Consider the following 57,671-nt stretch of genomic DNA (forward strand, 5'->3'; position numbering starts at 1 on the left):
GCTTCACCGCTCCAGCCCTGAACTCTGGGCTGAAACTACGCCGCTGCCGCCGCTGCCTCTTCTCGCTTTCCGACATCCCACACCCTTCCATCACATCGGGGGTGTCCACGGAAGCGGGGGACTCTCACCCCCTCTACCTACGATCCAAAGGACCCGGAGCTGCATGACCAGAGCTGGGACAACTTCGTCACCGCTCCGCTGCTCCGGTCAAATGGAGGTACGCTGCACGACCCAAAGACAGAGGACGTGCACTGGTTGATCTATGAGCCCGCCTACAAGGACCGTTGGATCAGCGACCTGGCCAGTCAGAAGTCAGCGCCGACCCAATACGAACACACCCTCAAAATCAAGAGCCGACACAAGCTGAACTATCTGGACCACCTCAAGTCCGGCGCCAAGGACCGCGGCTGGAAGTACGTGGGAATATCGATGGCCCAAGGGTTCTGGGACTACATCAACAAGCTCAAGGGCACCAAGGTGAGCCGGGTCTGGTTCTACGGTCATGCCAGGGAGGACCTGTGGCTCTCGCTGAATCACCGTGCCAGCGACCACGTGGCCGTCTCGCCCGAATCCAATGCGATCCTGACCTGCGATGACATCAAGAAGGTCGCAGCGTTCTCCTTTGTTCCACGAAAAGCAGCGACCCACCCCCACAGGTTCTTCGGCTGCAATACGAAGGCCTTCGCAGAAAAGTGGACCAATACGCTCTCGGTCTTCGCGGAGGGCTCCTCGGGCAAGGTGGGCTTCGAGAAGATCCATGAGCGCGGAGGAAAAGTAAGACTCAGTGCCGGCGCCCAGTGGTATCAATATTCTAAGGCGTCGACCCCGCGGTTGCTCCACTTGAAGGCCGGAGAAGAGGTGGATTGATGAAGTCGCGCGGGTACCTGGCAGCCCTGGCCCTGGTCTGCGTCGGGAGTGTGAGCCTCTACTTTCACCTCACACCGTCCCCTTCCAAGCCCACCCCGCCTAATGCCCCAGAGGTCATTCCCGAGTACTTCGCGGAGCAGACCTCGGACTGCGACGTGGACCTGTTGAATCTTTCCGAGTCGGAAGCAGGCCCTTTCAAGCGGGTCCTGCCCGTGGGGGCGAACCGGCCTCGCGAGCGGTTGCGCCGTAATGTCTGGGAGCAGGGCCGGTATTTGGTCCGGGGGCGCTTCACAGGCAAGGTCCGTGAGTTTCGAGAGTGCGCCAGCTTCCCTGAGTTCGAGGTGCTCGACTTCAAGCCCTGGGGCCCCGTGCAACGGTGCGCATCCCCCGGCGCCCTCGACGCGGATATGCTGGCGTATACCGGCGACCTTCCCGAGGACCGCTACGCCGCCGAGGACTTCCTGGGCGGGCCCTGGCCTCCGTCGATTGACGATCGGTCTTGCAGACCCGTCGCCGCCTGCGCGTTGGACAAGCGCCGCGCCGACTCCCGTGGGTCTCTTGAGGACGTCATTGACGGGGAGGAGCTTCCATCTCTGGATGGCAGATTCTGCCACCCCGTGATCTGCGAGCCTGGAGAGAAGCGGGTCGATGCCTGCACAGGCGTCATCTGGTGCTGCCGCCTCCTGCCCGAGGATGCGCCACCGGGTCCGTAGGTCCCCCTCCAGCCTCAAGCCGCCGCGGCCCCCTACCCGTAGTAGTGCGCCGTGAGCTCGCCCTCGGTGGCGAAGCGCGGATAGCGGCCTTCTGCCAGCGTGGGCGCGTCCGGCAGGGCATTGGCGCTGGAGTGCTCCAGCAGCGCGGCCAGGAAGCGCGCGTAGGCCTCGCGCGGCGCGAGGCCGGGATAGCGCTCCGGCAGCCCGAGCCCGGCGGCCGGGATGCGCAGCACGGTCGGCCCTCGCTCCAGGTCGCCCCAGGACACCACCAGATCGGTGAGCACCGTCTGCCGGGGGGCCGTCCCTTCGGGCCCGGCGACGGGCAGCATGCCCACGGCCACCGCCATGACCTCCGTGACGGACAGCGACCGGCGCTGTCCTCCCTGGGACTCCACCAGCAGGGCCTTGTCGGACAGCCCCAGGATGCGACAGGGGATGATTCGCGGGGGCAGCGTGGAGCCCCCGGGCGACTCGGGCGCCAGGGCCGCGACGGCGCGGGTCCTTGGCGCGGCGGACTCCGTGTCCAGGGCGATTCCCCGGTCCTTCATCCGCGCTTCCATCCGCGCCGCCTCCACCTCCAGCTGGCCGATCCGCTCCGCCAACGCGGCGGCATCGCCTGTCGCCATCGGCTTCGCCCGGGTCAGGTATTCCGCCGCCTTCTCCGGGGCGTCACGGCGCTCCAGCCGCAGCTCCGCGGCGCGAATCAGGGCGCGCACCGCCATGGTGCCGGTGCCCTTGCCGGCCGCGGCGTAGAGCGACTCGGCCATCCCAACTGAGTTGGCGGGGGCCCCTTGCTGATCCAGGCCCTGCGCCACGCGCCAGGCGACACCCGGGCGCAGCCGGTCCACGGGGAACAGCTCCCCCAACTGGTCCACCGCGTGCCAGAGCGGTTCGGGGACGTCATGTCCGACCAGCAGTTGCAGTGCCTTCTCCACTCGCGCGGAGCCGGAAGGCACCCGGCCGGCCTCCAGCTCCATCCGTCCCAGGGAGAGCAGCGCCTCGGTGTTGTCCGGATGGTCCGCCAGGATGCGCTGGAAGGTCGCCCGTGCCTTCTCACGGTCGCCGCCGTCCAGCGCCGTCTGTGCCTCCAGCATGCGAGGGTCCGCCACCCAGCCCCCTTCACGCGCGGCGATGGCGGGTGCGACGAAGCGCTCCTCCAGCCGCGTCACGCGCAGCGCGCTGGCCGCGACGAAGCCGAAGGCGAATCCGCCAATGTGCGCCATCACCGCGACGCCCGTGTTGTTGCCCAGGACAAGGAAGTCGAGCACCTGGTTGCCGAACCAGAGGCCCGCCCACAGCCAGCCCGGAACACCGAAGGTGCCACGCCAGATTTTCAGGAGCCAGAAGAGGTAGCCCACGCGGACCTTGCGTGTGGCGAAGCGCAGACAGAACGCACCCATGCACGCCGCCACCGCTCCGGAGGCACCGACCATCAATGTCTGGGATTGGGTGTCGAGCGCGAAGTGGGCAATCCCCGCCACCAGGCCGCCCACCCCGTAGAAGGCAGCAAACAGCGGCCGGCCCCAGGCGTCCTCGAGCAGCAACCCCACGACGTAGAAGAACAGCAGGTTCCCCAGCAGGTGCATCCACCCGAGGTGCAGGAACATGTACGTCAGCCAGCCCCACTGCAGCAGGCCCCGCGCGGGCACGAGCCCCAGGCGGTGGAGCAGGCCCGAATCCCTCGCCTCCAGGACGCTCTCACAGTGCGCGTCGAGCCGCGCCTGGAGCGCATTCACGTCCACGCCCCCGGCCGGCGCCGCTGCCTCCTTCTTCAGCTGGGCCAGCAGCACCTTGCCGTGCGCACTGAGGAGCGAGGTACAGCCCGGGGGCAGCTCCAGGTCGGGATGGGCGAGCGTCTCCTGGATCAGCTCACGAACCTCGCCCTCGCCCACCCCGCCCGGGTTCGAGGGGACCACCCAGGTGATGAAGAAGGCCACGGCACAGAGCGCGGCGATGGAGACGGAGACCCAGGGGCGACGGTCCAACGTCGCACCGTCCACTCCAAGCGGGAGCAGGAACACCATGACAGAAGCCTCACCTCGACGGGCGGGGCCCCCACCCATGCAGCGCTACGCGGAGCAACTCCGCGCGATGCGCATGGACATAGCACGCCGTGACACACGCCTTCATCCGGCGGACCAAACAGGAGATGCCTTCAAACTCGCGAAACCAGCCATGTCGAGCAACTCACATCATCTCGCCAGGTGCACCGCTCACGGAGTGTGAACCCGCGACGGCGATACACCGTTCACGCTGATTGAAGACAGACAAGCAGAACGCGCTGACTCCAGACACAGCCTGAAGAACGACCATTCCCTCTCAGTCGCTTTTCTTGGAGCCCGACAAACCAGGCATGTGGGTGACCGCGATTCCCTCCAGCGTCACCATGCAGTCCTCCAGGGTCGGATCTCCAGGCAGGTCCGCGACCACGAAGACGGAATGCTCCCCGGCCTCGGTCGGCTTCAGCACGAGCGCGACGCTCGCGGATGCAATCCCTACAATCGCTGGCATCGCGCAAATGACGCGCGTCCCGGAGACGTGACACCGCTGACCTGTCCCATCCGTGCTTCGGAGCAGGGTCATGGCCTCGGGCAGGACTACTCGGACGGAGAGGCCCGTCGCGGGGAGGTTGCCTGTGTTGGTGACCGTCGCCGACAGCCGGACCTCGTCGTTCACGAGGACTGGGGACGGCGCCAGGGATGCCTCGAGCCGCACGTCCGCATAGACGAGGTCCGGGTCGCACGCGTCTCCGATGTCGTCCCCATCACGGTCCTGCTGTTCCGGGTTGAAGACAAGCGGGCAGTTGTCCTCGCGGACCCCCAGGCCGTCCCCGTCATGATCCACGTCCGGGACGGCCTCCTTGGGATTGACAGGCCTTCCCGCCGTACGCCCCTGAGAGGCGACCATCCTCTCCGCGCATGCAGTGACCACCATGCATCCGAGGAGGAGCCATCCTCTCAGGCCTGGGGTCACGAATCGTGAGGTGGAGCGACTCACGTCATTCCTCTCCAAGCGCCGGGCCCGGCGGCCCCCTGTCTTCCAGGGGGCCCGGTCCCATCCATCCGCGGCCCGCCGCTACCGACTCGCCGGGGGCACGCCGTTCTCGCCGTACAGGTACGCCTGCAGCGGCTTCACCGCGAGGTCCGAGCGCTTCAGCGACTCCAGCGCGCCCACCGCCATGCGCGCCGCCTGCACCGTCGTGTAGTACGGCACCGAGTGCATCAGCGCCTCACGCCGGATGGAGAAGCTGTCCGCGATCTCCTGCTTGCCGAAGGTGGTGTTGATGACCAGGACGATCTCCCCGTCGACGATCTTGTCGACGATGTTCGGCCGGCCCTCCTTCACCTTCTGCACCCGCTGCGACTCGATGCCCTTCGTCAGCAGGTAGTCGTGCGTGCCCGCCGTCGCCGTCAGGCTGAAGCCCATCGACCGCAGGCGCCGCGCCAGGTCCACCACCGCCGGCTTGTCCTCGTCCTTCACGGAGATGAACACCCGGCCGCTCTTGGGCAGCTTCACACCCGCCGCCAGCTGGCTCTTCGCGAACGCGGACGCGTAGTCCTCCGCCAGGCCCATGACCTCGCCCGTGGACTTCATCTCCGGGCCCAGAATCACGTCCACGCCGGCGAAGCGCGCGAACGGGAAGACGCTCTCCTTCACCGCCACGTGCCGGAACTCCGGCTCCTCCGTGCGGCCCAGCTCCTTCAGCGTCTTGCCTACCATGCAGAGCGCCGCGATCTTCGCCATCGGGACGCCCGTCGCCTTGGAGATGAACGGCACCGTGCGGCTGGCGCGCGGGTTCACCTCCAGGATGTAGATGTTCTTCCCCTGGATGGCGAACTGCACGTTCATCAGGCCCACCACGCCCAGCTCGCGCGCCATGGAGATGGCCTGGTCCTTCATCCGCTCCACCAGGTCCGGCGACAGCGAGTGCGGAGGCAGCGTCGCCGCCGCGTCACCCGAGTGCACGCCCGCCTCCTGGATGTGCTCCAGCACGCCGCCAATCAGCACCTGCCCCGTGCGGTCCGCCACCAGGTCCAGGTCCACTTCGATGGCGTCCTTCAGGAAGCGGTCAATGAGCACCGGGTGCTCCGGCGACGCGCTCACCGCCTCGCGCATGTAGCGCTCCAGGCTGGACGCGTCGTAGACCGTCTCCATCGCCCGGCCGCCCAGCACGTACGACGGACGCACCATCACCGGGTAGCCAATGCGCTCGGCCACCTTGAAGGCCTCCGCGTGGCTGCGCGCGACGCCGTTCTCCGGCTGCTTCAGGCCCAGCTTCTCAATCAGCTTGGAGAACTTCTCGCGGTCCTCCGCCCGGTCGATGGCGTCCGGCGACGTGCCAAGAATCGGCAGCCCCGCCTGCTCCAGCGGCACGCTCAGGCGCAGCGGCGTCTGCCCGCCGAACTGCACGATGGCGCCCACCGGCTTCTCGCGCTGGGACACCTCCAGCACGTCTTCAATCGTCAGCGGCTCGAAGTAGAGGCGGTCGGACGTGTCGTAGTCCGTGGACACCGTCTCCGGGTTGCAGTTGACCATCACCGTCTCGTACCCGGCCTCGCGCAGCGCGAAGGCCGCGTGCACGCACGCGTAGTCGAACTCGATGCCCTGACCGATGCGGATGGGACCGCTGCCCAGGATGAGGACCTTCTGCCGGTCCGTGGGGGGCGCCTCGTCCTCCTCCTCGTAGGTGGAGTAGAGGTACGGCGTGTACGCCTCGAACTCCGCGGCGCAGGTGTCCACCCGCTTGAACACCGGGCGGATGCCGCGCGAGTGCCGGTGCGCCCGCACCTCCGCCTCCGGGTAGCCCATCAGGTTGCCCAGGTACTTGTCGGAGAAGCCGTGCGCCTTCGCCTGACGGAGCACGTCGTCCGCCAGGTGGTCCAGGCGGCCAATGTCCGCCAGCGACTGCGCCTCGCGCACCAGCGCCTCGATGTGCCGCAGGAACCACGGGTCGATGGCGGAGAGCTGGTGCACCTGCTCCACCGTCATGCCCTCGCGGAAGGCCTGCGCCACGAACCAGGGGCGCTCTGGACGGGGCACGCGCAGGCCCTCGTGCAGCACCTTCTCGCGCTCTTCCTTCTCCGAGGGCAGCTCCGGCGACTCCAGGCCCACCCGCCCCAGCTCCATGGAGCGCAGCGCCTTCATGTACGCCTCGGGGAAGGTGCGGCCAATGGCCATCACCTCGCCCACCGAGCGCATGCTCGTGGTCAGCGTGCGGTCCGCCTTGGGGAACTTCTCGAAGTTGAAGCGCGGCACCTTCACCACCACGTAGTCCAGCGTCGGCTCGAAGGAGGCCGGCGTGTCGCGGGTGATGTCGTTGCGCAGCTCGTCCAGCGTGTAGCCCAGCGCCAGCTTCGCGGCGACCTTCGCGATGGGGTAGCCCGTCGCCTTGGACGCCAGCGCGCTGGAGCGCGACACGCGCGGGTTCATCTCGATGACGACCATGCGGCCGTCGCGCGGGTGGATGCCGAACTGGATGTTGGAGCCACCCGTGTCGACGCCAATCTCGCGGATGATGGCCAGCGACGCCTGCCGCATGCGCTGGTACTCGCGGTCCGTCAGCGTCTGCGCGGGCGCCACGGTGATGGAGTCACCGGTGTGCACGCCCATCGGGTCCAGGTTCTCGATGGAGCAGATGATGATGACGTTGTCCGCGGAGTCGCGGACCACCTCCAGCTCGTACTCCTTCCAGCCGAGCACGCTCTCCTCCACGAGGATGGTGGAGGTGGGGCTCGCCTTCAGGCCCGAGCGGCAGATGGCCTCGAACTCCTCGCGGTTGTACGCGATGCCGCCGCCCGTGCCGCCCAGCGTGAAGGACGGACGGATGATGGCCGGGAAGCCGATCTCCTCCACCAGCGCCATGGCGTCCGTGAGCGTCGTCGCGTAGCCGCTCTTGGGCAGCGCCACGCCGATCTTCTGCATGGCCGCCTTGAAGAGCTGGCGGTCCTCCGCCTTGTTGATGGCCTCCAGGGACGCGCCAATGAGCCGCACCCCGTACTTCTCCAGGATGCCCTTCTCCGCGAGCGCCTTGGCCAGGTTCAGCGCCGTCTGCCCGCCCATGGTGGGCAGGAGCGAGTCCGGGCGCTCGGCGGCGAGGATCTTCTCCGCCGCCTCCACGGTGATGGGTTCAATGTAGGTGCGGTGCGCGAACTCTGGGTCCGTCATCACCGTGGCGGGGTTGCTGTTGAGCAGCACCACCTCCACGCCCTCGTCCCGAAGCGCCTTGATCGCCTGGGTGCCTGAGTAGTCGAACTCGACGGCCTGCCCGATGACAATCGGGCCCGAGCCAATCACGAGAACCTTCCGGATATCGGTACGCTTGGGCATCGGGCGCCCCCCATACCAACGTCCGCCCCCACATGCACGCGGTGCGTTGTGGCATCCGAAGAGACCGTCCGATGCCCGCTTGCTCGGAGGACCCCGGCCCGGCGTCCTCTGCTACGCTGCCGCGCTTCTCTCCGGAGGTTTCATGCGTCGCTGGCCCCTGGCCCTGCTCGTCCTTCTCTCCGCGCCCGCCCTCGCCCAGGACACCGCTCCCGCCGCCACGCCCGCCCCCACCGAGCCCACCCCGGCGCCCGCCCCCGCCCAGCCCACCCCGCCCCCGACGCCCGCCCCCGCCGCGGCCCAGCCTCCGGCGGCGGCGCCCACACCGGCCCCTCGCAAGCCCCCGCAGGCCGCCGCCACGCCTCCGGCCGCCGTGCCCATGCCCACCACGGCGCGCCCGCCCACGCCGCCCCTCCCCTCCACCGCGGGCAGCGTCCAGCTGGGCCCGGGCCGTGAAGCCGCGCGTCCCACCGAAGAGGACCTGTCCCCCGAGGGCATCGCCCGCGCGGTGATCCACAACGAGGCGCGCTTCCTCTTCCAGAGCCTGCTGACGGGAGATGTGCGCAACGCTTCCGTGGAGCTGCTCTACCCGTTCCAGCTGGAGGACAAGCGCTTCAACACCCCGGATGAGCTGATCCAGGCGTGGGTGAAGCAGCTGCGCACGCGGCGCACGGACCTCATCACCCTCTACGACATCGAAGTGCTGCCCATAGCGGAGATGGAGAAGAAGTACGGCAAGCCGCCCGCGCGCCTGGGGCTGGATCCGCGCGTGCTCAAGGACACCTGGGCCGCGGTGGGCAACCTCTCCGGCCACGCGGCCATCTTCCTCTTCCGCGGCAGCCCGGACCTGACCTGGCACGCCTTCGCGTACACGGACTGAAGACGCCACGGAGCGCCCGGCCACCCAGCGCACTGCGCGTGCAAGCTTGAGCAACCGCGCGGATACCGCCGGGGATGTCTTGACCTGGGCGCCTCAGCCCAGCGCGGCCGTGAAGTCCCGCAGGCGCGCCAGGCCCTTCTGCAGCACCTCGCGCGACGTGACGAAGCTCATGCGGATGTAGCCCGGCGCGCCGAACGGCTCCCCGGGCACCGCCGCCACGAGGAAGTCATTGAGCAGCGCCTCGGAGAGCTGCAGCGAGTCCGTCAGCGGCTTGCCCTTGTACGTCTTGCCCATCAGGCCCCGCACGTCCGCCATCGCGTAGAAGGCGCCTTCCGGCAGCCGGCAGCGGATGCCAGGGATGGCGTTGAGCCCCGCGACGAACAAGTCACGGCGCTCGCGGTACTCGTTCACCATCGCGATGATGGTGTCCGAGGGGCCGTTGAGCGCCGCCAGCGCCGCCTTCTGCGTGATGGAGGACGCGTTGGACGTGGACTGGTCCTGCACCAGCTGCATGCCGGAGATGAGCGCCTTGGGCCCCGCCGCGTAGCCCAGCCGCCAGCCCGTCATCGCGTGGGACTTGGACAGGCCATTGGACACCAGCAGCCGCGGCACCAGGTCCGGCGCCACGTTGCCCAGGTTGAGGAACGGCTCCCCCGTGTAGAGGAGCTTCTCGTACATGTCGTCGGTGACGATGAGGCAGTCGTGCCCGCGCACCGCGTCCGCGATGCCCTCCAGCGTGGCGCGCGAGTACACCGCGCCCGTGGGGTTGGCCGGGCTGTTGAGCACGATGGCGCGCGTGCGCGGGGTGAGCGCCTTCTTGATGGCGGCGGGGTCCGGCGCGTAGCCGTCCTCCTCGCGCGTGGGGACGATGACCGGCGTGCCGCCCGCCAGGTGCACCATGTCCGGGTAGCTCACCCAGTACGGCGCGAAGATGATGACCTCATCGCCTTCGTCCAGCAGCGCCTGGAAGCAGTTGTAGAGCGACTGCTTGCCGCCCGCCGTCACCACCACCTGATCCGGCGCGTACTTCAGGCCGTTGTCCTTCTCCAGCTTGCGGCAGACGGCCTCGCGCAATTCCGGCATGCCCGCGGTGGCGGTGTACTTGGTGAAGCCCGTGCGGAGCGCGTCGATGGCCGCCTGCTTCACGAACTCCGGCGTGTCGAAGTCCGGCTCACCGGCGGCGAGCACCACCACGTCCTTGCCACTGGCGGCGAGCGCCTTGGCGCGGGCGTTGAGGGCCAGGGTGGCGGAAGGCTTGATGGCTTGCAGCCGGCGGGCGAGTTTCATGCGCCCTGCCTAGCGCGGAACTCCCGAAGCGGACAAGCCCGCTCGCGCGCCGCGTGGGCCGGATGCCCCTGGGGAACGACCCTAGGGTTTCGGGCCGAACTTCTTCTTCAGCCCCGCGTTGACGTTCGGGGGGACGAGCCCATCCACGTTCCCCCCGAAGGTCGCGACCTCCCGGACCAGCTGCGAGGAGATGTAGAAGTAGTCCTCACCCGTCATCATGAAGACGGTGTCGATGTCCGGCGCCAGCTTGCGGTTCATGTTCGCCAGCTGGAACTCGTATTCGAAGTCCGACACCGCGCGCAGCCCGCGGATGACGACGCTCACGTTGCGCTGGTGCACGTAGTCCACCAGCAGGCCGTGGAAGGCGTCCACCTCCACGCGGGGGTCGTTCACCGCCTCGCGGATGAGCTCGATGCGCTCCTCCTGGCTGAAGAGGGGCGTCTTCTTCGGGTTCACCGCGATGGCGACGATGAGCCGGTCGAACATCTTCAGGCTGCGCTGGATGAGGCTCAGGTGCCCGTTGGTGAGCGGATCGAACGAACCAGGATAGATGGCGACCGGCATGGGTGCGTTGAAGTCTCGGCGGGCCCACGGGGCCGGTCAAGCGCACGTCACGGGGCCCGGTAGAAGCTCACCAGGGTGTCCCCGAAGCGGCGCTGGTCCTCCAGGGCGAGCCCCGAGTGGGCCTCAGGGGCCGCCTCCCGCTTGTCGTGCTCCACCATCACCGTGCCGCCCGGCGTCACCACGCCCGCGGCCACCACCGCCTCCAGCACCGTCTCCACCACGCGCGCCGCGTAGGGCGGATCCGCGAAGACGAGTTCGAACTTCTCCCCCTGCTTGCCCAGCGTCTCCAGCGCGCGGACCACGGGCTGCGCCAGGATGGACACCTGGGCGCTGAAGCCCAGCGCGTCGGTGTTCTTGCGGCACAGGGCCAGGGCCTCGCGGTCCTGGTCCACCAGCACCAGCCGGCCCGCGCCCCGCGACAGGGCCTCCAGCCCCAGGGCGCCGGTGCCCGCGTACAGGTCCAGCACGGCCTGGCCGTCCAGGAACTGGCCCAGCATGTTGAAGATGGTTTCACGGACCCGGTCCGCCGTGGGGCGGATGTGTCCGGACGACGGCTTGGGCCCCGTCAGGGCCCGGCCCTTCGCGCTGCCTGCAACGATGCGCATGCGCGCCCTTCTATCCCAGGTCCCCGCCCGGCTTCGCGAGGAACGCCATGGCCACCGACGCCGAGCGGTGCGCCCCCAGCGCCCCCAGCGCCTCCGTGGCCTCCGCGAAGGACAGCGCCTCCAGCGTCTCGCGGGCGGTAGGCGACAGGGCCGGCAGCCCCTCCTCCATCACGGAGAGCAGCTCCCCGGCCGGCATGCCCGCCGCCTGGGCCCGCGCCACCACCGGCTCGCGCACCTCCGGAGGCCAGGCGCGCAGGGCCAGCGGACCGAAAGGCCCTCCCCGGTCCACCTTGCGCACACCCGCGGCCACGTAGCTGGACAGCCCCCGCGCGGGCCCGGTGGAGGCGTCCGCCACCGCCACCGCCACGCCCTTCCCCGCGGCCGTCTCCACCACGCGCCGCAGCAGCTCCACGTCCAGTTCGCCCTCCCCCAGCTGCGCGTCCGACACGCGCAGGAAGCGCAGCGGGACCTGCCACTGCGCCAGCCCCTCCAGAAGCGTCGCGCACGCGTCCACCAGTCCGCCGGAGGACACCTGGGGCGGGGACACCTCCAGCGACAGCTCGCGCTCCTTGAGCGGGCCCACCAGCGCGTTCACCGCCTCCACGGCCTCGTAGGAGGTGAGGCGCGACAGATCCAACGACACCAGCGCGAAGCCCGCGTCCACCACGCGGAAGATGCCGTCCTGGAGCGCGTCCAGCACGTCCGCGTCCGTGGAGCTCACCCGGAGGGGGCCGGCCTGGAGGAACAGGGGCCGGGTGTGCTCGGCCTCCTGCGCCGCCGCGTGCACCGCCCTCACGAAGCGCTCCGGCGCGCCCCGGTCCGCCAGGGGGTGCGGGCAGGAGAGGCCCAGCACCGAGTCCTCCGCGCGGGCCGCGCCCAAGAGGCCCGGCAGCGCGCCCTTGGACAGCACCGGCAGGCACGGCAGCGCCATGGGCGTGGACTCCAGCGCCCCGAGCAGCTCCCGTGGATCCAACAGGGGCACCCGGGAGCCCGGGCCCACCCGCGCCACCACGTTGCCCGGCCGCAGCGACAACACCTTGTCCAGCACGCTCATAGGAGCCGGCGAGAATCCCCGCCCCGCGCCCCTTTCGCAAGGACGTCAGTGCACCTCGCCCAGGTGGGCGTAGGACTGGCTCTCGATCTGGATGGTCGTGTGGTCGATGCCGAAGCGGTCGAAGAGGTCGTGCTTCACCGCGGACAGGATGTCGTCGTTGTTGCAGACCATGGGGTCCGCCACCACCAGGTGCGCGGACAGCGCGTACATCCCGCTGGAGATGGTCCACACGTGCAGGTCATGCACCGCCTGCACGCCCGGCACCTTCGCCATGAGCGAGCGCACCTGCTCCAGGTCCACGTGCGCGGGCACCGCCTCCAGGAGCACGTCCACCGCGTCCTTCACCAGCCGCAGCGCGCCCACGACGATGATCATCGAAATCAGCACGGAGATGATGGGGTCCACGACGTACCAGCCGGTCCACCACATCACGCCCGCGCCAATCAGCACGCCCACCGACGACAGCGTGTCCCCCAGCACGTGCAGGAACGCGCCGCGCACGTTCATGGAGTGCGTCTGGTGCAGGAAGCCCAGCGCCGCCAGGTTCGCGACCAGGCCGATGCCCGCCACCAGCGCCATGGGCCCCAGCTCCACCGGAGCGGGCGTGCGCATCCGCGCCCAGGCCTCCATCAGGATGAAGATGGTGATGACCAGCAGCAGCACCCCGTTGAGGAGCGCGCTCAATATCTCCATCCGGTAGTAGCCGTAGGTCTTCTTCAGGTCCGCGGGCCGCCCGGCGAACCAGAGCGCCAGCAGGCTCAGGACCATGGCCGACACGTCCGTCAGCATGTGCCCGGCGTCGGAGAGCAGCGCCAGCGAGTTGGTGAGGAAGCCGCCCACCGCCTCCGCCACCATGATGGTCGCCGTCAGCCCCAGCGCGAACAGCAGCCGCCGCCGGTCCTTGCGCCGCTCCTCCGCCAGCCCGCCCTTGCGCGGACCGTGCGAATGGCCGTGCGAATGCCCATGGTGCGAGTGGTCATGGTCGTGGTCGTGCGAATGACCGTGCCCGGCCCTGCCGTGTGTATGTGGGGGTGCGCTCACAGGGAACCAGGGTACGCCATTGGCGCCGTCATTCGGACAGGTGCCGCTGGATTGATTTCGGACAACCCCGTAGATCCGTTGTCCTGATCCGCAACAGGCCGAGGGACGCGGGGATGGACTTCGAGAAGCATCAGAATCTGCACACCATTGTCATGTTGAGGGATGTCATCCGCAAGTGGTGGCAGGTGGAGCTTTCGTTCGCGGATCGCAACGGCGTGGTGCACGACTGGCAGCGCGGGGATTTCATCCCGCCGCCCAACGACTTCTGCCGCCACTCGCTGGGGGCGCGGGAGGGGATGCGGCGGTGTGCCCAGTCGGTGCGGGTGCTGCATGAGAAGTTCAAGGCCGCCAAGAACCTGCGCCGCTCGCTCTTCCATGACTGCCACCTGCGCCTGTCCATCGTGGGCGCGCCGCTCTACATCCGCAATGAGTACGAGGGCTTCCTCTTCGTGGAGGGCTTCGCCCGGCAGCCGCTCATGCCCGGAGACGGCCAGGTGCTCCTGGGCAAGATGCGCGACATCGCGCCCGGGGCGATGCTGGAGCTGGAGGGCGCGGCGGAGCGCGTGCCGGTGCTGGACGGCTCGGAGCTGAGCAAGCTGTCGGACCTCCTGGAGTTCGCGGTCACGGAGATCGCCAACCAGGAGGTGGAGCTCACGCGCAAGGAGGAGACCATCCAGTCCATGGCCTCCGAGCTGTCCAACCGCTACCGCTTCGAGAAGATCATCGGCCGCTCCGGGGCCATGAACGAAGTCTTCCGCCTGATGGAGAAGGTGGCCCACTCCGACTCCACCGTCCTCATCAACGGCGAGTCCGGCACGGGCAAGGAGCTGGTGGCGCGCGCCATCCACCACAACGGCCCGCGCAAGGACAAGCCGTTCGTCGTGCAGAACTGCTCCGCCTTCAACGACAACCTGCTGGAGAGCGCCCTCTTCGGTCACACCCGGGGCTCCTTCACCGGCGCGCTCAAGGACAAGAAGGGCCTCTTCGAGGTCGCGGATCAGGGCACCTTCTTCCTGGACGAGGTAGGCGACATGTCCCCCGCCCTCCAGGTGAAGCTCCTGCGCGTACTCCAGGAGGGCACCTTCCTGCCCGTGGGCGGCACCCATTCCCGCGAGGTCGACGTGCGCGTCATCGCCGCCACCCACAAGGACCTGGGCGAGATGGTGAAGCGCGGCGAGTTCCGCGAGGACCTCTTCTACCGCATCAACGTCATCCGCCTGCAGCTGCCGCCCCTGCGCGAGCGCAAGGACGACCTGCCCGTCCTCATCGACCACTTCCTGCGCAAGCACCACCGCGAGGGCCAGCGCGCGCGGGGCCTGGCGCCGGAGGCCCTGGGCATCCTGGGCGCGTACGCGTGGCCGGGGAACATCCGCGAGCTGGAGAACGAAATCGAGCGGCTGCTCGTGCTGGGCGGCGAGCTGGAGACCATCCCCGCGGAGCTGCTCTCCAGCCGCATCCGCGACGCCGTGGTTCCCGGCGGCGGGCCCTTCATCGCCCCGCGCGCGCACGGCAAGCTGCACGAGGCGGTGGAGTCCCTGGAGAAGGAGATGATCCACCAGGGCCTGGTGCGCACCCGCTACAACAAGAGCCGGCTGTCGCGCGAATTGGGCATCAGCCGCTCCAACCTGCTCCTGAAGATCTCCCGCTACGGGCTGGACAAGGGCATCCCCGAAGGACTGGACACGGACGAGGTGGAGGCGTGAGCGCACCGCACGGACAGGCGGTCTCCTTCCGGCAGGACTCGCTGCGGGTGCCGGACGGCGCGGACCTCTACTACCAGGTGCGGGGGGACGGCGCCCCGGGCATGGTCCTGTGCGACGGCCTGGGCTGTGACGGCTTCGCCTGGAAGTACCTGCTGCCCTACCTGGGCCGGCGCCACCGCGTGCTGCGCTGGCACTACCGGGGCCACGGCAAGAGCACCGTCCCCACGGACCGCACGCGCATCGGCATGGCGTACACCTGCGACGACCTGGCGCGGGTGATGGACGCCGCGGGCATGGACAAGGCCGTCCTCTTCGGCCACTCCATGGGTGTGCAGGTGGCGCTGGAGTTCCACCGCCGCTACGCCCGGCGCGTGGAGGGGCTGGTGCTGGTGTGCGGCAGCTACGGCCTGCCGCTGGACACCTTCCATGACTCCACGCTGCTCAAGCGCATCTTCCCCACCTTGAGGGCCGCGGTGGAGCGCTTCCCCCGGCACACCGCGCGCATCGTGCACGGGGCGCTCACCACGGAATTGGTGGTGCAGCTGGCCATCCGCCTGGAGATGAACCCGGACCTCATCGCCCGCAACGACCTGGCCCCGTACTTCACCCATCTGGCACGCATGGACCCCGTCGTCTTCGTGCGAACCCTGGATTCGCTGGCCAACCACACCGCCGAGGACCACCTGGAGCACGTGGATGTGCCCACCCTGGTGGTCGCCGGGGAGAAGGACCGCTTCACCCCCGGCTGGCTGTCCCGGAAGATGGCCGAGCGCATCCCCTCCTCTGAGCTCCTGATGATTTCCGAGGGCACCCATACCGCCCCACTGGAAGTCCCGGGCCTGGTGGAGCTGCGGGTGGAGCGCTTCCTGAGGGAGCGGCTGGGCGTGGAAACCGCGGAAGCCCCCCCGAAGGTGGGATAAGCGCCCAGCAGGCGGGGGGGCTGATTGTTTGCCTGCTGGACACCCGCCTTCATTGCAGGTGGGAAGCCCCCGGCATATAAGCCCCCGCCTTCCGGGTTCCGGTGGGATTGAGAAACCCCGTTCTGGGCGTCTCTCCTCGCACCTTCATTTCCGTTAGTTGGTCCTGATGATCTCTCGCGAAAACATCCGCAACGTCGCCATTGTCGCCCACGTCGACCACGGCAAGACCACCCTCGTCGACCACCTGCTCCGGCAGGCGGGGACCTTCCGCTCCAATGAGCACGTGGCCGAGCGGGTCATGGACTCGAACGACCTCGAGCGCGAGAAGGGCATCACCATCCTCGCGAAGAACACTGCCGTCTCCTACAAGGGGATGCAGATCAACATCATCGACACCCCGGGCCACGCCGACTTCGGTGGCGAGGTGGAGCGCGGTCTGCGCCTGGTCGATGGCGTCATCCTGCTGGTGGACGCCGCCGAAGGTCCCCTGCCCCAGACGCGCTTCGTGCTCACCAAGGCGCTGGCCATGGGCCTGAAGACCGTGCTGGTCATCAACAAGATCGACCGTCAGGACGCCCGGGCCAAGGACGTGCTGGACCTGGTGTACTCGCTCTACATCGACCTGGGCGCGAACGAAGAGCAGCTGGAGATGCCCGTCCTCTACACCGTCGCGCGCCAGGGTCAGGCCTCCACGTCGCTGGACGTGCCGGGCAAGACGCTGGAGCCGCTGTACGACGCCATCATCAAGCACATCCCGCCCCCGCCCCCGCCGCCTGTGGAGCAGACGACGCTGCAGTTGCTCGTCGCCAACCTGGACTACGACGACTACGTCGGCCGTCTGGCGGTGGGCCGCGTGCAGGCGGGCCGCATCACCCCGAACATGGCCGTGTCCGTCGTCCGCGAGGGCGGCAAGGTGCAGCAGGGCAAGGTCGTCAAGCTGTTCGGCTTCTCCGGCCTGAAGCGCACGGAGATCGCGGACGCGGGCCCGGGTGAGATCGTCTCCATCGCGGGCATCGAGGAGATCAGCATCGGCGACACCATCGCGGACTTCGAGAAGCCCGTGGCGCTGCCGCGCATCACCGTGGACGAGCCCACGATGATGATGATCTTCAAGGTCAACGACGGGCCGCTGGCGGGCAAGGAGGGCAAGTACGTCACCTCCCGCAACCTGCGCGAGCGCCTGTACCGCGAGGCCTACCGCAACGTGGCCGTGCGCGTGGAGGACACCGCGACGCCGGACGCGTTCCGCGTGGTGGGCCGTGGCGAACTGGCGCTGGCGGTCATCATCGAGAACATGCGCCGCGAGGGCTACGAGCTCACCGCCTCCAACCCGGAGCCCATCACCAAGGTGGTGGACGGGCAGACGCACGAGCCCATGGAGCTGCTCTTCTGCGACGTGCCGGAGAACAGCGTGGGCGTGGTGACGGAGCGCCTGGGGCCCCGCAAGGGCCGCATGACGGACATGGCGCAGCTGGGCTCGGGCCGCACCCGCCTCCAGTTCCGCATCCCCGCGCGCGGGCTCATCGGGTTCCGCTCGGAGTTCCTCACCATCACGCGTGGTGAGGGCATCATGAGCAGCCAGTTCGACGGCTTCGAGCCGTGGTTCGGCTACATCCCGAAGCGCGCCAACGGCGCCATGGTCTCCGACCGCCTGGGCGACACGGTGCCCTACGCGCTGTTCAGCATCCAGGAGCGCGGCCAGCTCTTCATCGGCGCGGGCACCACCGTGTACGAGGGCATGATCATCGGCGAGAACGCGCACCCGTCCGAGCTCAACGTCAACTGCTGCCGCGAGAAGAAGCTCACCAACATCCGCGCCGCCGGCCGCGACGAGAACGTCATCCTCGTCCCGCCGCGCGAGATGGGGCTGGAGAAGGCCCTGGAGTGGATCGCCGACGACGAGCTCGTCGAAGTGACGCCCAAGTCCATCCGCATGCGCAAGAAGGCGCTGGCCGTGGGCGAGCGCTACCGCGCCGAGCGTGAGCGCAAGCGCGAAGAGCGCGCCGACGCGGAGTAGTCCTTCCGCTGAGCGACTGAAGCTTCCAGGGGCCGTCACCCAGCACAGCGGGTGGCGGCCCCTTCTTCGTTCCATTGGCTGGAGGCGCGCCAGGAGGCAACACAGGTGGAGTCGAACGCGGGAAAGCCTCGGGGCCTGCTGTATCCCCGACCGGATCCCCGGCACTTCGAGCACGTCCGCGTCCTGCCCGCGGAGGACCTGCGCCCGTGGGTCGAACACTTCTGGGCCGTGCGATGGGACCTGCGCGGACAGCCGCCCTACCTCCAGCAGAGCCTCAGCCACCCGTCCGTGCACTGGGCCTTCCAGGACGGCACGTCCCGCGTGGGAGGCCCGCACCCGGGCCGCTTCTCCATCACGCTGGAGGGCCTGGGCGGCGTGTTCAGCATCAAGTTCCGACCCGGCGGCTTCTTCCCCTTCGTGGGCACGCCGGTGTCCACCCTCACGCGGCGCGCCGTCTCACCTGGTGCAGTGCTGGGCCCGGAGGCGCTGGAGCTGGAAGAGGCCATCCTCGCCACCGACGTCACGCGTGACGCGGACCAAGAGCGCATCGCCCTGGCGGAGGCCTTCCTGCGAGCCCGCATGCCCGCGCCGGATCCGAACGTGGCGCTTGTGCAGGGGCTCGTCGCGCGCATCCTGGAGGACCGCGCGGTGACGAAGGTGGAGGACCTGCTCACGCCCGGAGGCCCGGGCCTGCGCACGCTGCAGCGGCTGTTCAACCGCTACGTGGGCGTGAATCCCAAGTGGGTCATCCAGCGCTACCGCCTGCATGAAGCCGCGGAGCGGCTGCGTGAGACGCCGCCTCCGGAGCTTGCGCGGCTGGCGCTGGAGCTGGGCTACTTCGATCAGGCCCACTTCATCCGCGACTTCCGGCGCATCGTGGGCTGCACGCCCGCCGGATACGCCCGGCAGGCGGCGCGCTAGAATGTGTACTTCACGCGCGGGAACACCGCGAACGTCATGATGTTGGGCCCGAAGATGTAGCGCCCGAGCAGGTCCGCGCCCACGGAGAAGTGGTCGAAGGACGTGGCGTACTCCACGCCCACGCCCAGGCCCGCGTTGAAGGCGTTGACGGAGCGGCCTGGGTCGCCCTGGTCCGGATCCACCGGCGTGGGATCCAACCGCGTGTAGCCCGCCGCCACCTTGGGCGTCAGGTAGAAGCGGTTGGCCATCCGCACGTGGTACGCGGCCGTCAGGTCGCCGAAGGCCACCGTGAAGTTGTCGGACAGCGCGCAGACGTTGGAGTCCGGCAGGTAGCCCGCGAAGCAGTTCTGCGCGGAGGAGCCCAGCGCGAAGTGGGCGCCCAGCGACAGCCGCTCCGTCAAGTCATAGCCAATGCCCAACTGCACGTACGACTGCGCGTTGGAGTAGCTGTTCTCGCCGCCCACCGTGAAGAAGACCCCGACGTCGGTCTCGGTGAAGAACCCCCGGCGCGGCTCGAACGGCACGCCCTCCGGCGGCGTGGCCCCCAGGGCCGGCGTCGCCAGCGCGAGCGCGGCCAACAGCAGCGACTTCCTCACGACTCCTCCCGTCACGTTGTCCTCCTGCTCCCTCGCACGCCTGGCAGCAGTGGCACGGACAGTAGTGACGCCCGGCACGAAACGGCAGCGGGGAAAAATGAAAATGGCGTGGACCGTTTCGTCCACGCCATTTCGGTCTTCCAGTCTACGAAGTGCGCCCCGGACTACTCAGCGGCGTCCGCACCCGAGGGCGAGAACAGCCAGGGGTACGTCACGTTCACCACGCCGCCGCCCTTGGGCTCCGGGAACTTCCAGCGACGGATGCGGGAGATCATGCACTGCTCCGCCGCGGTGCTGCCCAGCGTGGACTCGGACACGCCGGCGTCCGCCACCGCGCCCGCCGGGTCGATGGTGAAGGCCACCGCGACCTTGCCGGCCAGCGACGGGTTCTTGTTCAGCTCCGACTCGTAGCAGTACTTGATCTCGTTCTGGTGCCGCCGGATGACCTTGGCGATGACGTCCTTGTCCAGGCCGCCAATCACCGTCGTCTTGCCGGGGATGACCTTGGTGACGGACTTGCCGCGGCCGCCCAGGTCGATGCCGCCGGACCCGCCCGTGCCCCGGCCGTTGCCCTGGGTGCCCAGGCCACCGATGCCCAGCGCAGTGCCACCACCGCCGTTGCCCGTGCCGCGCGAACCCAGGCCGCCCACGCCGTGCGCGTCACCCATGGCCGCGCCGCCCTTGAGGCCGCCCAGCGAGTTGTTGATGCCGGTGCCGATGCCGCCCGGACCGAACACGTCGGAAGCGCCACCCTTCATGCCCTTGAGCGCGCCGAGCAGGCCCACCTTGCCCACCACCTGGCGGTCCTTCTCCTTCTTGGACTTGTCCACCACCGGGGTGCCCGGCTTGGAGGGCGCGGCCTCCTCCTGCTTCGCCTCCTGCTTGCCGAACTTGCCCTCTTCGTCCTTGGCCTTGGCCCCCTCCTCCACGCCGGAGAGCTGGAGCTTCTTCGCCTCCACCTTCTTCTCCGGGGCGATGAGGAACTTGGCCACGCGCTGCTGGGACTCGAAGACGTCGTCCGCGGACTTCGTCTCCGTGTGCGGCGTCAGCACCATGGCGGTGACGAACGCCGCCGCAGCGAGGAGGCAGATGGCGGCGATCTTGAAGAAGCCGAAGTCGCGGTCGGACAGCGACGTCGCCAGGATGGCCGGCGACGGCTTCACGTAGCGCATCACGAACGCCACCGTGCCCAGCGACACCTCCGCCCGGTCATGCAGGCCCAGGGTGAAGAGCTGCTCCTGGTCCGGCGTGGCGGTGTTGAGCTGGCCCGCGGCGCGCAGCGCGTCCTTCGTGCGCACGTCGCCGTTGTTGGTGACGAAGACGCCGGAGCCCGCCGGAGCGCGCAGCTCCAGCTTGTCGCCCTTGCTCACCGCGAGCACGTGGCGCTTGCCCACCTGCGGAGAGAACACGGTGAAGGTGTTCTTCGCGCCCTCGCCAATGGTGACCGGCGCGCCGTCCTTGAAGTGCTGGACCTCCAGCATCTGGTCGCCCCAGAGCATGGACACCTGGAGCACCTTCGCGTCCGGCGTGGGCTGCGCGTCCCGGGGCAGAGGCTCCTGCAGGTGCGGCGGAGGCTGCGGCTTGCGGGCCGCGGCCACCTGGGCAGGCGTGGCCTTGCGCGCCGCCACCGGAGGCGGCGGAGGGCCGAACACCGGGGTGGACGTCACGTTCGGGGACACCTGCGTGCCCAGCGCGCCCGCCGGAGCGGAGCGCGGCGTGCTCACCGTGCCCACCACGTTCGTGGGCGCGGCGTTCATCGCGGGCCGCTGAGGCGGAGCCTGCCGCATGTTGGGAGGCACCGGAGCCGCGTGCGACACCGGAGCCGAAACCGGAGCCGGGTGGGCCACCGGGGGCGCCGGAGGCATCACCGGGCGCTGCTGGAACACGCCGGGCTGCGCCACCGCCGCCGCCGGAGCCACCGGCCGCGGCGCCTCACCGAAGAGCACCTCCACCCGCGAGGTGCCCACCGTGAGCACATCCCCGGGCTTGAGCGCCGTGGGGATGATGAGCTTCTGCCCGGACACCTGGGTACCGCCTTCACTGCCCAGGTCGATGGCTGTCACGGAGCCATCGTTGTCCACCTTCAGCATCACGTGGAGGTTGGACACGCGCGGATCCTGAATCTTCACCGCCGCCTGGGCGCCCGACCCCACGATGACACTCTCCGCCTCCGAAACCGTCTCCTGGATGGAGCCGTCCGGGGTGGTGATCCGAAGCGTCAATCCGTTTTTTCTCGCCGCCGCCATGAAGTTCTTCCTTCTTCCCTTCCCGTCCCGAAAACGTTCAACGCCACCTGTGCCGTCTAGAGATTGTCCGCAGACTTCTGAAGCTCCGGGTCGAAGTTCTCCCGGACCTTGATGAGGCTTTGGAAATCCGTCTTCTTGCGGTTGAGGACATAGGAGCCCTCCGGCTTCGTGAGCTCGCCCTCCACCGCCACATCCGTGAAATCAATCACCGTCTTCTTGCGGTACACGGTGCGATCCTCCTCCTGGATGATCTTCACCGAGTCCTTGCCGTCCTGCGCCAGGGCGGGAGCCGCCACCCCCAGCCCCCCCACCATCACCATCGCTGCCAGCAGTCGTTTCATGTGATGTCTCCGCCAGGCCCGCTTCGCGAACTCCATTGCAGGGCTCGCACCAACTCCAAGTCCCTGGATTCTAAGGGAGCCGCCCGGCCGCTTGCACCTGGGCGGCTAAAGGCGGGAAGAAAGTTCTCATCCCTCCCGCCGGGACGACTGTTGTTTCTTCAGGGCGTCGGAGCAGGCGTTGGAGCCGTCTGTCCATTGCCGGACGCATCGTCGGACGCGGGGGCAGCCGGCTCTTCCGCCGGAGCCTCCTGCTCGGGTGCGCTGGTGTCCTGGGGCAGCTGGTTCATCACGGACGAGCCCGCGCCCCCGGTGGCGGCGGCGTCCTTCTTCTCCTCGCCATCGGCCTCCGCGGTGGCGGCCGGAGCCGGGGCCGGCGGTGGGTTCTTGAGCATGTTCTGCAGGCCATTCACCTTGGCGGTGATGAGCTGCTTGTCCTGATCCGTCGTGGAGGACAGCTCCTTGCAGCGGTCCAGGAACGCGATGGCCTTCTCGAAGCCCGTGCGCTCGGACGCGTACGCCCAGCCCGCGCCGCACACCGCCTCCGGCTTGTCCGCGGAGCGCGCGAGCACCTTCTCGAACGCCTCGCCCGCGGCGACGCCCTTCTTCGGATCCAGGCCCTTCTGCCCGTCCAGCGCGTACGCCAGGTACAGCTGACCCTCCAGGCCGTCCGGCTCCAGGGACAGGGCCTTGGTGAAGGCCTTCTCCGCGCCCGCGTAGTCGCGGTAGCTCAGCGCCAGGGCGCCCAGGTTGAGGTGGCCGGGCGCGAAGTTGTCATCCAGCGACACGGCCTTCTGGAACTGGGCCAGGGCGCGCGGGCGGTCGTCCATCTTCAGGTAGATCATCCCCAGCGTGTTGGAGATGGCCGGGTCGTCCTGCGCCACCTTGCGCGCGTTGATGACCAGCAGCTCCGCCAGGCGGTACTGGCCGCGGTCGTACGCCACCAGCGCCAGCGTCTTGTACGCCTCCGGGTTGTCCTTGCTGCGCGCGAGCACGCGCCGGCCGGTGGCCTCCGCCTCGTCCAGCTTGCCCGCCAGCCGGTACGTCGCGGCCAGCGCGTTGAGCACGGGCTCGTCGTGTTCATGGCCCGGCGTCTGGAGCGCCTTCGTGTACAGCGCGAGCGCCTCGTCCAACTGGCCCGCGTGCCGGTGCATCAGCCCCAGGTTCATCACGGACGGCGTGTGCGCCGGGTCCAGGGTGAGCACCTGCTCGTACGCCACGCGGGCGTCCGCCGGGCGGCCCTGCTTCTCCGCGATGACGCCCAGGTTGAAGCGCGCGTTGAGCGCCTTGGGCTGCTGGTTGACGACGGCCTCGAAGCCCTTGCGAGCGGCGTCCAGGTCACCGGCCTCGTAGGCCTTCAGGGCCTGCGCGAACTGGCCGTCGGCGTCGCCCTTCTGGGCCAGGGCGGACGGAGGCGCGGCGGCGGGGACCACGGCGGCGGGCTTCTCCACCGCGTTCATCGCGACGGGCGTGGGCCTGGGGCCCGTGGCGCAGGCCGTGGTGAAGGCGAAGGCGAAGGCCCCCGCCAGGAACATGCGCTTGGTGCGAAAGCCGTTCATCCCCGTCGTCCCCGTCCCCTTCAACTGGCTGCTGATGTCGATGCTGTGGTTCGTCTTCACGGCCGCACCCCCTCGAGCGACGCGGTGGGCTCGGACTTCGCGGGCTCCGAGCCCTCTTGCGTGGCGGGCTTCGTTCCCTCGGCGGGCACGGCTTCTGGCGCGGGCGTCGTCGCGGCGGGCTTCGGCTCCACGGAGGCGCTGATGGGGCCGTTGAGGTCCTTCAGCACGCCCGAGGCGATGCGCGAATCACTGCTGCCCCGGTAAGTCACCGGCTTCACCTGGGCGTAAGCACCCGGGCGCAGGCGGTTGATCTGATCCTGCGCGGCCAGCGTCCACTCGCTGTAGATGCCCAGCTCGTAGGCCTTCTGGAGCCCCTTCTCCAGGGCCTCGCTGGACTTGTCCTCCAGCGGAAGCGCCAGGTTCTCCAGCTCGCCGCGGTACATGCTGAGCTGCTCTTCATCCAGACCGGACGGATCCGGCGAGTCCATGATGTTGCGCGCGAAGTCCGCGTACGCGAGGCCGATGCGGGTCAGCGCCGCGATGCCCCACTCGCCGGAGCCCGTGGCGAGCACCGCCGCGTACTCCTTCTCCACGCGCTGCATCTCCTTCTGCTTGTTCGTCAGATCGCGGCGGATGGTGGAGACGCGCGTGAACTTGATGTCCGAGAAGCGCTTCCACGTGGGCTCCAGCGCCAGGAAGCGCGCGTGGCCGTACGCGTTGAGCACCGCGGTGTCCTTGCGCACGCCCTCCGCGAGCTTGCTCCAGCCGCGCACCAGCTCGTCCTGCGCCTTCTCCTGGCCGCGCACGTCCTTCATCTTCTGGTACGCGAGCAGCTCGTGGTACCGCGCCAGGTACGCCTGCCCCGCGGCGGTGCGCGAGTCGCGGCCATAGTCCTCCACGAACCGGTTGAAGGCGCGGGCCGCGTCGCCCCACTTCTTCTCCTTCTCCCAGACGAGGCCGATGGAGAAGGCCACCTGCGGCACGTCCTTGCGGTCCTTGAAGCGCGCCAGGTAGTTGTTCCACGCGGTGACGGCCTTCTGGGACTCGCCCAGGCCGTCGTACCAGACACCCGCGTTGAAGAGGGCGTCCGCCACCCACTCGCCCGCCGCGTCCACCTGCGCCTTGAGCTCGGCGGCCTTCTGCGCGCGCTTGGAATCCGCGTCCTCCGCGGCGCCCGGCGTGTCGTCCTTCTTCGCGACGGTGGTCGCCTTGGCCTTCTTCTCCTTGTCCTTCTTCGACTGCGTCTCGCGGGCCTTGATGGCCGCGTCGTACTCGGCCACGAAGGACTCGGACATCGCGGCGGCCTTCTTGAACTCGGCGACCTTCTCGTAGAGGCCGGACAGCGTGTAGCGCGTCTGCAGTTCGAAGCTGCTGTTCGGGTACTCCTTGAGGACGCGCTCGCCGGCGGTGATGCCCTTGTCCACCTCACCGGCCTCCTGCGCGATGACCATCGCGTAGGTGAGCGCGCGGTCCGCGTTCTCCGACTTGGGGAACTCCGTCACGAAGGTGAGGAACTCCTCGGCGGCCTTCGCCGGGTTCTTCTCCTTCTTGTAGATGACCTCATCCACGTACTTGTACTGGCTGCCCTCCACCACGCGGGCCACGCGCAAGGCGAAGTCGGAGCCGGGCTTGGACAGCTTCTTGTTGCCCAGGAACTTGCGCGAGAGCGTGTTGAGCTCCTGCCACTCCTCGCGGCTCTCCAGCACGTACATGGTCAGGTCCGCGGCGTCGCGCGAGCGGCGCTCCTCCGGGAACTTCTCGATGATCTCCCCGAAGCGGCGGGCCGCGTCCACGAAGTGCGCGCGGTCGTAGAGGATGACGGCGGCCTGGTAGCGCAGGTCGATCTCATCCTGGTTGCCCGGGTAGAGGGTGTTGTACGTGTCGCACGCGGCGACCAGCCGGTCCTCGAACTTCGTGAGCGGCTGCTCGGCCTGCTCCTTGGCGTCGCGCTTCACCAGCTTCTGCTTGGCGACGTCGCCCTTGTCCTTCTTCTCGTCGACCTTCTGGCCGTCCTTCAGGTCGCTCTTGGCGATCTGGCCGCGCTCGATCTTGACGAGCTTGTCGTAGGCGAGCACCGCGTTGTACGAGGCGCTCTTGCGGTAGGCCTCGTTGGAGACCTCCTTCGCGGAGTCGCGGTCCGGGATCTTGAACGCCACCACGGCGTCGTACTCACCGGCGGCGGCCTCCCACTCCTCCAGGGCCCAGAGGATTTCCGCGTAGAAGAAGCGGATGTTGAAGGCGGAGTCCGCCACGAACTCCGGGTTGTCGCTGGAGGCGAACGCGTCCACGTACTGCTTGTAGATGTCGCGCGCGAGCCGGTAGGTCTCCACCTGGCGCGTCTTCTGCGCCTCCTGGTGGTACTCGGTGACCATCACGCGCATGGCCTCTTCGGTCACGCTGAAGGCGTTGCGCAGCACGCCCGCGTTGCTGGCGTTGGCGGTCCACCACTCGCCACCCGGGCGGTAGAGGTCCACCATCCGCTTCATCTCCTTGCGGACCTGCTGGCGCTGGCGCAGGCCTTCGAACGCACGCACCACCGCCTGCTGGTACTCCGGCGCGTTCGCACCCATGGGCGAATCGTCGATGAGCGTGCGGTACACCAGGATGGCGCTGTCGAAGTGGCCCGCGTCCACCAGGCCCGCGGCCGTCTTCGCGAGCAGCCGGCCCTGGCGCTTCGGCGGAGCCTTCTGCTTGAAGTAGGCGAGCGCCTCCTTCGGCTGATCCAACTGGACGTAGAAGACGGTGAGGTCGTTGAGGGCCTCCGTGCGCAGGTCGCCCAGCTCCTCGCCGCGCTGGCTGGCGTAGTCCACCACCTCGTGCAGCTTCTTCAGGCCCGCGTCCAGGTCGCCCGCGTTGAAGTCACACCAGGACAGCTTGTAGGTGGCGTAGGCGTAGATTTTTGGCACGCCAGAGGCGCGCGCCTTCTCGTAGTTCTCCTTCGCGGGCGCGAGCTTGTTGTTCTCGAAGTAGTGGTTGCCCAGCTGGATGTACGCGTCCGGGACGAACTGCGACTTCGGGAAGTCGCGGATCAGCTCCTCGTAGCGCGCCACCGCGTCCTCGCGGCGGTTGAGATCGTAGAGGTTGTAGCCCAGGGAGAAGAGGACCTCGTCGCGGGCCGGGTAGTCCGGGTACTCGCTGAGGATGGCCTCGTAGATGCGCATCGTCTCCGCGCGGTAGCGCTCGGAGTCGCGGTGGTCCTGCTCCGGCGCGGTGGCCTTCTCACCGCGCGCCACGGCGGCGTCGTAGGCCTTCTCCGCCGTGAGGAACTTCTCCATCTCCAGCTGGTAGAGGTACTTGGACTTCTCCCAGTAGAGCTCCGACAGGCGGTACTGCATCTCCGCCTTCTGCGTGGAGGTCTCCTGCAGCTTGGGGATGAGGCGCTTGAAGCCTTCAATGGCCTCGTCGCGCTTCTTGTCCGCGAGCGCGTCCTTCTTGGAGTCCGCGATGCGCGGCATGTCCGCGAACTTGGCCGTGGCGGGCTTCACCCGCGCCGGGCCCTTGCGCATGTCCTGGGGAGCGACGCCGGGCGGCAGCTCCGCCTTCTTCTCCGCCTCCTTGTCCTTCTTGCTCGCGGCCTCGGCCTTCCTGGCCGCGGCCTTCGAAGAGGACTTCTTCGTCGCCACCTTCCGCGGCGGTGCCGTCTCCTCCGCCGCCTCCCCCACCCCACCGGCCGCGAGCGCGACGCCCACCGCCAGTGCACCGAACCGAAGAACCACCTTCATGCGAGCTCCTGGAGAACCGCGCCTCGCCTGCCTGGGAAAACTTCTGCCCAATTGGGAGGGACGACGGAAAGTAGACGCGGGTACCCAGATTGAGAAGTGGCCCGGAACGTGCCTTGTGCCCCGGCGTACGCGATCACGCCGAGCCACCTTCCAGGACTCAACATCACGCGAAGAGGCCCCGTCCCCGTGACAAACGCACGGTGGCGGGGCCTCTTGGGGTGCTTCTCACGGCGGCCGGGTGCGCCCGGCTCCTACTTGCCTACTTCTCCTGGCGAGCGGGGCAGCCCCGCTTGAGCGTGTACTGATAGTAGCCAATCTCGTCGATCCAGAACTCGCCCTGGAAGCGCCAGTAGTTCCACGCCGCGCCGGGCATCTTCGGGCGGTAGAGCGACTGGCGGGAGAGCAGCGCCTTCTGGTCCACGCCCTCGGAGAAGAGGTCCTTCTCATCCAGCGCCGTCTGCACGCGGATGATCTCCGCCTGGTCGGAGAAGGTGCGGAGGTTGTCCGCGGCCTCCTTGATGCGGTTCTTCGCCAGCGTGCCGCCCACCTGGAGCAGCGTGGTGCGGATGTCCTCCAGCGACGCCACCGTCTGCGCGGCGAACGGCGTCCCGCGCCACGGGCCTTCACTGATGGCGCGCTTCTCCTGGTCCACGCGCGACAGGGTCCGCATCACTTCACGGATGCGCTCGTTGTTGCGGATCCACAGGTAGACGGCGCGCGGCAGGCGGCGGTTCTCGGAGGCCACCAGGTTGAAGGCGTTGATGGGCGCCACGTCCTCGCCGGTGAAGGGCTCCAGCTGCTTGGCCATGGGGCCGTAGCGCTCGTCGAACGCGGCGAGCGTCGTCTTCACCTCGTCGTAGAGGCACGAGTAGTAATAGACGGTGGCCTTGAGGATCCACGACTCGGGCTGGAAGGCGCCCTCGAACTGCGGCGCGTGCAGCGCCTGGAGGCTGCCCAGCGCGCCGCCGAAGTCCTCGTTCTGGAAGCGGGCGAAGCCGTTCTCGAACAGGGCCTGGTCCCAGAAGCGCGCGTAGCGGGGCACACCTTCGTACGCCTTCACCGCGTCCGCGTACTCACCACGGCGGTAGTGCACGCGGCCCAGCGCCAGCAGCGCCAGCTCGCGCGTCTCCGGCAGCTCCACCTGCGGCTCCTTGGTGTGGAGCACGGCCTGGAACGCGGCGATGGCCTCCTTGTCCAGCGTCTCCCCTTCCCCGGGACGCCCCGGGAAGCGAGGGTCCGCGAGCACGGTGCCCAACAGGTAGCGGGCCTTCGCGTAGACGCGGCTGTCGGCGGGCACGGCCTCCAAGAGCGAGCGGGACTCCTCGAAGCGCATGCGGCGCTGGCTGGCGGTGCCGACCAGGTAGTTGATGCGCGCGAGCACCTCCTTGGGCAGCGTGACCCACTGGTCGCGCACCTCGTCGGTGTAGGCCTGGTTCAGGATGCTGGGGATGAGGTTCTGCTCATCCAGCCGCTGCTGCATGTCCACCAGCCCCTCGATGGCCTTGAGGTACGAGGGGTGCGTGGGGCCGGCGTTGACGATGGCCGCGTAGGAGATGAAGGCCGCGACGGGCAGGTCCTTCTTGGCGAAGGTCTGCGCCAGGTAGAACTCGGACTTGCCCTTCAGGTCCGCGTCCTCCCCTTCCGCCAGCCGCGCGAAGAGGGGGGCGGCGGTGTCGAGCTTGCCTTCGTTGAAGGCGGACAGCGCGCGGTTGTAGGTGCCCACGTCCTGCTGGGCGAGGGCCACCGAGGGCACGGCGAGGGGCCCGAGGACGACGAGGAGTCGGAGCAGTCGGGACATGGTTAGAAGAGCACCGAGAAGCCAGCGTAGAAGCTGACGTTGTTGAGGACGTCCGACGAAGGCTCGGCGACGAGGTCCCTCCCGAGGATGATGTCCTCGCGGTAGTTCTTCTTCGTCTTCGGGTCCACGCCGTCGAACTTCGCCACCTTGCAGCTGCCGCTCAGGTTGAGGCCGTCGAAGGGCTGGTTGGCGGCACGCGCGGCCTCCAGCGCCTCGAAGTCCGCCAGGTTGCAGCCGTCCACCTTGTCCACGCGCGCGGTGTAGATGAGGTCGCGCACCTCCAGGCGGAGGGCGTAGTGCTCACCGAACTGCACGCGGAAGCCGCCGCCCACCTCACCCAGGAACTTGTTGCCCGTGTCGCCGAAGCGCGCGGGCACCTGGTACGTCTGCCCGTCCACCTCGTTCGCCACCTCCGGGCGGATGAGGTGGCGCGTCTTGCCGATGCCCGCGCCGCCGCTGAGCACCAGGCTGAACTGCGCCAGCGAGTTGTTGAAGAAGGCGAACTTGCCGTAGAGCGGCGTCACCTCCACGCCCGCGTGCGCGCCCCACTGGAGCAGGAGCGACGACGCGGCCTGCGCCTGCTCCCGCACCTTGTCGATGAGCTCCAGGTTGAAGTCGCTCTCGTCGGAGTACCAGTTGTACTGGCCGCCCACCTGGAGGGCGAAGTTCTCCTGCAGGTGGTAGACGTAATTCAGCGCGGTGCCCACGTGGTTGGTGAACTTGCCGTTCACCTGCACGGCGGCGGGGTACAGCACCAGCTCGTGCTTGCCCTCGTCCGCGAAGCGCTTCTTCTGGACGATGTGGACGTTGACGTTCGGGTTGTAGAGCGGCGCGCCGTTCACCAGCCGCTGCTGCTGCGCGTCCGTGGTGCGCGGCGCTTCACCGGTGTCCAGCACCGGCGCGTCCGTGGGCGGCGTGGCCGGAGCTTGCGCACTGGACGGAGCGCTATCCGCGGCGTCCTCGTCGGTGACGGCGGGCGCGGACGGAGTGGCCGGCGCGGCTTCAGGAATGGACTGAGGCACGGCCGGCGCGTCGCGCTCGGTGCGCTGGCGCTCCGGCGGTTCGGCCGGTGAAGGAGAGGCCGGCGCGGTCGCATCCGGCCCCGGAGCGGCCGGCGGCTGCGCCGGAGCGGCGCCTTGCGCGAACGCGAGGGCAGGCACCGCGGCGACGAGGAGCGCGATGGATCGGAAGGGTCGCATAGGAATGGGTCAGAAGGAGAAGGTGTAGCCGAGGTCGAACTGCACCAGGTGCGTGAGGCCTGGGCTGCCGGCGGGCTCACCGGTGGTCCGGCCAGCCTCCCAGTCGTCGCGCAGCAGGTTCACGCGGTAGCTGTCCTCGAAGATCCAGTCGCGCAGCTCCAGCCGGATGCCGTGCTGCTCCTTGATGAAGAAGCGGAAGCCCAGCGCGGCGGACACCACCGGCGCCACACGCGACTCCTTCACCCAGTAGTTCTCCGTGGCGCTGCCCCGGTCATCCACGGCCGTGCGGTTGTCACAGACGCCCGCGGCCCGGTCCACGACCTGGCTGCACTGGATGACGGACTGGCGCTTCAGGTTGGTGAGGCCACCACCCGCCCAGAGGTACGTCTGGAAGTGCACCGGGATGTCCGCGACGAGGCTGATCTTCCCGTAGATGGGCGCCCACCGCGCGCCGACGACGCCGTGCAGGTTCATCCGCCACATGTCCTCCAGCTCGTCCGTGACGCGCTTGTCCTCGCGGTCCAGGAAGGACTCGGAGATGGAGCGCGCCAGGCCCGTCTGGCGGCTGACGGCGTAGCCCGCGCGCGCCTCCAGCGCGAACGTGTCGAACAGGTTGTAGGCCAGCCCGACGTCGAAGAAGTAGTGCGCCGTCAGATGCGTCTGCACTGGCAGGCCCACGGACAGGGACAGCTCCGGATGGCCCGCGGGCTTGTAGAGCCGGTTGCGGACGACCGCCGAGTCCAGGACGCCGTCTTCCTGTGCGGCGGCGCCGAGAGCCGTCAGCGAGAGGCTCAGCGCGGCGAAGACGCGAAGCGTGCGTGCGTTCATATCTCCTGCCCGGCCCGGGGGTGGGCCGTTGGGTGATCCGGATGGCAACCCGTCTGCTTGGACGGCGAGGCTCCGGCGTGGGACAGCGATGTGAGCACGGCGCCCATTCACCGCAAGCGGATCCCAGCGGCAGTCGGTAAAGTTTTCGCCCTTTGCCCCCAGGGCGACCAGCACTCAACGTTTCCGCACGGATGCGAGGCCTCCCGCCCCACGCGCACGCGCGCACACCGCGCCCGGAAACGACGAACGCCCCGCCCGGCGACCCGAAGGTGCCGGAAGCGGGGCGTCGGACGGGGCGCGGTGAAGCGCCCCGGCGTCAGTGGCTGCGAACTAGCGCGCGGCCTTGTGCTGCGCGCGCATGGCCACCTTGATGGAGGGGCGCACGATGACGATGCCGTCGTTGTGGCCGGCGACCGCACCCTTCACGAGCACCAGGCCCTTCTCCACGTCCACGTCCACCACGGTCAGGTTCTGCGTGGTGACGCGGTCGACGCCGTAGTGACCCGGCATCTTCTTGTTCGGGTACGTACGGCCCGGCGTCTTACGCTGACCGATGGCGCCCGGGTGACGCTGATACTCGTGCGTACCGTGGGTCTTGGTCTGCGAACCCTTGAAGCTCCAGCGGCGCATGACGCCGGAGAAGCCGCGGCCCTTGGTCACGCCGGTGACGTCCACCAGCTCGCCCTTGGTGAACATGTCCGCCTTGATGGCGTCGCCCACGTTGAAGCCCGCGGCCTCCTCGGCCGTGACGCGGAACTCACGCAGGTGGCGGCGCGGCGTGGCGCTGGCCTTCTTGAAGAAGCCGAGCTCCGGCTTGTTCAGGAGCTTCTCGCGGATTTCGCCGAAGCCCACGGTCACCGCGGAGTACTCATCCTTCTCCGGGGTGCGCTTGCCGACCACCAGACAGGTGTTGACGTCGATGACCGTCACCGGAACGAGGTTGCCCTCGTCGTTGAACACCTGGGTCATGCCGATCTTCTTGCCAATCAGACCCTTCACGTCGTCCTCACAGCGAGCGCCCGTGGCGCTGAAAGCCCAATGAATTCAATGAACTGGCCTACACGCGTACCCGCGGCCGCCAGGAAGCGGCGCAAGATAGCAAACACGTCCCCTACGTCAAGCACCAAGGGTGGGCGTACCCCTCACTGCGCGACATCCAACCGCGGGTAGAAGGGGTTGAGCTGCCCGTCCGCTATGCGCTGGGCATACACCTCTTCGCCGAGGAGGAACAGGGCCTGATCCAGATAATCTTCCGCCCCCTTGATCTCCTCCTCCTTGGTGGCGATGGCCTGGTCGAGCTCCGCCATGCGGGCGTCGTGCTGCTGCTTCTGCTCCTCCGCGGCGTCCTCCAGCTCGATCAGGCGCTTGTGCGCCAGGATGCCGGCCGCGCCGGGCTGGCCGGGGGTGGGCGTGAGGGAGGCCGCCAGCTGGGCCTCCCAGTCCTCCACCTCGCGCGCCAGGCGCATCTGGGCGATGCGGTTCTTCTTGAGGTTCTGCTTGGCGGCGTCCAGCTTCACCGGATCCTGGGTGGTCATCTCCAGGTCCGCGAGCTTCGCCTCCAGCTTCTTCAGGCCCACGATGGCGTAGCGCAGGTCGGCGCGGCGGGTGGCCAGCGTCTTGCGCAGCCCCTTCACCTTGCCTTCCACCGCCGTCACGGCCTTCTGGAACTTGCCGGTGATCGCCTTCTGGGCGCCGCACTCGTCTTCGTGCTGCGCCAGGAAGTCCTGATAGGCCACGTCCTCGTCGTTCATCTCCGCTTCCAGCGCCGCCAGCTCGTCCCGGCGCGCCTCCAGCACCTCTTCGGCGCGGTAGACGCGTTCCATGGAGCGGGGGCAGTTCGGCTTGCCCGGGAGGACGTCCCGGGCCAGGTCGCCGAGCTGGAAGATGAGATCGTTGTAGCTCTCCTTCGCCATGGGCGGATTCATACGCCCAAGACGCCAGGACTGTCACCGGCCGAGCGCATTCCGAGCGCTCGGCCCCGGGCTTTGGCCTCAGGAATCCGCGGGAGCCGCGACGGCCTGGGACTCGCCCCGCCGCACCGCCGCCAGGGCCCCTTCCGCCAGGGCGAGCAGCTCCCGGGCGCGGTCCTGCTCCTCGGTCCGGTTCAGCTCGCACACCCAGGCGGAGGACAGGTCCGCGTGCTGGCGCGCCATCTCCGCGGTTGTCTCGTAGCGAGCGGCCGAAGCGCGGGCGAAGGCCCCCTCCCGGCGCAGCTCCAGCACCGTGTCCGGATCCAGATCGATTTCTTCTGGAGGCACCGGCAGCGGTCCGCGCCCCAGCGCCGCCAGACGGGCCAGGAGCCGTGATGCATGGGCGCGGCAGAAGGCGGCCAGCACCATCAGGCGCGCCCGGACTCGCGCGTCGTTCATGCGCTCCGCCAGCCCCGTCATACGACGGGCCGACACCACTTCTGCTTCCCACGCGGCGGCCAGTGCGGCTGCCAGCCGGGTATGCCTCGCTCCCATCAGCGTCCCTCCCCCACCCTCGTGAGACGCAAGCTAGGGACGCTGTTGGTGCAATTCAACCGACCGCGCGAGCAACCATCCAATAAAGCCCCACTCCCACGAGACAGATGGATGACAGGCGCACAACCTTCGAGTGCAACTGGGGCCTGCGCTGAACGATTCGCAGCACGGGAACCAGGAAGGCCACCACCGCCGCCTGCCCTACCTCCACCCCCAGGTTGAAGCCCAGGAGCGCCGGCACCACGGCCGTCCCCACCCCACGGCCGCCGAGCACGCTCGCGAAGCCCAGCCCATGCACCAGGCCGAACAGGAAGGTGAGCCCCGCACGGTGCCCGTGCTGGCGCAAGAGCAGGTTCTCCAGCGCCATGTAGAGGATGGACGCGGCGATCGCGGCCTCGGCCCACCGCGTGCTCCGCGCGTCCAGCGTCACCCAGCCCAGGGCCGTGAGCCCCAGCGTCAGTGAGTGCGCCAGCGTGAACGACGTCACCAACAAGAGGATCCGCCGGAACGAGCCGCCCACCAACAACACTGAGAAGAGGAACAGGAGATGATCCGCCCCGGCCAGGATGTGGCGGATGCCCTCGCCCACCCAGCCGGCGAAGCCGCTCACCGCCTCGGGCGCGACCTCCATTTCATGGGCGTGGGCGGCGGCCGGTCCCAACAGGAGCAGGGCCAGCAACACCACCCGGGCTGCGGGGAACGGCTTCATCGCGCGAAGGAGCCTGCCCTCCGCGCGCCCTGCCCGTCCACTACTCGCGCACGAACTCCAGCTGCACCTGGTGGCGGCCCGAAAGCCCGCCGTGGTGCGCGCCGCAGCGCGGACAGACCATCGGCAGATCCCATTCCCACTGCGCCTGCACCTCGTCCCCGCAGCAGACCATGGGGAGCGTGCGCAGCATCTCCTCGTCCGGAGGCAGCGGCCGGGGCAGCGGCTCCGGCGCCACGGAGACGAAGGTGGGCCGCGGGTTCTGGGACAGCGTGCGCTGCACGTACGCCAGCTGCTCGTACCGCACGTGGTTCGCCCACGCGCGCGCCATCTGCTCCACGTGCGCGGACTGATCCGGCGTGAGCCACGCGTCCGGCAGCGCGCGGTGGCCGCAGTACAGGCAGTGCCACGCGGGCAGCTCCTCGGGCGTGTACGCCTCGTGGAGGTTCTCGAAGGGGAAGTAGCCCGCGAGCAGCCGCTGTAGCATCCCCGCGTCGTGGCGGCTGGGCCGCGTCTTGAAGGAGCGCTGGCAGCGGGGACATTCGCGCCGCACGAAGCCCGCCTTGTCCCGCGGCAGCTCCAGCCACGCCATGTCCAGCTCCGGCACGTTCATGCCAGCCCCCGCCGGCGCCCCAGCGACGCGACGGCCAGCACGAACGCGATGACCGAGAACACCAGGAGGAGGTGCACCCACTGCCCCTCCGTTGAACCGGTGATCAGCCCCATCACCCACAACACCATCAAGATGATGCCCATGGTCCAGTACACGCCACGCCTCCCGCCACACAGGGCCCCGAAAGTCAGACCGGGCCCAAGCTAGGAACGCGGAGGCAGCGCGGCAACAGGCGGAGCTTTCTGCAGGGTCAGGTTGGGAAACAAACTTCCCAGGCCGGGCATTTTTTCCGGATGCCGTGGGCCATGCCGGTCCTGTTTCAGCCCTTCTCTTAAGGATCCGTGAGGCAGCTGGCGCACGCTACGTACGCTGGCACGTTGCCTGCTTAGCCGCTGGGTGTGGGCGAGTCAGCGGGCGCGGGTGGTTGGGCGCCAGGGGAGGGCGAGATGCGGGGTTGGACGGTGGCGATGGCGGCGGCGGTGGTGCTGATGGGGACGAACGCGGTGGCGTTCCCGGTGCAGGTGCCGGTGGGTGCGCAGGGGGAAGCGCCGGACGTCGCGGCCCTGAGGGCGCAGCTGGCGGAGAAGGACGCACAGCTCAAGGCCGCCCTGGCCCGGTTGCAGCACTACGAGGACGAAGCGGACTACCTCCGCGCGGAGCAGATGGGCGTGGCCGAGGCCGTGCGCGCCTCCGGGCTCCCGGAGCGGCAGCAGCGCCGGCTGGCGGTGGCCATCGTCCGCGAGGCGGAGCGCAACAACCTGGATCCGCTGCTGGTGGTGGCGCTGATCCGCTGCGAGTCGTCCTTCAACAACTACGCGGTGTCCGGCGTGGGCGCCATGGGCCTCATGCAGGTGATGCCGGACACGGGCAAGTACCTGGCGGAGAAGTCCGGCTGGCGGCTGGGCCGCCACACCAACCTCTTCGACTTCGAGACGAACGTGAACCTGGGCACCGCGTACCTGGCGGACCTCATCAACCGCTTCGGCTCCGTGGAGGGCGCGCTCGTCGCCTACAACGCGGGTCCCGGGCTGGCCAGGCGCATCCTCGCCAAGAAGGAGAACCGGGTGAAGTTCATGGCCGGCTACCCCGCCAAGGTCGTGAAGGAGTTCCGCAAGCTGAAGGCCCAGCAGGAGCGCGCCATCAGCCTGCGTGCCGGGCAGACGACACCCGACCGCAAGGGTTGACCGCTGCGTGACACGCGCTCCGCTCGCTCGCCAACACTCCAGCCGAAGTTGCATGCCCGCCACTGACCTGATCGCCGGTGAAGGTGCACTGTTCGGCTCCGGCTGTGCACCCCCACCCCCCGGTGGGAACCCGGACCACCCCTGTGGTCCGGAAACGTGCGGCAGCCGCCATTACATCGCGAGCTGCACACACGTGCATACCTCAGCGGGAGCGCGGATCATGACGGGGCTTCAGATTCATCGGGAGGAGGAGGCGGCGGGTCGGATCACGCTGCGCTTGGAAGGGACGCTGGACGGCCGTACGGCCCAGGAGCTGCGCAACTCGCTCCAGGCGCTGGGCCAGAGCGAGGTCGTGCTGGACTTCGCGCATCTTCGTGAGTTCAAGGACAGCGCGGTGGGCATCCTGACCCACGGCCTGAAGGACGGCGCCGTGCAGCTGCGCGGGCTGGCCACGCACCACGAGCGGATGTTCCGCTACTTCGGCGTGCTGTCCTCGCCGACGACGCACCGGGCGTACTACACGCCCGAGGACATCCTCTCCGTCTGAGACTGGGTGGCCCTCCGGGCCGCGTGCATCCCCGGCAAGTGCCCGCGCCTCCAAGGCAGGCGGGCATCCGGCGAGGAACACGGGCGGCCTGGAGGGGTGCCGGCGGGCGTTCGCCTGGGCTAGAGTCCGCGCCCAGATGACCCAGCCCGCTCGCGTCCTCGGTCCAGTTCCCTCCCCTGCTTCCGCGCGCGCGGTGATGGAGCGGCTCGCCGCCCAGCTTGGCCGCGCCGTGCAGGGCAAGCCGGAGGAGGTGCGGCGCGTCGTCACCTGCGTGGTGGCAGGCGGGCACCTGCTGCTGGAGGACATGCCCGGCGTGGGCAAGACGACGCTGGCGGAGGCCCTGGCCCGCGCGTGCGCCCTGTCCTTCTCACGCATCCAGTTCACCGCGGACCTGCTGCCGACGGACATCCTGGGCGCGCAGGTGTTCCACGCGCAGACGGCCACCTTCTCCTTCCGGCCCGGGCCGCTGTTCCGGCAGCTGGTGCTGGCGGACGAGCTCAACCGCGCGCCCCCGCGCACCCAGTCCGCGCTCCTGGAGGGCATGGCCCAGGGCCAGGTGTCGCTGGACGGGCAGACCCACGCGCTGCCCTCGCCCTTCACCGTGGTGGCCACCCAGAACCCGGTGGACTTCTCCGGCACCTATCCGCTGCCGGACTCGCAGCTGGATCGCTTCCTCGTGCGCCTGTCGCTGGGCCACCCGGCGCCGGACGTGGAGGCGCGCCTGCTCACCACGCGCGGCGCGGCGTCCCCGCTGCCGTCGGTGGAGGCGGTGACGGGGCCGGAGGAGCTGGCGTCGCTGCGTGAGTTCGCCCAGGACGTGAAGCTGGACGCGGCGGTGGCGGACTACGTGGTGCGGCTGGCGCGGGCCACGCGCGAGCACGGCGACCTGGAGCGCGGCGCGTCCACCCGCGCGGTGCTGGCGCTGGGGTCCGCGGCGCGGGCCCAGGCGTTGTGGGAGGGGCGCGACTTCGTCACCCCCGGCGACGTGCGCGCCATGCTGGTGCCCTGCTGGGCGCACCGCGTGCTCTTGAGGAGCGCAGTACAGGGCGTGTCCGCGCGGGACGAGGCGGCGCACCTGGTGGAGGAGATCGCCCGCAAGGTGGCGGCGCCCCGGTGAAGGCCCCCGCCCGTCCCCCCTTCAAGGCGCGGCTGCGCGCCCTCCTCCGTCCACCGCGCACGCTGTCGGTGACGAAGACGGGCCGCACGTACCTGGTGGTGACGTTTGGCGTGGGGCTGGGCGCGCTCAACACGGGCAACAACCTGCTCTACCTGCTGCTGGGCCTGCTGCTCAGCATGGTGGTGGTGTCCGGCGTGCTGTCGGAGCGCTGCCTGCGGGACCTGACGGTGCGCCGGGTGGGCGCGGACGCGGCCTTCGCGCGTGAGCCCTTCGCCTACCGCTGGGCGGTGTCGCGCAAGAAGGGGCACGGCTTCGCGCTGACGCTCTCCGAGGACCTCTCCCCGCTCACCGGCACCGGCAAGCTGGGGCACCTGTCCGCAGGTAAGGAGCACATCGTCCGGGCGGACCTGGCCGCGCCACACCGGGGCCCCGTGCGCCTGTCCGGCGTGCGCGTCACCACCACGTGGCCGCTGGGCCTGTTCGCCAAGACGCGCGTGTTCTCCCTGGAGGGAATGCTGCTCGTGTATCCGCGCCGCGGCTACGCCTGCAAGGAACCGGGGCCCGCGGAGAAGGGCCCCCGGGGCGAGGCGGGCAGCCCGCGCCACCTGGACGGCACCGGCGACGTGGCGGGCCTGCGCGAGCTCGCCGCGAACGAGGACGCGCGCCGCATCCACTGGCTGAAGAGCGCCGCGGCGGGGCGCCTCCTGAAGGTGGAGCGCGAGCGCGAGGAGCGCCGCGTCTGGAAGCTCGCGCTGGAGACGGGCCTCACGGGCGACGCGCTGGAGCGCCGCTGTGAGGAGGTCGCCGCGCAGGCGCACCAGCTCCTGGACGCCGGGCATGAGGTCGGACTCCAGTTGCCGGAGCGCGCGCTGCGCCCGGCTGCGGGGGCTTCGCAGGAGCGGCGCATCCTCCAGGCGCTCGCGTGGGTGGGCTTCGAGGGCGCGGACGCAGGGACGGACTCCCGGGAGGCCGCGTGAAGCGCCCATTGAGGCTGCGGCTCATCCTGCGCGACCTGGCGGTGGGCTCCGCCTTTGGCGCGATGGCCCTGTCCGGCCAGCTTCCCGTGTGGGTGCTGGGCGTCTTCATCGGGGCGCTGGTGCTGGCGCTGTGCGACGTGCGGCTCGTCGCGCGCTTCTCCCGCTTGTCCGCGCTGGGGCTGCTGATCGCGGCGGTGCTCCTGGGCCTCCAGCTGACGGCCGGCGCGATGAACGCGGTGGTGGCGGCGTGCGCCTTCGCGAGCCTCATCGCCGCGCAGCGGATGCTGTCCACGCCTGACGCCGCGGCGGAGGGCCAGACGCACCTGACGGGACTCTTGATGGTGGCCGGCGGCGCGGCGCTGTCGGGCGACATGTCGTACGCGCTGTTCCTCATCGCCTTCGGGGTGCTGGCCAGCCTGTCGCTGGCGCTGGGCGTGGTGGAGGCGGCGGTGCCAGACGGCGAGCCCGTGCCGGTGCGCGCGGTGCTGCGGCCGCTGTCCACGGGCGTGATGTTCGCGGTGGCCGGCGCGGTGGCCTTCTTCGTCCTCTTCCCCCGCCTCAACTGGGCCATGGTGGGGCCGCGTTCGGCGCCGGGCTTCGGCGCGGTGAGCAGCGCGGGCTACTCCAACACCGTGCGGCTGGGCGGCGCGGGCACCATCAAGGGCAACCCGCGCGTGGTGCTGCGCGCCACGCTCACGCCGGATCCAGGCCGCGAAGCGCTGGACGCCTACTGGGTGGGCCGCACCTACGACACCTTCGACGGCATGGAGTGGACGAACGTCGTCGGCGCGCAGCAGACGGAGCGGCAGATCACCCTGCGCCCCGCCAGCGACACGCTCCTCCACCAGCGCATCGAGCTTCTGCCAGCGTACGGCGCCCGCACGCTGATTGCCCTGGAGATGCCCTCGCGCCTGGGCAACGCCAGGGCCCATACACCCACCGGCACCCGGTACAGCCCGGTGCAACTCCAAGGCGGGGGCGAGGTGCGCTTCACCGTCATCGCGCCCTCGTACACCTACGAGGCCTACAGCCTGCCGCCGGACACGAAGGCGGGCCTGTCCCCTGGCCTGGTCCAGGCGGAGCGCGACCAGCTCCTGGCGCTGCCTGATCACCTGGATGCGCGCGTCGCCCAGCTCGCGGCGCGGGTGCTCCAGGGCGAGAAGGAGCCGCTGGCCGCGGCGCGCAAGCTCGCCGCCTTCCTGCAGCGGGACTACGCGTACACGCTGGAGCAGGCAGGCACGCCGGAGGATCCGCTGGCGGAGTTCCTCTTCGTGCGCAAGGCGGGCCACTGCGAGCACTTCGCCACCGCGCTCACTCTGATGCTGCGCACGCAGGGCATCGGGGCGCGGCTCGCCACGGGCTTCTATGGCGGCGCGCGCATGGACGGCGGCTACCTGTTGCGCGCGGGCGACGCGCACGCCTGGACGCACGTGCTCGTCCCGGGGCGGGGTTTCATCACCGTGGACGCGACTCCGCCGTCGAACCGCCCGAGCCAGGGCTCCGCGCTGCTGGAGAACCTGCTCGCTTTCTATGAAGCAGTGGAGGCGCGCTGGCGCAACTCCGTCGTCGACTACTCCTTCCGCGACCAGTTCGAGATGGCGAGCGCCCTGGTCCGCCCGCCGCGCCGTCCGGCCGGTGCCCCCGCGAACCAGACGCCCAGCCGCCTGCCCCCGCCGCGCGCGTGGGTGACGGCCGCCGTCGTGGCCTTTGTCGTCTGGCGCGCGGGCCGCTTCGTCTCCCGCTGGACGGGCCGCGCCCCGGTGCTGGAGGCCACGCGCTTCCTCGACCGGGTGGACGCGGTGCTCCAGAAGGCCCAGGTGCCGCGCGGTGAACACGAGACGCTGGAGGACCTGACCACGCGCCTGGCGCGCGAAGGCCATCCGCTGGCGCTGGCGTTGACGCCCCTCACCCGCCGCTACCTGGAGGCCCGCTTCGGCGGCCGTGCCCTGCGCGAGGGCGAGGCCGAGCACCTGCTCGCCACCTTGCGCCGCGCGCTGGATGCGGAAGCCGCCCGTCGAGCAGTAAAGCCGGCCGGACAGGCGGGCCCTACCGCCCGCGCCTCCTGAGCGGAAGAGAAGTGCCCTCCGGACGGAAGCGGGCTTCCGTCGCCGGTCGCCCGCCCTCCCCAGGAACGCCCGGCCGAGGTGGAGAAATGTCTCCACAGCCGCCACCCGTCGCCATTAAGCGTTTCACGCAACCCCATTCGCGAACGTCATGGCGACGTGCGCTCGAGGGCACCACGCCGTGCATTTTCTCCCCTCGCAGACCCGCTGATTTCCTATCGGCCACGGGTAACGGTTACAGACCGTCGCCAGGAGACGCCCACCTGCGTCCTCCAACCCCTCGGAGACACACGCGAATACATCCAACCCTGGTTGGCATCCCGGTTGCTCAGGGCAGACACGTCAAGTTGTAGGACTTGAACCCAGAGCACCTTTCAAGCGCCTCCGCCGCGGCAGGAGGCCCGATTTGGAGAATCCATCCATGCAGGCTTCGACCGAGCAGTCGTCCAATTCTGGCTCCCTCGCGATGTATCTCTCGGAGATCAACCGGTACTCGCTCCTGAAGGTGGAGGAGGAGCAGGAGCTGGCGCGCCGGTTCATCAAGGGTGACCTGGCCGCGGGCCACCGCCTGGTGACGAGCAACCTGCGCTTCGTGGTGAAGGTCTCCTACGAGTACCGCTCCTACGGCATCAAGATGTCGGACCTCATCCAGGAGGGGAATATCGGCCTGATGAAGGCGGTGCAGAAGTTCGACCCGGACAAGGGCATCCGCCTCATTTCGTACGCGGTGTGGTGGATCCGCGCGTACATCCAGAACTACATCCTGAAGAGCTGGTCCCTGGTGAAGCTTGGAACCACGCAGGCGCAGCGCAAGCTGTTCTTCAGTCTGGCGCGCACGCGCCGTGAGCTGGAGAAGCTGGGCAGCGGCGAGGCCGTGGTGAACGTGGATGAGATTGCCCGCAAGCTCCATGTGAAGCCCGGCGAAGTGCGGGAGATGGAGCAGCGCATGGGCGGCCGGGATTTGTCCCTGGACGCGCCCATGGGCGAGGACGGCGGCAACAGCCACGTGGACTTCGTGGTGAGCGCCGCGGCGCCCCAGGACGACGAGTTCGCGGACAAGGAGGAGGCGGGCCTCATCAACAACCGCGTCCGCACCGCCCTCATGCGCCTGGACCCTCGCGAGCGCTTCATCATCGAGCAGCGCGTGATGAACGAGCGCCCCATGACGCTCAAGGAGCTGGGTGAGCACTTCGGCTTCTCCCGCGAGCGCGCGCGCCAGCTGGAGATCCGCGCCAAGGACAAGCTCAAGTCGGAGCTGGCCGCCCTGATGGCGGAGGTGGATCCGGAGACGCTCGCCGCCCAGGGCTGAGGGCTGTTTTCGCGCCCCGGCGGAGACCCTGCTAGAACGGGCCCCCTGATTTCCTGTCAGGAGTGCCTGCTTGTCCCACGGTTCCCCGCCGGTCGTCGATGATCGCGTCCCTCTCGCGGAGGCGCATGGCTCCGCCCCGCACAAACCCTATGTGTCCCCCGAGCAGTCGCCCGCGGAGCTGACCCTCCGTGGCCTGGTGCTCGGGTCGGTGCTGGGCATCGTGTTCGCGGCGTCGTCCGTGTACCTGGCCATCAAGGTCGGCCTCACGGTGTCCGCGTCCATCCCGGTGGCGGTGCTCTCCATCGCCATCTTCCGGGCCCTGGGGCGCTCCAGCATCCTGGAGAACACCATCGTCCAGACGACGGGCTCCGCGGGTGAGTCGCTCGCGTTCGGCGTGGCGGCGGCGCTGCCCGCGCTGCTCATCCTGGGCTACGACATCAGCCTCACGCACGCGTTCCTCACCGCCGCGCTGGGCGGCGTGCTGGGCGTGCTGATGATGATTCCCCTGCGCCAGGGCCTCATCGTCCAGGAGCACGGCAAGCTCACCTACCCGGAGGGCACCGCCAGCGCGGACGTGCTGATCGTGGGCGAGCAGGGCGGCACCAACGCCCGCACGGTCATCGTGGGCTTCATCATCGGCGGCCTCTACAAGTTCGCCTACTCCGGGATGAAGCTCTTCAAGGAGGTCATCGGCGCGCCCATCAAGGCGCTCAAGTCCGCGACCATCGCCTCGGAGGTGTCCCCGGAGCTGCTGGGCGTGGGCTACATCATCGGGCCGCGCGTGGCGGGCATCACCTTCGCGGGCGGCGTGCTCAGCTACCTCATCCTCATCCCGATGATCTCCTTCTTCGGCAGCGGCACGGAGACGCCGCTGCTGGTGCAGAACGGGAAGCTCATCAAGGACATGTCGCCGGATGAGATTCACAAGGCTTACGTCCTCATCATTGGCGCTGGCGCGGTCGCGACGGGAGGGTTGATCAGCCTGCTGCGCTCGATGCCGACCATCATCGGGGCGTTCAAGCGCAGCGTGGCGACCCTCCGCGCCTCCCGCACCCAGGGCATGCTGCCCGCGATGCCTCGCACCGAGCAGGATCTGCCCATCGCCGTGGTGCTGGTGGGCAGCGCGCTCCTCATCCTCACCATCTGGCTGGCGCCGCCCCTGCACGTCAACTTCATCTCCGCCATCCTCATCGTCATCTTCGGCTTCTTCTTCGTGACGGTGAGCGCTCGCATCACGGGTGAGATCGGCTCCTCCTCCAATCCCATCTCCGGCATGGTGGTGGCGACCCTCATCATCACCTGCCTCGTGTACCTGCTGTTCGGCTGGACCTCGTCGCCGGACCGCTTCATGGCGCTCACCACGGCGGCCATCGTGGGCATCGCCGCGTCCAACGGCGGAACCACCGCGCAGGACTTGAAGACGGCGTTCCTCGTGGGCGGCACGCCCAGGAAGCAGCAGATCGCCTTGTTCGTCGGTGTGCTCACGAGCGCCATGTTCATCGGGCTGGTGCTGGTGGTGCTCAACCGGGGTGCGACCGTCATCGTCCCGGAGCCACACCCGAACGTGCAGGTCTCCGAGCTCACGGAGACGACCCACACCCAGCACACCTATCGCTGGAACGTGTCCGAGCAGGCCCTCGCCGAGAAGGGGATGAAGCCCGCGGAGGTCAAGCGAGCCCTGTGGGCAGAGCGCCTGGAGTCGCAAGCCCAGAACGGCAGCCAGGAGCTGCGCAGCTGGCAGTCCCGCTCCGCACAGGACGTCGCGGGGCTCACGCTGACCCTGGCGAGCGGCCAGTCCCTGAAGCTCTCCGAGGCGGGCGCCATCACCGAAGGCCCGGAGCACGTCTACAAGGAAGGCCTGGTGCACGGAGCCAACACGCCAGTGCCTGCGGGGCGCTACCTCGTGGACTCGGACGGGGCCATCCAGTACCTCGTCGACCCCGGCATTGGTGGCCGCATCGTCGAGCATGAAGGCCAGAAGCTCACCCGCTATTCCGCTCCCAAGGCGCAGCTCTTCGCGCTGATCATCGACGGCATCCTCACCCGGCAGCTGCCCTGGGACCTGGTTCTCCTCGGCGTCTTCATCTCCCTGATGTTGGAGCTGTGCGGCGTGTCCTCACTGCCCTTCGCGGTGGGCGTGTACCTGCCCATCAGCAGCAGCGCGCCCATCTTCGTGGGCGGCATCGTCCGCTTCCTCGTGGACAAGCTGCGCGGCGGCAGCGCGGCGGAGGCCGAGTTCTCCCCCGGCACGCTGATGTCCTCCGGCTACATCGCGGGCGGTTCCATCGCGGGCGTGCTCATCGCGATCCTCGAAATCGCCAGCGACGGGGCCTGGACGCGCGCCATCAACCTGCCCGCCCTCTTCGGGCATGAAGGCGCGGTGGGCTCCTTCCTCAACGCCGTGGGCGAGAGCGAGCTGGCGCACCCGACGTGGTCCAACGTCTGGGGCCTGGCGTTCTTCGCCGTCCTCACCGCCGTGCTGTTCCGCTCGGCCCTCAAGGGCAAGAGCGGCGCGGAAGCCCCGCCACCGTCGCACTGACGGCTTGAATCACCCTCCCCGCTTCGTCATCGCGGGGAGGTTTCCGTCACAGCCCGGGCACCGACGGCGGCACCTCCGTGTCGCCGCCGGCAACGTCCGCCGACCCCTTCGCGCAGACGTACTCCGCTCGCAGCGGCGTCACGATGCCGAAGGTGAAGGCGTAGACGAACGGGCTCCACCACGGCCAGTACACGTCCACCCGGGACAGGCCATGCCGGCACTCCGCCGCGGCCACGTTGGACGTCGTCAGCCCCTCCACCAGGCTCACACCCGTCTGGGCCTCCGGTGCGCCATCCCGCGGCGCCGGACTGCGCACGCTCATGCGGAAGCACCCCGTGAGGGACGCCAGGACCAGGGCGGACGCGGCCAGTCGCTTCATGGACGGGACTCCGGACGGCAAAGGGGCCCCTTGCGTAACACACCGGGGCTTCACCGCCAGTCCACCCCATGTTGCCCAGGTGTCACGCCAACCCCCTGGATTCTGGGCAGTTCCCGAATTGGGACCGGAACCTGGACGGGAGTACACTCAAGCTCCCCCCACCGGGGCCTTCCGCCCCCTCCGGATTCTTCAGGTTTCATGGCACAGCCCCAGAAAGTCACGGACGCGACCGCGGAACCGGAGCAGTCACCGGAGGTCCGCGAGAAGGTGGAACTGGCGAAGACGTTCGCGTTCCACCTGCTCAAGGGCATCAAGCAGATTGGCATGTACCGCCACAACGAGGCGCGCTTCCCGGAGTTCCTCTCCAAGGCGCTGGAGTCCATCTCCTCGTACACGGAGAAGTTCGGGCCGCTCTCGCTGAAGGTCGAGCAGCAGAACTTCATGCTGCACGGCGAGCCGCTCTTCTCCGAGGAGTCGCCGCTCCCCTACAAGTTCTTCCGCGACGGCATCCGCCAGCTCATCTTCCGCCCGGGGCTGCCCCTGGAGGAGCTGGTCACCCTCACGCTCATCGCGCTGTCGGAGCCGGAGCGCGGCGCGGACGACGTGCTCGCGCAGCTGTGGCGCGCGGGCATGCAGCAGGTGGAGTACGTGGTGGTGGAAGGCTTCTCCATGGAGGGAGCCAACGAGGACGAGGTCCAGGTGGAGGTGGACAAGGTGGTGGGCTACCTCTACTCCCGCCTCCAGACGAACTCGGATGACTTCCTGCGCTTCGCGCGCGTGTCCGCGGAGGACCTGGACGCGAAGCTGGACGGCGTGGAGCAGATCCGCGGCCTCGTCGTGGGCGGCCGGCACGCCACGGACGACCTGAAGGCCCGCATCCAGCGCGAAATCACGGAAGAAGAGAACGCGCGCCTCTTCCCCAAGCTGGTGGGCGCGGTGTTCCAGGTGGTGGAAGGCGGCGTGGATGACGCGGCGCTGCTGGAGGAGATCTTCCTGCAGTTGCTGGACATGCTGCTGCTCCAGGACGACTTCGCCACGGTGAACCAGATCGTCCTCAAGCTGCGCGCGCTCTCCCAGCGCGAAGGGGGCGAGGACCTGGGGCGGCTGCTCACCAACTTCCTCCACAAGATGGGCGAGGAGCAGCGCCTCACGCGGATGGGCGAGTCGCTGAAGACGACGCGCACGCGGCAGCCGCAGGATGTGACGCGCTACCTGCAGGCGCTGGGCGTGGACTCGGTGCTGCCGCTGCTCAGCGTGCTGGAGACCATCGAGCTGCCGGAGAACCGCTTGCTGCTGGGTGACGTGCTGGCCACGTTCGCGCGCGACCTGCCGGAGCCCTTCGTCGCGCGCCTGTTGTCGGACCGGCCGCAGACGGTGCGCGACATGGTCTACATCCTGGAGAAGAGCAACCACCCGGAGCGGGTGAAGATGTTCGGCCAGGTGATGAAGAGCCCCAACCTGGTGGTGAAGCTGGAGGTCATGCAGATCATCGGACGGGGCCGCACGGCGGAGGCCCGGCGCATCATCCTGGATGCGCTCACCGACGGCGTCTCGCAGGTGCGCATGCTGGCCGCGAAGCTGTTGCCGGAGTTCGACCGCGAGCGGGCCTTCACGGACCTGGTGCGGCAGGTGCGCGACCCGGGCTGGGACAAGAAGACGTCCGACGAGAAGGCCGCCTTCTATGGAGCCATCGGGGCCACCAACCTGCCCGCCGCGCTGTCCATGATGCAGCAGTTGCTGACGGTGAAGCCTTCGCTGCTCAACAAGCGGCGGGTGATGGAGGACAAGCTGCTGGCCATCACCGGCCTGGGCGGCGCGGGCTCCATCCAGTCCTACAAGATGTTGCAGGGCGTGGTGGAGGACAAGGCGCAGCCCTTGGAGGTCCTCACCGCGGCCCGCAAGGCGATGTACCAGACGCGCAAGGCCCTGTTCGGGGACTCGGCGCTGCCGGAAGAGGCGAGCTGACACCATGGCCGACAATCTGAAGATCAATCAGACCCAGGACGAAAACCTGGGCGAGTACGGTCGAGAGCACAACGAGAAGCTCCAGAACCTGTCGCGCTCCATGCTCGCCGGCCTCTACATGCTGGTGCGCTCGGTGAAGATGTATGACCCGGAGAACGCGGTCTTCGAAAAGCCGCTCCACCAGCTCCAGGACATCATCAACCAGATCATCGGCAAGGAAGGCCGGCTGGAGCTGACGGGCGTCAAGGACTCCTACTACCTGAACGGCATGCTGGTGAAGGTGGACCTGAACTCCATCGAGAACCAGCGCTACCTGCTGTCGGAGATGCGCGCCAAGGACGTGGGCGGCATCACGCTGACCAAGCCCGTCACGGTGCAGGAGCTGAAGAACTTCGTCTGGATCTTCAGCAAGGAGCAGTCCACCACCGCGGAGGAGGACGGCCTTCAGGGGCGCAAGCTCCTCAACATGCGCGTGGCGAAGTTCTCCAAGCTGAAGGAGAAGATGAACAAGGACATGGACACGCCGGGCGACCAGAAGGTCGACCGCAAGAAGTACGCGATGACCGTGTACGCGCGTGCCGTGTTCTTCCTGCAGAAGTACCTGGAGTCCGTGCGCGCGGGGAAGCCCATCGGCTCGTCGCGGGCGCTGCGCCTGGTGCAGGACTTCGTGGACATCTCCTACGATCAGCGCACCCACTTCCTGGGCATGACGACGCAGAAGCGCGAGGAGGACTACCTCGTCTACCACCAGGTGAACGTGGCGCTGATGTGCATCGTGTTCGGCGCGGAGCTGGGGCTCACCAAGCCGCAGCTGCGCGACCTGGGCTACATCGCGCTCTTCCACGACGCGGGCATGACGACGCTGCCGGAGGAGCTGTCCACCAAGCGCGGCGCGCTCACCGCGGACGAGAAGACGACGGTGGCCCGCGCGCCGCTCATCAGCGTGCGCAACATCCTGATGGAGAAGGGCTTCAGCCGCTCCACGCTCCTGCGCGTGGTGACGACGTTCGAGCACAAGACGGACTACGGCACCGCGGTGCGGGACGCTCGCGGCAACATCCAGATGATCATCCCCAAGACGAACCTGGGGGTGTACGCGAAGATCATCGCCATCTGCGACGCGTACGACGCGCTCACCTCCCGCAGGCCCTACCGGGACGCGTACGGCCCGGAGGTGGCGCTGATGCTGATGTGGACGGAGATGCGCCAGAAGTTCGACCCGGAGCTGCTGTCCGTCTTCATGCGGGTGATGGCCATCCAGCCCATCAAGGTCCTCTCCCGCCGCCAGCAGCAGATCAGCGTTTCCGGCCTGTAGCCTTCGCCGCCGCCTTCTTCGGAGCGGGCTTCGCCTTCGTGGGAGGCCCCGGTGGAGTGCTCGCCTCGCGCAGGCGCGTGAGCGCCTTCGTGAAGTCCTCCGGGAGGGGGGCTTCCAGGTCCAGCGCCTTGTGGGTGCGCGGGTGTTCGAAGGCCAGGCGCCACGCGTGCAGCGCCTGGCGGCCCAGCAGCTCCTGTGCTTCCGCCACCGCGCCCTTCGCCTTGCGGCCGGCGCCGTAGAGTGCGTCGCACAAGAGCGGGTGTCCGGCCTCCGCCAGGTGGACGCGGATCTGGTGCGTGCGGCCGGTGAGCAGGTCCACCTCCACCAGCGCGGCGCCGTCGAAGACCTCGCGCACGCGGAACAGGGTGATGGCGGGCTTGCCCTCCTTCACCTTGCCGGTGAACTTCTGCCGGTGGATGGGGTGGCGGCCGTAGAGCGTCTCGATGCGCCCCTCCGCGGGCGGCGCGCCGTGCACCAGGGCCAGGTACGTCTTCTGGACCTCGCGCGTCTTGAAGGCCTTCTGGAGCGCCACCAGGGCCTGCTCGTGCTTGGCGACGACGAGGCAGCCGGTGGTGTCCTTGTCCAGCCGGTGGACGATGCCGGGGCGCAGCTCGCCGCCCACGCCGGCCAGGTCCTTCACGCGGTGCAGGAGCGCGTTGACGAGCGTGCCGGACGCGTGGCCCGCGCCCGGGTGCACCACCATGCCGGCGGCCTTGTCCACGACGACGAGGTCGCGGTCCTCGTGCAGCACGGACACGGGCAGGGCCTCCGCCTGCGGGATGGCGGCGACGGGCGCGGGGACGTGGAGGACCAGCACCTCGCCTCCGCGCAGACGCTGCGCGGCCTTGGCGGGCTTGCCGTCGGACAGCACGTGGCCGTCCGCGATGAGGCCCTGGAGGCGGGAGCGGGTGAGGTCCGGGAACGCGCGGGCCATGTACGCATCCAGCCGCTCGCCCCGGGCTTCGGGGAGGGCGCGGTGCTCGCGCGTGTCGGGTGAGGCCACGGCGGGACGCGCTACCAGATCTTCGACTTCACGTGCGCCTTGGAGCGCAGCACGATGTCGTTGATGGCGCGCTCGAAGAAGTTCGCCTGGGTGCTGATCTCCGCGCTCACGCGGCTCTTGTAGAGCGCGCGCCCCTCTTCAAGTTCCTCCTTGAGGACCTCGAAAAGGTTGTCCTGCTCGATGCCCTTGATGATCTTCTGCTCGTTGTAGAGCGAAATATCTGAGGCGATCGCGCGGGCGAGTCGCATCGCCTTGACCTTTTCCTCTTCCGTCATCGTGCCACTACTTAGGCACCCACCCCGTGCGAGTCAACTTTTCCCGTCGCACGGGAGGGGGCTCGGCCGACTCCCGGTCAACGGCCCGCCTTGGCGGGTTTCTCGGAGAACAGCGCGAGGTAGCTCTTGGACACACGCAGGGGGTCCAGGCCCAGCTCGCGGGCGAGGTTCATGAGGATGCCGCGCAGGTACACGGTGGTGGGGAGCGCGGTGTAGCGGTCCGCCTCCACGTTCTCCAGGTGACGCACGGAGATGCGGGTGCGGTCGGCCAGCTGCTGGATGGTGAGGCCGCGGGCCTCGCGGACGCGGCGGAGCAGCTCGCCGTTGAACTCGGCGTCCGAGGGGATGTCCACGCCCCGGGGACGGGCGTCGCGGACCTTGGCGGCCACCTGGGCCAGCGCGGACTCGGCGGTCGCGATGGCGGAGTCCTGCGCCAGGACCTGGGCTTCTCCGAGCTTGCGGACCGTGGGGCCCTTCACGGTGCCCGGCCCCGTGGGGCCGTTCTGCTGCGGACGCGAGTCGATGGGGCGCGACGTCAGGGGCCGAACGGCGGCGCGGGAGGCCCCGGTGGCCGGGATCCGGGCCAGCGCGGTGGTACTGGAGTCCAGGGCCGGAGCGCCCGGGGCGGGGTTCGGATCCGACTCGCCCTGGGTGGTCGTCACGGCCGCCGCGTCCGCGACGGGCTCGGGGCTGGCTGCCACGGATCCGGCCTCCGGGGCCTGGGACGCGGCGACAGGCGTGGCGCTGGCTTCCGGAGTGGGCGTCGCGGCCACCGCACCGGTGTCCGTCGCGGGCTGGGGAGCCGGAGCCTCTGTTGCCATGGAGGCAACAGGGACTTCGAGCGCGTCCACGCGATCCGGCACGGCCTCCGCGGCAGGAGCAGCGGCGGGCTCCTCCGCCACCGGGGGCTCGACAGCGGAGCTCGCGGGCACGGAAGCGGATCCGGCCGGAGGCACGGCTTCCGCTGGGGATGCGACTGCTGAGGCAGTGCTCTCGACGGGGCTGGGTGCCTCGGCCTTGGGTTCGGAAGCAGCCGGCGCGTTCTCGGCGCCGGAGGACTTCGCGTCCACGGCGGGGGCCGGCGCTTCGGTGGGTCCCCTGCCCTGCCCGCGCAGCGGACTCGCGGGGACGTAGACAAACGACAGGCTCCGGGTGAACGAGGCACGGAAGGCCTCCACCACCGCCACGCCTCCCACTGTCACCGGCTCGGAGGGCACGCCTGGAGCGTCCATCCCCGAGGACTCCTGCCGCTTCGACTCCTCACCCCGCATCCGCTCCTCGCTCTTTCCAGGCGGCCCGCTCGCGCGAGGCGCCTCCCCTTCATTGTCGTTCACGGAAGCCGCGGCCTTCAGTCGCGACTCCGCCTCCAGCCTTTCGGCATCCACCGCACCCGCGGCCTTCGCTAGCGCCGCCGCGGCGGTGGCCAGAGCCTCCGCGACACGCGCGGCCGAGTCCACCGCGCCCGCGGCCTCCGCCGTCGCGGCGGCCTTCGCGAGCCGCTCCGTGGACAGCCCGATGGAGCGGTCATACTCGACGCGCAGGTCCGCGTCGGTGAGCATCTCCATCGCTTCGTTCATCCGCTCACGCAGGGCTTCCACCTGATCCGGATCCCCCAGCGCGTACACCGCGATGGAATCCGGCGAATACAGCTCCATCAGGCGCTGGTGGGCCGCGCGGATCTCCGCGTCGGTCGCCGTGGGCGGCACCTCCAGGAGCTCGTAGTAGGTCTGCTGCGCGAAGGGCTTCATGGGATGGCGGACTCGGGGGAAAGGCCGTCGAGCGTCAGGATGCGAGCGGCGATGCGCTGGAGTCCCTGGGACACGGGCGAGTCGGGGCGCTCGAGGAGCACCGGCTTGCGCTTGCGCACCGCGCGCCACGCTTCATCGTCGTGGCGCAGGGCGCCCAGGTCATCCATGTCGATGCCGAAGAACTTCTTCCACGCGGACACCATCGCGGAGCCGACCTTCTCATCCGCGTCCGTGCGCGCCTGGTTCACGACGAGCCGCACGTGGAACGCCGCCAGCTCGCGCTCCAGCCGCTCCGCGTCCGAGGGGGCCTTGCGCCGCACCTGCGCGACGATGTCGTGCAGCGTCCGCAGGCCGCCCTCGCGGGTGGACAGCGCGCCTTCGACCATGTCCTGGATGCCGTAGCGCGCCTCCGTCTGCTGGAGCTTACGGAAGAAGGCCGCCTTGACGAAGCGGTACGCGTTCTCCACGGACGTGGGCTCCGGCAGCACGACGAGCAGGCCGTGGTCCGCGATGAGGAAGAAGTCGAGCGTGTTGAAGCTGGTGCCCGCGCCCAGGTCGAGGATGAGGTAGTCCGCCGTCGTCTGCGACAGCAGCGTGCGCAGGAGCTTCTGCTTCTGCGCGTACTTGAGGTTCGCCGCGTCCAACGAGTCCTGCGCGCCGGCGATCAGCGACAGCCCGGGCACGCCAGTGGAGACCATCACCTCTTCGAGGCTCGCCTTCCCGCGCCGCAGGAAGTCCGACAGCGTGGACTCCGGAGGGCCCACGCCCAGGCAGGTGTGCAGGTTGGCGCCGCCCAGGTCCGCGTCCACGAGCAGCACCTTCTGGCCTGCCTGCGCGAGCGCGACGCCCAGGTTGGCGGACACCATCGACTTGCCGATGCCGCCCTTGCCGCCGCCCACCGCGATGATCCGCCGCGCGCGGGAGCGCCGCGCGAGGCCCGCGGGTCCCGAGGGCGACTCGTCATTGTCTGCACGCGGCGAGGTGCCAGCCAGGGAGGCGGGAGCGGATGGAGGCAGGGGGGCGGGCTTCACGAAGGCTCGCATCAAAGCCCGTCCTACCGCCCGAGTCGACACCCCGCCATTTCACGGCCGGCCCCTGTAGCGCCCGGAGCCCGCGCCCCGGAGCCCGGAGGCTCGGGGAGCAGGCGGCCGGGGAGCCGTTCGCTGTCACTCGTCAAGCAGCTCGACGTTCCAGTACGACACGTCCGCGAGGTGCAGGAACGGCAGCCACTCACGGTAGGTGATCTTGCGGATGGCGCCCCGGAACAGGGGGGTCCAGCGCGGTCGCACGGGCTTCTTGAGCAGCCGCATCCCGGCCTGTTCCGGAGTGCGTCCGCCCTTCTTCAGGTTGCAGGGCACGCAGGAGCACACGACGTTCTCCCACGTCGTCTTGCCGCCCTGGGTGCGAGGGCTGACGTGGTCCAGGTTGAGATCGCTGCGGGGCAGCTGCTTCGCGCAGTACTGGCAGGTGTCGTTGTCGCGCGCGTAGATGTTGAGGCGCGAGAAGCGCACCTTGGCGCGCGGCAGGTGGTCATACGCGCCGAGCACGAGGACGCGCGGCACGCGGATGGTGCGGTCGATGGTGGTGATGCTGTCCTGGGTGGCGCTGAGGGCGGCCCAGTCCTCGAACTCATACAGGCGGTACTGCTCGTCGATGGCTTTGGCGACGCCCTGATACAGCAGGGAAAAGGCCCGTTTGACCGACGTCACGTGAACCGGTTGGTAGTACCGGTTTAAAACGAGCACGGCGCTGTTGATCATGGCTGGCTTCCCGAACGGGCGGCCGCCACAGCCTGCGCGACCTGCCCCAGGTCCTCCTCTGAGAGACACCGGACGTCGAGAACCACCTCGTCATCCGCAATCCTGCCAATAACCGGCACCTCGGCTTCGCGCAGACGTTCCAGGAATACTTTCGGCGCTTCTACGGTGAGGCTGCAAGCGAAGGAAGGCAACCGGGCCAGAGGCATGGCACCTCCACCTACCTGTCCATCCACGGACACGACACGGCCCTCCACGCCGTTCGCGGCGAGCAAGGCCGCCAGGCGTTCGGCACGGGACTGCAACGGAGCCGGTTGCTGGGTGAGCAGGCTTTGGGTGGGAACCGCGTCCGCGCGGCCATCCCGGTACAGCTCCAGCGTCGCCTCCAGGGCCGCGACCGTCATCTTGTCGACACGCAGCGCACGTGTGAGCGGGTGGGATTTGATGCGCTGAAGCAGGTCCGAGCGGCCAACGATGACGCCTGCCTGGGGACCTCCGAGGAGCTTGTCGCCGGAGAACGCGACGACGTCCGCGCCATCCCGGATGGCCTGTCCCACGGTGGGCTCCGGGGTGAGGCCCGGGCCAGAGAGGGGCACGAGCGCGCCGGAGCCCAGGTCCTGGAACACGGGCACGTCACGGGAGCGTCCCAGTTCGGTGAGCTCCGCGAGGGACGCCTCTTCCGTGAAGCCGACGAGGGCGAAGTTGGAGCGGTGGACCTTTACGATGAGGCCGGTGTCTGGACTCAGTGCGTTGGTGTAGTCCGCGCGGCGGGTGCGGTTGGTGGTGCCCACTTCGACGAGCTTCGCGCCGGACTGGCGCATGACGTCCGGGATGCGGAAGCCCCCGCCGATTTCCACGAGCTCGCCGCGGGACACGACGCATTCGCGGCCGGAGGCGAGCGCGGCGAGGACGAGCAGCACGGCCCCCGCGCAGTTGTTGACGACGATGGCGTCCTCCGCGCCGGTGAGCGTGCGCAAGAGGCCGATGAGCGGGGCGTAGCGGCTGCCCCGTTCGCCTTCGTCCAGGTCGTATTCGAGGTTGGAGTAGCCCCGAGCCACGGCGACGACGCGCTCCACGGCTTCGGGCGCGAGCGGTGCACGGCCGAGGTTCGTATGGAGCACGACGCCGGTGGCGTTGATCACGCGCCGAAGGTTCGGAGTGGCCAGGGACACGAGCGCCGCCTCCACATCCTCGTCCTCGAAGGGGCGCAGGTCCCCGGCGAGGAGCCGGGCGCGTACGCGTTCGACAGCGAGCCGCAGCGCGGCGACCGCGCGCGCATGGGGAAGGTTCGCGAGCCGGGACTCCAGCGACGGCCGTCGCAGGAGTTGTTCGATGGACGGAAGGCCGCGCAGCAATGCGTTCTTGCCATCCGGGGAGTTCGACGCAGCGCCCATGCCCCGGGACTCTACTACCCGGACTTGCGACGAGAAGAGCCGTCACTCAACCGTCGCAGGAGCGCAATCCCAGACATTGAAGCGTCACCAGCCTCCGTACGGCACGGTGATGGCCTCCATGTAGTGGCCGTTGGGGTCCTGGAAGTAGACCCCGCGGCCTCCGTCATGGGTGTTGATCTGGTTCTCGTGCTGGCCGCGCGGGTCGGCCCAGTGCTGGATCTTCCGGTCGCGGATCTTCGCGATCAGCGAATCGAAGACCTCCTCCGTCACCAGGAACGCGTAGTGCTGTCCGTGGATCGCGTCCTGGGTCGTGACGTAGTCGAGCGACGCCCCATCCGTCAGCTTCACCACCTGGAAGTGCCCGAACGGCGTGGGCTCCGGAAGCCCGAGCAACTCCGCGAGGAATTGCGCGGACGCGACCTTGTCCTTCGCGGCGATGATCGTGTGGTTGAATTTGACAGACATGGAGGCCCCCTGGGAAAGGAGCCTCCTATAACGCGCGCCCCTGCTGGAGTGCCAGCGGCCACAGCTTCGCCAGTTCAGCGCGCAGCACCGTGGCGCTCGCGTAACGCTCCTCGGGTTGCTTCCGCATCAGCTTGAGGACGACCTGCTCGAACGCTTCCGGCAGCTCTGGACGCCGCTTCCTCGGAGGCACGGGCGTCTCCTGCACATGCATCAGCATCAGCGGAATGGGCTGCGCATGCCGGAACGGGAGCTGCCCGGTGAGCAGTTCATACGCCACCACCCCCAGCGCATACAGGTCCGTGGCTGGCGACACCTCCATGCCCTTCACCTGCTCCGGCGCCATGTACTCCGGCGTCCCCAGCGTCGCGCCCTGCGCCGTGTTCCCCATCACGTGCTCGCTCTTGGCGAGCCCGAAATCCATCAGCTTCAGCACGCCCGTGCGCGTGATGAACAGGTTCCCGGGCTTCACGTCCCGGTGCAGTACCCCGCGCGCATGCGCATGCTCCAGCGCGACCGTCGCGTGCGTCAGCCACCGCAAGGCATTGGCCAGCCTGGGGCGCCCCTCCTGCATCACCTGCCGCAAGTCCTGCCCCTCCAGCAGCTCCACCGTCAGGTAATGCCTCTCCCCGTCCGAGCCCGCGTCGAACACATGCAGGATGTTCACGTGCTCCAGCGCCCGGGCGTGCTCCACCTCCTGGCGGAAGCGCGTCACCATCGCCTCGTCGGCGTACGGCACGGCCAGCACCTTGAGCGCCACGCGCTGCTGCTTCTTCACATCCAGCGCCTGGTACACCGCCGACGTGCCGCCCACGCCCAGCCACTTCTCCACCCGGTAGCGCCCCGCCACCACCTGCCCGGGGACGAGCCCCTGGTGCACGGGCGCGGGAGGCCGGGGCGTCACCGCGCCCTGGAGCAATGTCCCCCCCGGTGACACGGGCGTCCGCACCTGCGGCAGCGTCGGCTCGGACCCGTCCTCGGCCACGGCGTTGCCCGGCCGCGCGTTCAGCGCCTCCGGGCCCAGGTAGGTCAATCCTCCGCTGTCACGGTCCTTGGAATGCACCCTTCCCTCCCCTCTCACGACTCCAGCAGTGAGACGGGGGCCGGCGCACCCGCGCCTTCGAGGTCCAGGTGCGGCGTGGGCAGGTTGTACTCCGCGGCAGCGAGCGTGGCCTCCACCATGATGGGGCCCGAAATCTCCGAGGGCTCGCCCTGGCAGAGCACCTCCACCACGTGCTCCAGCGTCCACTTGCCCATGCGGCCCACCTCCAGCCGCTGGCCGTTGAACTTCGCCGTGTCCGACAGCTGTTCGCTCGCGGTGAGCTTCGCCTCCACCGAATCGCCCAGGTAGCCGCGCGCCAGGTTCAGCACCCGGTCGATCACCGCGTTCCAGGCCTGCAGGTGCGTGCGGTCCTGCGCCTCGTCGATGATGTCCAGGCCCACCTGGAGGCGCTCCATGCGCTCCAGGAACTGCTGCACCAGCTTGCCCCGGATGATGCGGCCGTGCTGCGGGGCGATTATCTCCACCGCGGGCGTGAGCTTCCGGATGGCCGCCACCGCGCGCACCAGCGCCGAGTTCACCGGCATGTAGATCTGGTGGAACGCCCGGATGCCATTCCAGTCGGACTCGTCCGCCCACAGGCCCTGCGCCTTGCTGTCCGTGAGGCCTCCGAAGAGGTCCCCCGTGAAGAGCACCCGCGTCTGCGGGTCGTAGAGCATCACCGCGCCCCGGAAGTGGCAGAACGGCGACGGCACCGGCAACAGCTTGTGCCCCGTGGGCACGCTCAGCCCCTGCGAGAACTTCTCCGTCGGGATGAAGCGGTTTCGCGGCAGGTTGAAGTGGACGATGAGCCGCCAGGTGTCCTCGGAGCACAGGATGCTCGCGCGCGGCGAGTAGCGCGCCGAGATGATGCTCGCGGACGAACCCACGTCCGGATCCTGGTGGTTGATGAAGAGCGCCGACAGCCGGTCCATCCCCCCAATCAGCGACACCACCTTCGTGTGGATGGTGGAGAAGTCGCTGCTCGACCCGGGGTCGATGAGGAGGTTGAACTCGGCGGGTTTCGCCGTCCGTGGGTCCGTGCCCCGAAAGCGGCGCACGAACGGGTTCGCGAAGAAGATGCCGCCGGGCTCGCGCTTCCCGACCCAGAAGGTCTCGGGGGCGATCTCCACGGCGGTGCGGTTGAGGTCTATTTGTTGGGGACTGGGGGCGCTGGGCTGGCTCATGGCGTGTTTCCTTCACGCAAACGAGGGGGGGTGGGACTGCTCCTCAATCCTACCAGTCCCACTCCGGTCACGGGATTATTCCAGTGCGCCTGCATGTGTGGGCATGAGCGCCGCTTCTCGCTCTGCCCCCACCCGGCAATCAGGACCAATTCAGTACTCGCCTGACTCCTTGCCCGGCCGGTCGTCGAAGAGCTGCACCCAGCGTCCGTCAAATCCGCCGTTCTGTGGCAGGTACCACCCACCCTGCAGCCAGAAGCCCTGCTCTCGCCCGTCGGTGTCGTCCGTCACTCCCGAGTGCACGAAGTAATCGTGTTGCCACCAGTATGAGTTCACCGACGCCGGGTAGCCGCTGGCGCTCATGCGCGTCTGCCCCCGCGAGTCCGCCACCGTGCCCGCCCACGACTTGTCGTGGAACTCGCTGGACCCGCCGCCGCCCGTGTCCGAC

General features: G+C 69.0%; 49 protein-coding genes (1 of these 49 running past the window's edge). 16 read left to right on the plus strand and 33 right to left on the minus strand.

Annotation, left to right across the window (positions count from 1 at the left end):
* The first annotated feature begins 246 nt into the window (after nucleotides 1-246).
* Together D7X30_RS39435 and D7X30_RS39440 are read left to right on the plus strand one after the other, a co-directional pair.
* Nucleotides 247-867, plus strand: coding sequence for a hypothetical protein (locus tag D7X30_RS39435; protein WP_120568141.1), 621 nt, complete (start codon nucleotides 247-249; stop codon nucleotides 865-867).
* Complete coding sequence (locus tag D7X30_RS39440) at nucleotides 867-1,580, plus strand: hypothetical protein (RefSeq protein ID WP_120568142.1); 714 nt, start codon at nucleotides 867-869, stop codon at nucleotides 1,578-1,580. Before D7X30_RS39435 ends, D7X30_RS39440 begins: the two co-directional genes overlap by 1 nt.
* Before the next feature lie 32 nt (nucleotides 1,581-1,612).
* Here the strand turns inward: D7X30_RS39440 and D7X30_RS39445 are convergent, their stop codons facing one another.
* From D7X30_RS39445 to carB, 3 genes are all read right to left on the minus strand, one after another.
* Nucleotides 1,613-3,604, minus strand: a complete 1,992-nt coding sequence (locus tag D7X30_RS39445) for a rhomboid family intramembrane serine protease (protein ID WP_120568143.1) — start codon at nucleotides 3,602-3,604, stop codon at nucleotides 1,613-1,615.
* Between the two features lie 295 nt (nucleotides 3,605-3,899).
* Nucleotides 3,900-4,577: a DUF11 domain-containing protein gene (locus tag D7X30_RS39450; RefSeq protein ID WP_147443426.1), complete on the minus strand. Its 678-nt coding sequence runs from the start codon at nucleotides 4,575-4,577 to the stop codon at nucleotides 3,900-3,902.
* Nucleotides 4,578-4,655: 78 nt separating this feature from the next.
* Nucleotides 4,656-7,907, minus strand: coding sequence for a carbamoyl-phosphate synthase large subunit (gene carB, locus D7X30_RS39455; RefSeq protein ID WP_120568145.1), 3,252 nt, complete (start codon nucleotides 7,905-7,907; stop codon nucleotides 4,656-4,658).
* A gap of 142 nt (nucleotides 7,908-8,049) precedes the next feature.
* Between carB and D7X30_RS39460 the strand changes: the two genes are divergently transcribed.
* Complete coding sequence (locus D7X30_RS39460; protein ID WP_120568146.1) at nucleotides 8,050-8,784, plus strand: hypothetical protein; 735 nt, start codon at nucleotides 8,050-8,052, stop codon at nucleotides 8,782-8,784.
* 93 nt (nucleotides 8,785-8,877) lie between these two features.
* Here D7X30_RS39460 and D7X30_RS39465 read toward each other — a convergent pair whose 3' ends face one another.
* The 5 genes from D7X30_RS39465 to D7X30_RS39485 form a co-directional block, all read right to left on the minus strand.
* Nucleotides 8,878-10,071, minus strand: coding sequence for a pyridoxal phosphate-dependent aminotransferase (locus tag D7X30_RS39465; protein WP_120568147.1), 1,194 nt, complete (start codon nucleotides 10,069-10,071; stop codon nucleotides 8,878-8,880).
* 81 nt (nucleotides 10,072-10,152) lie between these two features.
* Nucleotides 10,153-10,635, minus strand: a complete 483-nt coding sequence (gene coaD / locus D7X30_RS39470) for a pantetheine-phosphate adenylyltransferase (protein WP_014396068.1) — start codon at nucleotides 10,633-10,635, stop codon at nucleotides 10,153-10,155.
* A gap of 47 nt (nucleotides 10,636-10,682) precedes the next feature.
* Nucleotides 10,683-11,240 (minus strand): 16S rRNA (guanine(966)-N(2))-methyltransferase RsmD, encoded by a 558-nt coding sequence (gene rsmD / locus D7X30_RS39475; RefSeq protein ID WP_120568148.1) that lies wholly within the window; start codon nucleotides 11,238-11,240, stop codon nucleotides 10,683-10,685.
* Nucleotides 11,241-11,250: 10 nt separating this feature from the next.
* On the minus strand, nucleotides 11,251-12,294 hold the full coding sequence (locus D7X30_RS39480) for a hypothetical protein (protein WP_120568149.1): 1,044 nt from the start codon (nucleotides 12,292-12,294) through the stop codon (nucleotides 11,251-11,253).
* A 45-nt stretch (nucleotides 12,295-12,339) separates the two neighbouring features.
* Nucleotides 12,340-13,335 carry a cation diffusion facilitator family transporter gene (locus tag D7X30_RS39485; RefSeq protein ID WP_120568150.1) on the minus strand — a complete coding sequence of 332 codons (996 nt, stop codon included), beginning with the start codon at nucleotides 13,333-13,335 and terminating at the stop codon, nucleotides 12,340-12,342.
* Between the two features lie 113 nt (nucleotides 13,336-13,448).
* Here D7X30_RS39485 and D7X30_RS39490 point away from each other — a divergent pair, with 113 nt between their 5' ends.
* The 4 genes from D7X30_RS39490 (at nucleotide 13,449) to D7X30_RS39505 (ending at nucleotide 18,896) form a co-directional block, all read left to right on the plus strand.
* A complete protein-coding gene (locus D7X30_RS39490; RefSeq protein WP_120568151.1) occupies nucleotides 13,449-15,038 on the plus strand; it encodes a sigma 54-interacting transcriptional regulator in 1,590 nt (529 codons plus the stop codon).
* Nucleotides 15,035-15,958 (plus strand): alpha/beta fold hydrolase, encoded by a 924-nt coding sequence (locus tag D7X30_RS39495; protein ID WP_120568152.1) that lies wholly within the window; start codon nucleotides 15,035-15,037, stop codon nucleotides 15,956-15,958. Before D7X30_RS39490 ends, D7X30_RS39495 begins: the two co-directional genes overlap by 4 nt.
* Before the next feature lie 166 nt (nucleotides 15,959-16,124).
* Entirely contained in the window at nucleotides 16,125-17,975 is a 1,851-nt protein-coding gene (gene typA / locus D7X30_RS39500) for a translational GTPase TypA (RefSeq protein ID WP_120568153.1), read from the plus strand.
* Between the two features lie 105 nt (nucleotides 17,976-18,080).
* The gene (locus D7X30_RS39505) at nucleotides 18,081-18,896 is read left to right on the plus strand and encodes a helix-turn-helix domain-containing protein (protein ID WP_120568154.1); all 816 of its coding nucleotides are present in this window, start codon (nucleotides 18,081-18,083) and stop codon (nucleotides 18,894-18,896) included.
* Here the strand turns inward: D7X30_RS39505 and cglE are convergent.
* From cglE to D7X30_RS39575, 14 genes are all read right to left on the minus strand, one after another.
* Nucleotides 18,893-19,492: an adventurous gliding motility protein CglE gene (cglE, locus tag D7X30_RS39510; protein WP_120568186.1), complete on the minus strand. Its 600-nt coding sequence runs from the start codon at nucleotides 19,490-19,492 to the stop codon at nucleotides 18,893-18,895. The two genes, D7X30_RS39505 and cglE, sit on opposite strands and share 4 nt — an antisense overlap.
* Nucleotides 19,493-19,656: 164 nt before the next feature.
* A complete protein-coding gene (locus D7X30_RS39515) occupies nucleotides 19,657-21,738 on the minus strand; it encodes a TonB family protein (protein ID WP_120568155.1) in 2,082 nt (693 codons plus the stop codon).
* A 56-nt stretch (nucleotides 21,739-21,794) separates the two neighbouring features.
* Nucleotides 21,795-22,079: a hypothetical protein gene (locus D7X30_RS39520; protein ID WP_120547342.1), complete on the minus strand. Its 285-nt coding sequence runs from the start codon at nucleotides 22,077-22,079 to the stop codon at nucleotides 21,795-21,797.
* A gap of 158 nt (nucleotides 22,080-22,237) precedes the next feature.
* Nucleotides 22,238-23,695, minus strand: a complete 1,458-nt coding sequence (locus D7X30_RS39525; protein WP_120568156.1) for a tetratricopeptide repeat protein — start codon at nucleotides 23,693-23,695, stop codon at nucleotides 22,238-22,240.
* Nucleotides 23,692-27,357 carry a tetratricopeptide repeat protein gene (locus D7X30_RS39530; RefSeq protein WP_120568157.1) on the minus strand — a complete coding sequence of 1,222 codons (3,666 nt, stop codon included), beginning with the start codon at nucleotides 27,355-27,357 and terminating at the stop codon, nucleotides 23,692-23,694. The genes D7X30_RS39525 and D7X30_RS39530 overlap by 4 nt, the downstream gene beginning before the upstream one ends.
* Before the next feature lie 259 nt (nucleotides 27,358-27,616).
* Nucleotides 27,617-29,155 (minus strand): tol-pal system YbgF family protein, encoded by a 1,539-nt coding sequence (locus D7X30_RS39535; protein WP_120568158.1) that lies wholly within the window; start codon nucleotides 29,153-29,155, stop codon nucleotides 27,617-27,619.
* Between the two features lie 2 nt (nucleotides 29,156-29,157).
* Nucleotides 29,158-30,354 (minus strand): outer membrane beta-barrel domain-containing protein, encoded by a 1,197-nt coding sequence (locus tag D7X30_RS39540; protein WP_120568159.1) that lies wholly within the window; start codon nucleotides 30,352-30,354, stop codon nucleotides 29,158-29,160.
* 9 nt (nucleotides 30,355-30,363) lie between these two features.
* Entirely contained in the window at nucleotides 30,364-31,182 is an 819-nt protein-coding gene (locus D7X30_RS39545) for an outer membrane beta-barrel domain-containing protein (RefSeq protein ID WP_120568160.1), read from the minus strand.
* A gap of 330 nt (nucleotides 31,183-31,512) precedes the next feature.
* Complete coding sequence (gene rplC, locus D7X30_RS39550; protein ID WP_120568161.1) at nucleotides 31,513-32,181, minus strand: 50S ribosomal protein L3; 669 nt, start codon at nucleotides 32,179-32,181, stop codon at nucleotides 31,513-31,515.
* 143 nt (nucleotides 32,182-32,324) lie between these two features.
* Nucleotides 32,325-33,095, minus strand: coding sequence for a hypothetical protein (locus D7X30_RS39555; protein WP_120568162.1), 771 nt, complete (start codon nucleotides 33,093-33,095; stop codon nucleotides 32,325-32,327).
* 78 nt (nucleotides 33,096-33,173) lie between these two features.
* On the minus strand, nucleotides 33,174-33,587 hold the full coding sequence (locus D7X30_RS39560) for a hypothetical protein (protein WP_223743187.1): 414 nt from the start codon (nucleotides 33,585-33,587) through the stop codon (nucleotides 33,174-33,176).
* Nucleotides 33,588-33,702: 115 nt separating this feature from the next.
* Nucleotides 33,703-34,356, minus strand: coding sequence for a HupE/UreJ family protein (locus tag D7X30_RS39565; protein ID WP_120568163.1), 654 nt, complete (start codon nucleotides 34,354-34,356; stop codon nucleotides 33,703-33,705).
* Nucleotides 34,357-34,396: 40 nt separating this feature from the next.
* Nucleotides 34,397-34,966: a hypothetical protein gene (locus D7X30_RS39570; RefSeq protein ID WP_120568164.1), complete on the minus strand. Its 570-nt coding sequence runs from the start codon at nucleotides 34,964-34,966 to the stop codon at nucleotides 34,397-34,399.
* Nucleotides 34,963-35,109, minus strand: coding sequence for a lmo0937 family membrane protein (locus D7X30_RS39575; protein ID WP_370052078.1), 147 nt, complete (start codon nucleotides 35,107-35,109; stop codon nucleotides 34,963-34,965). Before D7X30_RS39575 ends, D7X30_RS39570 begins: the two co-directional genes overlap by 4 nt.
* Before the next feature lie 303 nt (nucleotides 35,110-35,412).
* Between D7X30_RS39575 and D7X30_RS39580 the strand changes: the two genes are divergently transcribed.
* The 7 genes from D7X30_RS39580 to D7X30_RS39610 all read left to right on the plus strand — a co-directional run bounded on the left by D7X30_RS39580 (nucleotide 35,413) and on the right by D7X30_RS39610 (nucleotide 44,702).
* Entirely contained in the window at nucleotides 35,413-36,150 is a 738-nt protein-coding gene (locus D7X30_RS39580) for a lytic transglycosylase domain-containing protein (RefSeq protein WP_120568165.1), read from the plus strand.
* A 220-nt stretch (nucleotides 36,151-36,370) separates the two neighbouring features.
* Nucleotides 36,371-36,697 (plus strand): STAS domain-containing protein, encoded by a 327-nt coding sequence (locus tag D7X30_RS39585; RefSeq protein WP_120568166.1) that lies wholly within the window; start codon nucleotides 36,371-36,373, stop codon nucleotides 36,695-36,697.
* A gap of 136 nt (nucleotides 36,698-36,833) precedes the next feature.
* A complete protein-coding gene (locus D7X30_RS39590) occupies nucleotides 36,834-37,814 on the plus strand; it encodes a MoxR family ATPase (protein WP_120568167.1) in 981 nt (326 codons plus the stop codon).
* On the plus strand, nucleotides 37,811-38,791 hold the full coding sequence (locus D7X30_RS39595) for a DUF58 domain-containing protein (protein WP_120568168.1): 981 nt from the start codon (nucleotides 37,811-37,813) through the stop codon (nucleotides 38,789-38,791). Before D7X30_RS39590 ends, D7X30_RS39595 begins: the two co-directional genes overlap by 4 nt.
* Nucleotides 38,788-40,857 (plus strand): DUF3488 and DUF4129 domain-containing transglutaminase family protein, encoded by a 2,070-nt coding sequence (locus D7X30_RS39600; RefSeq protein WP_120568169.1) that lies wholly within the window; start codon nucleotides 38,788-38,790, stop codon nucleotides 40,855-40,857. The genes D7X30_RS39595 and D7X30_RS39600 overlap by 4 nt, the downstream gene beginning before the upstream one ends.
* 418 nt (nucleotides 40,858-41,275) lie before the next feature.
* Nucleotides 41,276-42,163: an RNA polymerase factor sigma-32 gene (locus D7X30_RS39605; protein ID WP_120568170.1), complete on the plus strand. Its 888-nt coding sequence runs from the start codon at nucleotides 41,276-41,278 to the stop codon at nucleotides 42,161-42,163.
* A gap of 70 nt (nucleotides 42,164-42,233) precedes the next feature.
* Nucleotides 42,234-44,702: an OPT family oligopeptide transporter gene (locus tag D7X30_RS39610; protein ID WP_120568171.1), complete on the plus strand. Its 2,469-nt coding sequence runs from the start codon at nucleotides 42,234-42,236 to the stop codon at nucleotides 44,700-44,702.
* A 46-nt stretch (nucleotides 44,703-44,748) separates the two neighbouring features.
* On the opposite strand, the gene D7X30_RS39615 is transcribed toward D7X30_RS39610, so the two are convergent.
* The gene (locus D7X30_RS39615; protein WP_120568172.1) at nucleotides 44,749-45,081 is read right to left on the minus strand and encodes a hypothetical protein; all 333 of its coding nucleotides are present in this window, start codon (nucleotides 45,079-45,081) and stop codon (nucleotides 44,749-44,751) included.
* A 198-nt stretch (nucleotides 45,082-45,279) separates the two neighbouring features.
* On the opposite strand from D7X30_RS39615, the gene D7X30_RS39620 reads away from it, so the two are divergent.
* Entirely contained in the window at nucleotides 45,280-47,046 is a 1,767-nt protein-coding gene (locus D7X30_RS39620; RefSeq protein ID WP_120568173.1) for a HEAT repeat domain-containing protein, read from the plus strand.
* A 4-nt stretch (nucleotides 47,047-47,050) separates the two neighbouring features.
* Nucleotides 47,051-48,361, plus strand: a complete 1,311-nt coding sequence (locus D7X30_RS39625; RefSeq protein WP_120568174.1) for an HD-GYP domain-containing protein — start codon at nucleotides 47,051-47,053, stop codon at nucleotides 48,359-48,361.
* Here D7X30_RS39625 and D7X30_RS39630 read toward each other — a convergent pair.
* The 10 genes from D7X30_RS39630 to D7X30_RS39675 form a co-directional block, all read right to left on the minus strand.
* Nucleotides 48,342-49,364 (minus strand): RluA family pseudouridine synthase, encoded by a 1,023-nt coding sequence (locus D7X30_RS39630; protein WP_120568175.1) that lies wholly within the window; start codon nucleotides 49,362-49,364, stop codon nucleotides 48,342-48,344. The genes D7X30_RS39625 and D7X30_RS39630 overlap by 20 nt on opposite strands.
* An 11-nt stretch (nucleotides 49,365-49,375) precedes the next feature.
* A complete protein-coding gene (locus D7X30_RS39635) occupies nucleotides 49,376-49,639 on the minus strand; it encodes a hypothetical protein (protein ID WP_120526362.1) in 264 nt (87 codons plus the stop codon).
* Between the two features lie 77 nt (nucleotides 49,640-49,716).
* A complete protein-coding gene (locus D7X30_RS39640) occupies nucleotides 49,717-51,387 on the minus strand; it encodes a helix-turn-helix domain-containing protein (RefSeq protein ID WP_120568176.1) in 1,671 nt (556 codons plus the stop codon).
* Nucleotides 51,384-52,430 carry a P-loop NTPase gene (locus D7X30_RS39645; protein ID WP_233592088.1) on the minus strand — a complete coding sequence of 349 codons (1,047 nt, stop codon included), beginning with the start codon at nucleotides 52,428-52,430 and terminating at the stop codon, nucleotides 51,384-51,386. The genes D7X30_RS39640 and D7X30_RS39645 overlap by 4 nt, the downstream gene beginning before the upstream one ends.
* A gap of 123 nt (nucleotides 52,431-52,553) precedes the next feature.
* On the minus strand, nucleotides 52,554-53,147 hold the full coding sequence (locus D7X30_RS39650) for an HNH endonuclease (RefSeq protein WP_120568177.1): 594 nt from the start codon (nucleotides 53,145-53,147) through the stop codon (nucleotides 52,554-52,556).
* The gene (selA, locus tag D7X30_RS39655) at nucleotides 53,144-54,538 is read right to left on the minus strand and encodes an L-seryl-tRNA(Sec) selenium transferase (protein ID WP_120568178.1); all 1,395 of its coding nucleotides are present in this window, start codon (nucleotides 54,536-54,538) and stop codon (nucleotides 53,144-53,146) included. The genes D7X30_RS39650 and selA overlap by 4 nt, the downstream gene beginning before the upstream one ends.
* Before the next feature lie 84 nt (nucleotides 54,539-54,622).
* On the minus strand, nucleotides 54,623-55,003 hold the full coding sequence (locus D7X30_RS39660; RefSeq protein ID WP_120568179.1) for a VOC family protein: 381 nt from the start codon (nucleotides 55,001-55,003) through the stop codon (nucleotides 54,623-54,625).
* Between the two features lie 25 nt (nucleotides 55,004-55,028).
* Nucleotides 55,029-56,063, minus strand: a complete 1,035-nt coding sequence (locus tag D7X30_RS39665) for a serine/threonine-protein kinase (protein ID WP_120568180.1) — start codon at nucleotides 56,061-56,063, stop codon at nucleotides 55,029-55,031.
* A gap of 14 nt (nucleotides 56,064-56,077) precedes the next feature.
* The gene (locus D7X30_RS39670; RefSeq protein WP_120568181.1) at nucleotides 56,078-57,226 is read right to left on the minus strand and encodes a hypothetical protein; all 1,149 of its coding nucleotides are present in this window, start codon (nucleotides 57,224-57,226) and stop codon (nucleotides 56,078-56,080) included.
* 150 nt (nucleotides 57,227-57,376) lie between these two features.
* Nucleotides 57,377-57,671 carry the end of a hypothetical protein gene (locus D7X30_RS39675; protein WP_120568182.1) on the minus strand. 1,151 nt of this gene lie beyond the right edge of the window, so only the last 295 of its 1,446 coding nucleotides appear in the window; its start codon lies beyond the right edge, outside the window; it ends in the stop codon at nucleotides 57,377-57,379.

It is taken from the genome of Corallococcus sp. AB011P, assembly GCF_003611605.1.
In the GTDB taxonomy this organism is placed as follows: Bacteria; Myxococcota; Myxococcia; order Myxococcales; family Myxococcaceae; genus Corallococcus; species Corallococcus coralloides.

Coding starts and splice junctions, on each gene's coding strand:
- D7X30_RS39440 (WP_120568142.1), top strand. CDS start 867: ATGAAGTCGCGCGGGTACCTGGCAGCCCTGGCCCTGGTCTGCGTCGGG.
- D7X30_RS39445 (WP_120568143.1), bottom strand. CDS start 3,604: ATGGTGTTCCTGCTCCCGCTTGGAGTGGACGGTGCGACGTTGGACCGT.
- carB (WP_120568145.1), bottom strand. CDS start 7,907: ATGCCCAAGCGTACCGATATCCGGAAGGTTCTCGTGATTGGCTCGGGC.
- D7X30_RS39460 (WP_120568146.1), top strand. CDS start 8,050: ATGCGTCGCTGGCCCCTGGCCCTGCTCGTCCTTCTCTCCGCGCCCGCC.
- D7X30_RS39465 (WP_120568147.1), bottom strand. CDS start 10,071: ATGAAACTCGCCCGCCGGCTGCAAGCCATCAAGCCTTCCGCCACCCTG.
- coaD (WP_014396068.1), bottom strand. CDS start 10,635: ATGCCGGTCGCCATCTATCCTGGTTCGTTCGATCCGCTCACCAACGGG.
- rsmD (WP_120568148.1), bottom strand. CDS start 11,240: ATGCGCATCGTTGCAGGCAGCGCGAAGGGCCGGGCCCTGACGGGGCCC.
- D7X30_RS39480 (WP_120568149.1), bottom strand. CDS start 12,294: ATGAGCGTGCTGGACAAGGTGTTGTCGCTGCGGCCGGGCAACGTGGTG.
- D7X30_RS39490 (WP_120568151.1), top strand. CDS start 13,449: ATGGACTTCGAGAAGCATCAGAATCTGCACACCATTGTCATGTTGAGG.
- typA (WP_120568153.1), top strand. CDS start 16,125: ATGATCTCTCGCGAAAACATCCGCAACGTCGCCATTGTCGCCCACGTC.
- D7X30_RS39515 (WP_120568155.1), bottom strand. CDS start 21,738: ATGGCGGCGGCGAGAAAAAACGGATTGACGCTTCGGATCACCACCCCG.
- D7X30_RS39520 (WP_120547342.1), bottom strand. CDS start 22,079: ATGAAACGACTGCTGGCAGCGATGGTGATGGTGGGGGGGCTGGGGGTG.
- D7X30_RS39530 (WP_120568157.1), bottom strand. CDS start 27,357: ATGAAGGTGGTTCTTCGGTTCGGTGCACTGGCGGTGGGCGTCGCGCTC.
- D7X30_RS39535 (WP_120568158.1), bottom strand. CDS start 29,155: ATGTCCCGACTGCTCCGACTCCTCGTCGTCCTCGGGCCCCTCGCCGTG.
- D7X30_RS39540 (WP_120568159.1), bottom strand. CDS start 30,354: ATGCGACCCTTCCGATCCATCGCGCTCCTCGTCGCCGCGGTGCCTGCC.
- D7X30_RS39545 (WP_120568160.1), bottom strand. CDS start 31,182: ATGAACGCACGCACGCTTCGCGTCTTCGCCGCGCTGAGCCTCTCGCTG.
- D7X30_RS39555 (WP_120568162.1), bottom strand. CDS start 33,095: ATGGCGAAGGAGAGCTACAACGATCTCATCTTCCAGCTCGGCGACCTG.
- D7X30_RS39565 (WP_120568163.1), bottom strand. CDS start 34,356: ATGAAGCCGTTCCCCGCAGCCCGGGTGGTGTTGCTGGCCCTGCTCCTG.
- D7X30_RS39570 (WP_120568164.1), bottom strand. CDS start 34,966: ATGAACGTGCCGGAGCTGGACATGGCGTGGCTGGAGCTGCCGCGGGAC.
- D7X30_RS39575 (WP_370052078.1), bottom strand. CDS start 35,109: ATGGGCATCATCTTGATGGTGTTGTGGGTGATGGGGCTGATCACCGGT.
- D7X30_RS39580 (WP_120568165.1), top strand. CDS start 35,413: ATGCGGGGTTGGACGGTGGCGATGGCGGCGGCGGTGGTGCTGATGGGG.
- D7X30_RS39585 (WP_120568166.1), top strand. CDS start 36,371: ATGACGGGGCTTCAGATTCATCGGGAGGAGGAGGCGGCGGGTCGGATC.
- D7X30_RS39590 (WP_120568167.1), top strand. CDS start 36,834: ATGACCCAGCCCGCTCGCGTCCTCGGTCCAGTTCCCTCCCCTGCTTCC.
- D7X30_RS39605 (WP_120568170.1), top strand. CDS start 41,276: ATGCAGGCTTCGACCGAGCAGTCGTCCAATTCTGGCTCCCTCGCGATG.
- D7X30_RS39615 (WP_120568172.1), bottom strand. CDS start 45,081: ATGAAGCGACTGGCCGCGTCCGCCCTGGTCCTGGCGTCCCTCACGGGG.
- D7X30_RS39620 (WP_120568173.1), top strand. CDS start 45,280: ATGGCACAGCCCCAGAAAGTCACGGACGCGACCGCGGAACCGGAGCAG.
- D7X30_RS39625 (WP_120568174.1), top strand. CDS start 47,051: ATGGCCGACAATCTGAAGATCAATCAGACCCAGGACGAAAACCTGGGC.
- D7X30_RS39635 (WP_120526362.1), bottom strand. CDS start 49,639: ATGACGGAAGAGGAAAAGGTCAAGGCGATGCGACTCGCCCGCGCGATC.
- D7X30_RS39640 (WP_120568176.1), bottom strand. CDS start 51,387: ATGAAGCCCTTCGCGCAGCAGACCTACTACGAGCTCCTGGAGGTGCCG.
- D7X30_RS39645 (WP_233592088.1), bottom strand. CDS start 52,430: ATGCGAGCCTTCGTGAAGCCCGCCCCCCTGCCTCCATCCGCTCCCGCC.
- D7X30_RS39650 (WP_120568177.1), bottom strand. CDS start 53,147: ATGATCAACAGCGCCGTGCTCGTTTTAAACCGGTACTACCAACCGGTT.
- selA (WP_120568178.1), bottom strand. CDS start 54,538: ATGGGCGCTGCGTCGAACTCCCCGGATGGCAAGAACGCATTGCTGCGC.
- D7X30_RS39660 (WP_120568179.1), bottom strand. CDS start 55,003: ATGTCTGTCAAATTCAACCACACGATCATCGCCGCGAAGGACAAGGTC.
- D7X30_RS39670 (WP_120568181.1), bottom strand. CDS start 57,226: ATGAGCCAGCCCAGCGCCCCCAGTCCCCAACAAATAGACCTCAACCGC.